Source organism: Micromonospora sp. CA-259024, assembly GCF_050936255.1.
Taxonomy (GTDB): domain Bacteria; phylum Actinomycetota; class Actinomycetes; order Mycobacteriales; family Micromonosporaceae; genus Micromonospora.
The window spans coordinates 2,840,033-2,894,383 of the sequence record NZ_JBNJND010000002.1 but is presented as its reverse complement, the minus strand read 5'-3'; the positions used below and the strand labels follow the sequence as shown (position 1 = coordinate 2,894,383).

The following is a 54,351-nucleotide window of genomic DNA, read 5'->3' as shown; positions in this document are numbered from 1 at the left end:
CACCGTGCCGGCACCGCTGGGCGACGAGCTGATCCTGGCGGCGCTGCGGGAGTCCGCCGGCACCGCCGTCGCCGTCGACGACGCGGACATCCTGGCCGACCTACGGGACTTCGGCGCCAGGGAGGGGCTGCTGCTCTGCCCGGAGGGCGCGGCCTGCCTGACCGCGGCGCGGCAACTGCGCGCCGGGGGGTGGATCCGGGCGGGCGAGCGGGTGGTGGTGCTCAACACCGGCGCCGGGCTGAAGTACCCGGACACGGTCGACGTCTCGCGCGTACCCGTGGTGGTGTGACGCGGCGGGCACCCCGCGGGCCACGCGGTCCGCGGGGTGCTGTCGCACCGGCCTACTGGTAGGTGATGTCGGAGGGTGCGTAGAGGCAGTTGACGCCGTCGGCGCCCTCTCCGATCTCGATTGGCTCGTCGCCCTTCGGCACACCCTGGTACTTCACACAGATCGAGGTCTCCCGATCCGGGTCGCCCACGATGGTGATCCGGCTGAACCGGGCGGTGTCGCCCCAGTTGGTGTTGATGCCGGCGATCGCGTCGGTGTTCCGGACGATCACGTTGTCGATCACCACGTGCCGCTGGTACGACGTGGAGCAGTTGCCACAGGCCCGGTAGAGCTTCCCGGCGTTCTCCACCCGGAAGTTCCTGATGGTGACGGTGCCCGAGCCGTTGTGCTGGAAGACCTTGTCGCTGGCGGACCGGGCGCCGCCGCCGTCGACGGTGTACGTGGTGCCGCCGCGGAAGGTGGCCGCGTCCTCACCCACGTCCTCCCACCAGACGTTGATCAGGGTGCAGTTGCCCTCGCAGTGCACGCCGTCGCCGGCCGGCGCACCGATGATCACGTTGCGCAGGGTGGCGCCGGCGGCCAGCACGAACATCGGATCCTGGCTCTCGCTCTGCCCGCCGTCACCGATGCCGTAGTAGCGCTTGAGCCCACCGTCGAAGGTGCCCGAGACCGCGATCGTGGCGTCCACCTTCTCACTGCTGGTGGGCGTCGGCCAGCCTGCGGGCGGCGGGGTGGTCGGGCCGGGCGTGGTGGGCGGTGGCGTGCTCGGCGGCGGCGTGGTCGGGGTGCCACCGCCGGCCGAGTCGACCGTCACGTCGTCGAAACCACCGCTGGCGTACGCGGTGACCAGGCCGATCCGGCCCGCGCTGGTCAGGCTGTTGCTGCCGGAGGCGATCTGCGTGCCGTTGACGAAGCCGCGGATGGTGCTGCCACTGGCCTCGATCCGCAGGGTGTACCAGGTGCCGGTGCCGATACCCAGCGACGCGGAGCCGATCGCCGTGATGGTGCTGCCATTGACCGCCTGGAGCTCGGCCCGGCCGGAGCCGAGCAGGGCCAACCGGTACATCTTGGTGCTGCTGGTGGACCGGGCGGCCAATCCGACCAGGGCGCTGGACGAGCCGAAGCTCGCCGGCCTGACCCGGGCCTGCACGGAGTAGTTGCTCCAGCTGGTCTGGCCAGCGAACTGCCGGGCCAGCTCGCTGCCGGCGTTCGACTGGTTGACCACACCCGAGCCGTCGACCGTCCAGGTGCCGCCCGACTTGGACCAGCCGGAGGTGTTGCCGTCGTTGAAGTCGTCGCTGAAGACGGTGGCCGCGAAGGCCGAGGTCATGCCGGCGGCGAGAGCCGCCACGGTCATGCCGGCGCCCACCGCCAGCAGTAGTGGTCGCCGGCCGGGGAGTCGTCTTTTCTGCACAGTTGTCCTCCTTGACGCATGTGGTGGCGATCCCTCGACCGTCCACCCGGGGACGGGTCGGCACGGCGTGCTGCCATCGCCTGGGATCGGTGCGCGCCCCGACGGATGCCCGGATCCGGAGCGGGGTGAAGCGGGGTCAAAGACCTGGGGAAAGGCCTTTCCCGCTCCTTCGAGGCTAGGACCGCGCACGCATCAGCGTCAATGTCTGGCGTTTGCAGGTCTGTTGCAGGATTTCGGCCGGGAAGGTACGCCGACCGATCAGTAGCTGTCTGGCTGGGTGATCCGCCAGGCCGCATTGATCAGCCCGATGTGGGAGAGCGCCTGCGGGGTGTTGCCGAGCTGCATCCCGGTGGACAGATCAATCTGCTCGCTGAACAGCCCCACGTCGTTGGAGTACCCGACGACCCGCTCGAAGAGCGCCTCGGCCCGCTGCTGCTCACCCGTCATCACCAGGCACTCCACCAGCCAGAACGAGCACAGCAGGAAGCCAGCCGGGTCGGTCGCCCACCGCCGCAGCAGTCCGCCCTCGGTGCCCAGCTCGCGCTCGACCATCGCGATGGTCGAGCGCATCCGCGGGTCGGTGGCCGGAAGGAAGTGCGTGACCGGCATGGCGAGCACCGAGGCGTCCAGCTCCGCCGAGCCGAACGCACCGGTGAACGCCCCGATCCGGTCGTTCCACCCCTCGCGCAGCACGGTGTCGCGGATCTCGTCGCGGATCTTGGCCCAGCGACGTGGGTCGGCCCCGTCGCCGAGCCGGTCGGCGAGCCCCACCGCCCGGTCCATGGTGAGCCAGCAGGCCACCTTGGACGAGAGGTAGTGCCGCTCCTCGTCCCGGGTCTCCCAGATGCCCCGGTCCGGCAGGTGCCACGTCGCGGCCACCTGCTCGGTCAGCCCGAACACCATCTCCCGCAACTCGCCCTCGAACGTCGCGCCGAGGTAGTCGCGCAGGCGCCACACCGCGGACAACACCTCACCCGGCACGTCGAGCTGCCGCTGCCGCCAGGCGTCGTTGCCGACCCGCACGGGCCTGCTGCCACGGTATCCACGCAGGTGGGGACAGTGGTGCTCGGAGATGTCGCGCTCGCCCTCCAGCCCGAAGAGCACCGGGACGGGCTCGTCACCGAACCGGCCGATCGAGCGGGTCGCCCAGGCGAACAGCCGGGACACCTCATCGGGGCAGGCCGCCACCCAGAGCGCCCGCATCGTCAACGAGAAGTCCCGCAACCAGGAGTAACGGTAGTCGTAGTTCCGGTCGCCGCCGATCCGCTCCGGCAGCGAGGAGGTCAGTGCGGCGGCGACCGCGCCACTGCGGGCGTACGTGAGGCCGGTCAGGACCGTCGAGCTGTGTGTGACGAGTTCGGGGTAGCGGCCGGAGTACCCGTGCGTCTCCCGGAACGCCTGCCACGCCTGTGTCGTCTCGGCGAGGGTGGTCAGCGGGTCCACCCGGGCCGGCGGGTCGCCGTACGCCTCGCCGAAGGCCAGGTCCATCCCGATCACCTGACCGGCGGAGACCTCGAACTCGTGGGTCACCCGGTCGGTGCCCGCCCGCAGGTGCAAACCCCCGGCCCGCAACATCAGCACGATGGGGCCGGCGCCGGCCAGCACCCCGCCGTCCGGCTGCTCGTGCAGATACGGCGTGAGCAGGCCATACTCCGGGCGGGGCGCGAAGTCCAGCGCCATCCGCACCCGGCCGGACAGCCCCTGGACCACCCGGATCAGCACGGCGGGCGAGTTCTGGCCCAGCTCGTGGGCGCGGGCGCCGATCTCCGCGGCGAGGGCGTCGACGACCGCCACGCTGCCGTGCGGGGTGTGGTGCACCGTCCGCAGCACCAACGTGTCCGGCAGGTACGCACGCTCCACCCGGTAACCCGGGCCGCCGACACCGACCGGCGCCAGCCGGAAGTGGCCAGCCCCCGGGTCGAGTAGCCGCGCGAACACGGACGACCCGTCGAACCGGTGCGGGCACCACCAGTCGACCGAGCCGTCCTTGCCGACCAACGCCCCGGAACGGGAGTCCGAGAGGAACCCGTAGTCGGAGATCGGCGGCTGCTGCTGCTCCACCCGCCGGGGGTACCCGCGTCGGCCCGGATCAGACCCCGGCCCCGATCACTGGGTCGGTGGCTCGTCCTCGCCCGCCGCCTCCGCCGCGTCGGCCTCCTCCTTGGTCCGGTGCACGGCCTGGTCGGCGTGCTCCGGTGGGCCGTAGACGGTGTACAGCACCAGCGGGTTGGGACCCGTGTTGACGAAGTTGTGCCTGGTACCCGCCGGCACCACGACCAGGTCGCCCGAGACGACCTCCCGCTTCTCACCGGCGATCCGGGCCTCACCGGTGCCACTGACGAACGTCAGGATCTGGTCGATGCCCTCGTGCACCTCCTCGCCGATCTCGCCACCGGCGGGGATGGTCATGATGACCAACTGGGTGTGCTCACCGGTCCACAGCACCCGCCGGAAATCCGGGCTCTTCTCGGCCACGGTCGCGATCGTGAAATGCTCCATGCCCACGCTCATACCCCGTTCGGCAGTGGGCCACGCCGAGACTCGCAGATGGTGGAATTCCCCACGCTCGGCAGGTTTGGACCCGCGCGGACTGGGGATCGACAACGCTGACCGGTGCCCAACAGGCCGGTCGAGCCAGGTCCCCGCTGGCGTACCGCCGAACGGCTGCGGTGGTGGGAGACGGCCAGAGCGCGGCGACGTTCCGACCATGGTCGAAGCGGCGCCGTGCACTCTTTGGACCAGCGACGCGGGCAGTTTCGCCTAACGGTGCAGCCAGGTGAGCAGGTCGGCCGGGGCCAGCGCCGCCGCACGCTCCCGGTAGCGGCCCTGCGCGGACGCGTCCAGCAGGTTACGCCCCTGCCCCGAGCCGCCCTGCCGGAAGAACGCCCGGCGGTCGCGCAGCACGCCGAGCGTGTCCGGAGCGAGCCGGTCGGCGCGCTCCCGCATCCGCCCGAAGGTCGCCGCCTCGACCAGCTCGGGCCAGCGCTCGGGCGAGACGGGGATGCCCCACCGTTCGGCGAGCCGGCGCATCTCACCGCCCAGATCGGCGAGCAGGTCGTCGTAGTGCACCAACTCGACGTTCGGCTCGTGCCGACGGGCCCAGGCGTCGCTCAGGTGCAACATCACCCCGGGCAGCGAATCCAGCTCGGCGCGCGGATCCACCTCCCGGTCGACCCAGCTCGACAGCCACTGCTGCACGGGGAGGCGCTCCCGGGGCGGCCCGGCCGGGGCGGGCTGGCCGGTCAGCTCGGCGAGGCGCACCCGGTCCAGGTTGCCGGCCTGGTGATAGAGGGAGACCGCCATGTCCAGCGGGTGCCGGGCCACCACCACGTAGTGCACCCGGGGATCGAGCGGCACCCCGTCCAACGGGGTGTGCGTCTTGACGAACCGCCGGTGCGGTTGCGTCGCCAACCGGTCGTAGACCGTCTCGCGCGGCTCGACCAGCCAGTCCAACCAGGGCGACAGCACGGTCAGCGGCGCCGGCAACTCCGGGGTGCCCAGCACCAGGAGCGCGCAGATCATCTGCATCCAGGTGGTGCCGCTCTTGGACCGGGTGCTGATCACGATGTCGCCGTCACGGAACGGGAAACCGATCCACCGGGCGCTGTCCTCGTCAGCGGATCGATAGCGGTGCACTGGCGCGAGCATCGGACGAGCGTAGTCGTCGAGTTGACAGCCGAACAGCCGAATTCCGACTCCACTCCCTGTGACATATGCACATGCTTGGCTAGATTGAAGTATGGTGCCCGCCCACGGGGGCCGGGCGGCGGAACCGGTCTACCGCCCCATCCTCGCCAGCCGACGAGGTGAGCTGGAGGCCTTGAGCCACCTCGACCCCGCGGCCGCCGCACTGGTCGCCCCGGTCCTGGAGGTCGGCGCGGTCGGCCGATCCATGGTGGACACTGTTCGCCGACTGCCCCCCGGGCTGCTGCCGGCCATCGACGTGAGCGCACTGCCGGACACGCCCGAGACGGAGCTGAGCCGTTGGGGCGTACCACTGGTGCCGGTGATCAGGCTCGCGGAGAGCGACCGCCGGCTGGTCGCGCACGGCGCGGCGGCGCGGACGTACGGCCGACGGGCGCTGGTCCGGCTGCGGGCCGGCCAGGACCGGGCCGGGCCGGACGCGAGCACCTCCGCCGTGGAACGGATCTGGCGGTTGACCGCCCTCGCCCCGGAGGAGTGCGACCTGCTGGTGGACGCGGGGGACGTGTGCTGCCCGGCGGACGTGCGGGCAGCCGAGCCCCGGTTACGCCGCCTGCTGGACTGGGCGCGCCGGCACGCCTGGCGGTCGGTGACGGTGGCGGCGGGCGGGATGCCGCCGACGCTGTCCCGGCTGCCCACCGACGAGCCGATCCAGCTGGACCGCTGGGACTGGCAGCTCTGGCAACGGCTCGCCGACGCAGGGGTCGACTACGGCGACTACGGCGTCCGCCCGGCCGTGCCCGGCACCGGTGACCCGGGCGACAGGTTGCCCACCGTGCGATACACCGACGACGGCTGCTGGTGGGTCTACCGCTGGGCGCGCCGGGGCGGCAGGGGCGGCGACCGGGTCAACGACCTGTGCCGCACGCTGGTCTCGGCGCCACACTGGCCGAGCACCGGCGCCGCCTTCTCCTGGGGCGACCACGAGCTGCTGCGCCGGGCCCGGAGAGGTGCCGGCGCCGGATCGGCCGCCAACTGGGCGGCGTGGAGCACCTCGCACCACCTGGCGTACGTGCTGACCACGCTGTCGCGGCAGGGCGGTGACACCGCCCCCGAGTGGCAGCCCAGGTCGGACCCACCGCACCGGGGACGGTCGCGCGGAGGTGTGACCCGCCGGGCGGGCTGAGCCCCGCCTACTGCCGCTCGGTGAAGCCGAACTGGATGATTCCCTCGTCATCCACGGTCGCGTCCACCGACGCGTCACCGAGCAGCTCGGCGGCGTCCTCGTCCAGGAAGATCCGGGCGCCCTGGTTGTCGACCACGCGGTCGCCCTGCACCGGCTCGGGCACCAACTCCACGGTGAGCGAACCGGCCTCGGTGTCGGCGGCGATGCGCACCCCGCCATCCTGGGCGACGTCCTGCTGGTTGGCGAGGTCACGGATGACGAGCACGGCGTTATCGGTCATGGTGAGCATTGGCGGAACTCCTCGTGGATTCTCGGCTCGCGGTCGGATGCTGCGCAGACCGGACAGTCGGCCCGCGTACGAGCACACGTGGGAGGCGACAGGAGGGGCGACGGTCGTCGCCGTCGCATCGAATCGGGGCAGCTGACGGCCCCGTCACCTCCACCGTGCCCGCTGGCGGGCGATCCGTCAAATAGAGGCTGGTCAGTCGAGAACGGCGGCCGGGGCGAGCCAGGCGCGGATCTCGTTGACCGCCGCCCGCCCGGCCCGGTTGGCTCCGATCGTGCTGGCCGAGGGGCCGTACCCGACCAGGTGGATCCGCTCGTCGGCGACCACGCGGGTGCCGTCCATCGTGATGCCGCCGCCCGGCGCCCGCAGGCCCAGCGGGGCGAGATGATCGATGGCGGCGCGGAAACCGGTGCACCAGAGGATCACGTCCGCCGGCACGAACCGCCCGTCCGCCCAGGCCACCCCGTCGGGTGTGATCCGGTCGAACATGGGTAGCCGGTCCAGGACGCCGCGCTCGCGCAGTCGGCGTACCTCCGGGGTGACCGGTAGCCCGGTCACACCCACCACGCTGCCCGGTGGGCGACCGGCTCGTACCGCCTCGTCCACCCGGGCCACCGCGGCGCGACCCAGCTCCGGGCCGAACTCCTCGTCCCTGAACTCCGGCGGCCGGCGGGTCACCCACGTGGTGGCCGTCGCGACCGTGGAGACCTCGCCGAGCAACTGCACGGCCGAGGTGCCGCCACCGACGACCACCACCCGCCGGCCGGCGAACTCGGCCGGCCCCCGGTAGTCGGCGGTGTGCAGCTGCCGGCCTCGAAAGGACGACCGGCCCGGGTAGTGCGGCCAGAACGGCCGGGTCCAGGTGCCGGTCGCGTTGATCAGGGCTCGGGCGATCCACCGATCCTGATCGGTGTGCACGTCCAACCGGCCGTCCGGGCGGGACTGCACCGCGCGGACCCGCACCGGCCGCCGCACCGGCAGGTCGAATGCTTTCTCGTACGCCGCGAAGTAGGCGCTCACCTGCGCCGCCGCCGGGCTGTGCGGCTCAGTTGGTGGGAAAGGCAGCCCAGGCAGGTCGTGGAAACCGTGCACCCGGTCGAAGACCAACGTCGGCCAGCGGTGCTGCCAGGCCCCGCCGGGCCCGTTGTCGCCGTCGAGGACGACGAAGCCGCTGCCGGGGAGGAAGCCGGTGCGGCGCAGGTGGTAGCCGACGCTCAGGCCGGCCTGTCCGGCGCCGATCACCACGACGTCCGCGGAGTGGGTGTCCACGCGGGGTGCAACGCCGTGGTGGTCACCGATGTGCCCGCCGCTGGCCGTCACGCCGATCACAGACCGGCATTCCGGCTACGGCCGCCTGAACTGTGCTTACGCTGGGTGAATGAGCGATCTTCGTCGGTACGCGGCTGAGTTCCTCGGCACCCTGCTGCTGGTCTTCTTCGGAGTGGGTAGTGCCGTCGCCGCGCGGGTTCAGGGCGGCGTGGTGGTGGTCGCGCTGGCCTTCGGGTTCGTGATGCTCGCCCTGGTCTACACGATCGGTCCACTCTCCGGCAGCCACGTCAACCCGGCGGTGACGCTCGGTGTGCTGCTCTCCGGAAAGATCTCGGTGCTCGGTGCGGTGGCGTACTGGATCGCGCAGTTCGTCGGTGCGACCGTGGCCGCCTTCGCGCTCTGGGCGCTGACCCGCTGGGGCGACGTCGCGGACCAGACCGGGGCACTGGGCGCGAACGGTTACGGCGCGCACATCAACCGTGGCGGCGCGGCCGTGCTGGAGCTCATCCTGACCTTCCTCTTCGTGCTGGTCGTCCTGGTGGTGACCAGCCGTAGCGAGAATCCGGGCACCGCCGGGGTGGCCATCGGGTTGGCCCTCGCCGCGACCCAACTGGTGGGCGTGACGCTGACCGGGGCGGCCGTCAACCCGGCCCGTGCGTTCGGCCCGGCGGTCTTCGAGGGCGGCGTGGCCCTGCGGCAGCTCTGGGTGTTCATCGTCTTCCCGTTACTCGGCGGGGCGCTCGCCGCACTGGTCGCACCGCTGATCATGGGGGCACAGCGGCACTACTGGGGTGGGCATGACAGGTCGGTCGGCCGGCCGACGTAGCGCGCGCGGCAATAACCTTCGCCTGAGCCCCTTCTCCGGCGAATATCTTCGTGGCAGCATCAGCGCATGCATCGCCGTCACTTTCCCCTGGCCCTCGCGCTGCTCGCGCTGGTCGCCACCGCGGCCGCCGCCGGCGCGCCCGGTGCCACGGCCGAGTCGCCCACCCCCGCGACGACCCGACTGCACGCCACCATCGACACGATCCTCGCCGACACCCGGCTCGCCGGCGCGCAGGCGTCGGTGGTCGTGGTCGACACCAGCACGGGCCAGACACTCTACGACCGCAACGGTGACCGGCGACTGATCCCGGCCTCCAACACCAAGCTGCTGACCTCGACGGCGGCCCTCGAACTGCTCGGCCCGGGGCACCGATTCAGCACCGACGTGCGAACCAGCGGCAAGCGCCGCGCGGGTCTGCTCTCCGGCAACCTCTACCTGCGCGGCGGGGGTGACCCGACCATGCTCGCCGCCGACTACGACGCGCTCGCCGCACAGGTCGCCGCCGACGGCGTACGGGTGGTGACCGGCAACCTGGTCGCCGACGACACCCGCTACGACCGCACCCGGCTCGGCCCCGACTGGACCTGGGACGACGAGCCCTACTACTACGCCGCCCAGGTCTCCGCGCTGACCGTCGCCCCGGACACCGACTACGACGCGGGCACCGTGATCGTGAACGCCGCCCCGGCCGACCGGGCCGGCGCCCCGCCGGTGGTCAGCACCACCCCACCCACCGGATACGTGCACATCGACAACCGTGCCGAGACGGTCACCGAGGGGGCGACCTCGATCACGATCGAGCGCGAACACGGCGGCAACACCATCGTGGTGACCGGCCAGATCGCCGTCGGCGACGAGCCCGCCAGCGACTGGGTGACCGTCTGGGAGCCCACCGGCTACGCGGCCGACGTGTTCCGGGCGGCGCTGCACCGGCACGGTGTGCGGGTGCTCGGCCGGACCGTGCTCGGCCAGCCCACCCCGGAGACGGCCCACCAGGTGGCGCGGCACGACTCAATGATCCTGGGTGAGCTGATGACGCCGTTTCTCAAGCTCTCCAACAACGGGCACGCCGAGGTGTTGACCAAGGAGATCGGTCGCGTGCTCTCCGGCTCGGGCACCTGGACGGCCGGACTGACCGCGATCAGCGAGTACGTCGCCGACACCGGGATGGACACCGGCAAACTGCGCCAACGTGACGGTTCCGGGCTGTCCCGGCGCAACCTGGTCCCGGCGGCGGAGTTCGTCGACCTGCTGAGCGCCGTTCGCGCCGAACCATGGTTCGCCGCCTGGTACGCGGCGTTGCCGATCGCCGGGCAACCCGAGCGGTTCGTCGGTGGCACCCTGCGCAGCCGGATGGCCGGCACTCCGGCGGCGGGCAACGTCCACGCCAAGACCGGCAGTCTGACCGGGGTTTCCGGGCTCTCCGGCTACGTCACCAGCGCCGACGGCCGACTGCTGGCGTTCTCCATCCTGCTGAACAACTACCTGACGGCGTCGGTCAAGCCGTTGGAGGACCAGATCGCCGTGGCGCTGGCCGGATACCGCGAGGACGGTACGGCCACGGCACGGGTGGCACCGCCGGCGGTACCCGAGACGCCCCGGACCCCGGAGGGCGTCGAATGCTCCTGGGTCAAACCGATCACCTGCTGAGCGGCGGCCGGGAGGCGCGGGTGCGCCTCCCGGCCCGACGCGCGCTCAGGCCGGACGGTCCGGTGGGGGGACCACCGCCGTCGGGTCGCCGCGCTCGATGAGCGCTGCGATCTCGGCGGCCCGCAGCCCGCGCAGTGCCAGCACCCGGGTGCCCCAGCGGTGCAGGCGGCACGGATGCGGGCTGGCATCGTTGCGGCAGACCACTCCCCCGGACCACCGCCGGGGGGCGTGCACCACCACCGCCCGCACCGCGAACTGGGTGTCCTCGCCCGTCACGTACGGCGGCAGGGGGATGTCGCGGAGCACCTCCCCGGAGGCTTCACCAGCGCCGGACGAAGCGACGCGACGGACGCGGTGGGCGGTACTGCTACTCATCTCCGCTGCCTCCACACTGGATGGTCGGATGGGGACAGCAGAAAGTTATGACGCCCTCGACGGTGCGCGACGGACAAACTGTCCCGCTGTGCGAACGCGCAGCGATCGGGCGGTCAGCGCACCGCCACGGCCTGGAGGCCGACGTTGCCGCAGTGCGGGGTGAAGACCTTCTCGACGGTCCAGGTCAGCAGCAGCCGGGCGCCCTTCGGCAGCGTGAACCGGATGGTGAACTGAGCACTCTGACTGGTGTACGGATCCTCCAGTATCGCGGTGCTGGCGGGCCCACCGGTGGACAGCCGCGCCTCCAGCCGCCCCCGGGCCATCCAGATGCCGCCGTAGAGCTGGACCGTGCGCGGTTCACCGCTGCCGGCGACGGCGAGGGTGAACCCGTTGCCCGCACCGCAGGTGTAGACACCGTTCGAGCTGCCCCGCACCGAGCGCTCGGACGAGCCGTCGGACCAACGGACGTGCTCCTGGTTGCCGTCCCACCCGACCCGGGTACCGGCACCACCGCCGTCGATGATCTCCCCGGAGCCGGAGCGCTTGCGGACCGTCGAGGCGCCGCCGCGCTGCCCCCAGTGCATCCAGTCCCGGGTGCCCACGGCGGTGAGGTCGACCTCGGCAGGCATCTCCCCACGGCTCACCGACAGCACCGGCAACCTGGGCGATGCCGGCGGTGGGGCGGGAGCGCTGGCCGACGGTGTCGGGTGGGGCGAGGGTGGGCGCTCACGCGGACGCAGGCCGGGCTTCGCCGGGCCCGCCTCGCCGGTGCGCCCCTCGGCGGCTGGGGGACCACTGGGACGGGCGGCCGCGGCGGGCACGCCGCCCGGGCGACCCGGTTGGTCGTCACCGGGCTCCGGATCGGACCGGCTCGCGAGGTACGAGATCAACGCCACCAGGCAGGCGAGGACGGCGACCCCCTCCACCGCCCACCGACGCCGCCGCCGGGCACGGGCGACCCGGCGCAGCACGCTGCGCGTCGGCCCATCGGTGACGGCGCGCGGGCGATGCCTCGCCGGTCCGTCGGGCGGCTCGTCCCCAGCCCGCGAATCAGCCCGCGTGCGGTCTTCGTCCGCCACCGACCCCTCCAACTCCACCGCCCGGCCAGCATCGACCGCCACGGATCACACCGTCCACTGTGGGCCATTCACGTTCGCACCGGCGTGGACGACACGCTAGATCCGGACCGGCGGACGTGTCCAGCCCGCAACCGGACGGTATCGGACAGCCTGGACCGCTCGGACAGGGACTTCGGTGGACCGGGAACGGCTCTCGCGTCAGCCGACCCGAAAGCCGAGCACCTGCGCGATGACCACGGCCTGCTCGGCGTCCACCATGGCACCGGCCCGCTCGACGGCCGTCGGGTCGAGGGCGGTGAGATCGCTGCCGCGCAGATCGGCGCCGCCCAGCCGGACGTTGAGCAACTGCGCGCCGGAGAGGTCGACACCGGTGACCGTGGCACCGGTGAGATTGGCCCTGGTCAGGTCCACCTCGCGCATCCGTACCCCGGTCAGCCGGGCCCCCCGCAGGTCGGCGCCGGGCAACGCGACGAAGGACCAGTCACCACCGTCCACCGCCAACGGACGCAGGGCGCAGTCGATGAAGGTGCTGCCGACCAGCTTGCAACCGGTGAACGTGGCCTCGAAGAAGTTGCACCGCGTGAAGACACAGCGGGTGAAGGCGGAGTCGACGTGCCGGGAGGCGTTGAACTGGACGTTGCCGAACGTGCACCCGGTGAAGACCGCTCCTCTGCTCACCGCCTCCGTCAGGTCCACCTCGAAGAACTCGCAGCCCACGAAGTGCCGGTCGGTCAGCTCCTCGCCGTACCAGTCCTCGTTGCGGAAGGTCACGTCCTCGGTCAACTCCGGCATCCGGCCAGGTTAGTGGGCAGCAGCGACAGCCGGCGGCCGGCACGGCCGGCCGGCTGGGGCAGCCCCTTCCGGTATCGGCATACCGGCTAGTAGGTTCGGCGACGTGAGTGTGGCTCGGAGCAAGGACCCCGATCAGATCGGTTTCGACCCGGCGCGGCTGGCGCGGATCGACGAACACTTCGGCCGGTACGTCGACGACGGCCGGTTGGCCGGCTGGCAGGTGGTGGTCACCCGCCGCGGCGAGGTGGCGCACTCCTCGACGTACGGGCTGCGGGACCGGGAGTCGGGCGCCCCGGTCGAGGCCGACACGCTCTGGCGGATCTACTCGATGACCAAGCCAGTCACCTCGGTCGCCGCGATGATGCTCTGGGAGGAGGGCCGGTTCGAGCTGACCGACGAGATCAGCCGCTGGCTGCCGGAGTTCGCCGACCTGCGGGTCTACTCCAAGGGGTCGGCGCTCAAGCCGTACACGGTGCCGGCGATCGAGCCGATCCGGGTCTGGCATCTGCTCACCCACACCGCCGGCCTGACGTACGGCTTCATGCAGACCTCGGTGGTCGACGGGCTCTACCGGGCCGCCGGCTACGACCTGCACCCGCCGGCGGACGTCGACCTGGCCGGCGCGTGCGCGACCTTCGGCGAGCTGCCGCTGCTGTTCCAGCCCGGCTCCGCCTGGGGCTACTCCGTCGCCACCGACGTGCTCGGTCGGCTCGTCGAGGTGGTCTCCGGGCAGAGCCTCGACGCGTTCTTCGCCGACCGGATCTTCGGCCCGCTGGGTATGACCGACACCCGCTGGTGGGTGGAGGGGGACGAGGCCGAGCGGCTGGCCGCGCTCTACGTACCGGATCCGCGCAGCGGTCGCGCGGTCCGCTACGACAGTCTGGGCGCGCTCGCGTGCAGCAAGCCCGCCCTGCTCTCCGGCGGCGGAGGCCTGATCTCCAGTGCCGCCGACTACCACCGCCTCACCCAGATGCTGCTGCGCGGCGGCGAACTGGACGGAGTCCGCCTGCTCGGGGCGCGCACGGTGCGGTTCATGACCCGCAACCACCTGCCCGGTGGCCAGGACCTGGGCACCCTGTCGACCGGCGGCTTCGCCGAGACGACCCTGGACGGGATCGGCTTCGGCCTCGGCTTCGCGGTGGTCGACGACCCGATCCCCAGCCGGGTGCCGAGCAGCGTCGGCGAGTACTACTGGGGTGGGGTGGCGAGCACCGCCTTCTGGGTCGATCCGGCCGAGGAGATCACCGCGCTCCTGTTCGCCCAGCTGATTCCGTCGAGCACGTACCCGCTGCGCTCCCAGCTGCGCCAGCTCGTCTACGCCGCCCTGGTCGACTGACGGGATCGCCGTTCCACCGACGGGCAGCGTGCCCAGTCCCTAGCCTGGGCTGGTGAGCACCATCGTCGTGTTTGGCGCGGGCGGCACCGCCGGTTCGCGGGTCACTGCCGAGGCGGTCGACCGGGGGCACCGGGTCATCGCCGCGGTCCGCCGCCCGGAGGCCACCTCGTACCTGCCGGCCGGGGTGCGGACGGTCACCGGCGACGCGACCAGCGAGCGGAGCGTCCGGGAGCTGGCGCCGGATGCGGACGCGCTGGTGGTGGCGATCGGCGGCGGCGAGCGCGAGCTGTGGCGGAACGCGGCGGAGAACCTGGTGACCACGCTGCGCGTGATGCCGGCCGCGCCGCGGATCATCCACCTGGGTGGCGGGTCGACCCTGCTCACCCCGCGTGGTACCCGCATCCTGGACGAGCCGGACTTCCCGGCGGAGTACCGGGAGTCGGCGCTGGGCCAGGCGGACGCTCTGGACTACTACCGCACCGCCGCCGACGGGGTGAGCTGGACGTACGTCTCGCCACCCCCGCTGGAGTTCCACCCCGGCCAGCGCACCGGGCACTACCGCACCGGCACCGACCAGCCGGTCACCGACGACCAGGGCCGCTCGGTGCTCACCTACGAGGACCTGGCGGTGGCGATCATCGACGAGATCGAGCAGCCGCGACACCAGAACGCCCGCTTCACCGCCGCGTACTGATCCAGCGGCGGGCCGGCCGTGGTCAGTCGGCGAGGCGGGCCGGGAAGCCACCGGTGGCGATCGGACCCCAGCCGTCGATGGTGACCCGGATCAGCGACTTGCCCTGGCGCACCATCGCCGCCCGGTAGTCGTCCCAGTCCGGGTGCTCGCCGGAGATGCTGCGGAAGTATTCGACCAACGGCTCCAGTGCCTCGGGCAGGTCCAGCACCTCGGCGGTGCCGTCGATCTGCACCCAGGGGCCGTCCCAGTCGTCGCTGAGCACACACGCCGACACCCGCGGGTCACGGCGGATGTTGGTCACCTTGGCCCGCTCGGGGTAGGTGGAGACGACCAGCCGGCCCTGCCCGTCGATGCCCGCGGAGACCGGGGAGGACTGCGGGCGCCCGTCGGCCCGGGTGGTCATCAGCACGACGCGGTGTCGCGGCCGGAGGAAGTCGAGCAGGCTGTCCCGGTCGACCCGGGTGTTCCTTGCGATGCTGCGCGCCATCCCCCGTTCCTACCAGGCTGACGGCGAAGCGGCGGCGGCGGGTCAGCGGGGCCGGGCCGCCGAGCGGTGCACCGCCTGGGCGGGCACCCGGGGTCGGCCGGACGGACGCCAGGCCCGGCCGTTGGCGTAGATCACCCGAAAGCCGAGGTACGACGCGAGCGGCGCCCAGTGGGCCGAGCCCATCCGCAGCTCGGCGGCATTGTGCCGCTGACCGTTGGCGAGCACGTCGAGGAGGACGGTTTCGAAGGCCGCCGATTCGACCCAATCGACTTCTCGGGTGAAACCGCAGATCAGAGCGGCTCCGGTGACCTCCAGGAACTCGCGCAGAACCGCGTCCGAGGCCCGCAGCACGGAGCAGCTGCCGAAATAGAGCCGGCGTCCCTCGCACCGGCCGGCCATCAACTCGGCCACCTCGCTCAACTCCACGGATTGCCAGTCGGTGAGGCAGAGCCGGCTCGGCTCGCCGTGCATGGCGAAGAAGCCGACCCGGTGGTCGGCGTACTGCTTGAGCAGCCAGCGGTCCAGGAAGTAGAACAGCTCGTCGCGGGTGGCCGCGTCCTTGTGGATGAAGCGGATCTTGCCCAACCGCTCCAGCAGCTCGAGGGTGGGCAGCACGGAGCCCCGCTCGTTGAGGTCGCGGTGCCACTGACCCTCGACACAGAAGACGCCCCCGCGTGCCACGTGCACCTCCGCCAGTCCGCCGCCCGGGGCTGACGTTACCGGCTGCCAGCGGCCGGGAAACATCACCCTCGGTGTGGCCGATCGCGACGTTCGGTGTGGTTAACGGAAGGAGGGGCGATTCGGCGGTGAATGGCTGTTTCGCAAATCACCCGAATTCCCAGGCAATGCCCAGGAACCACGGATTGTGAGGACGATTCTCGTTAATTCCCTCCAACCGCACGGATCAGTGCGAGGGTGGAAATCGCGGGACTTCTCGGTCGATGTCCCGGAGCCACCCCATTCGCTCTCCTATCGGGAGGACTTCTGTGCGCGTAAACACCTTCAAGCGCGTTGCCGTCGCATTCGCGCTGGCGCTGCCGGGGGCAGCGATCGCCGCGGTGGTCGCCGCACCAGCGGCGCATGCGGACGGTTGCTACACGTGGAACCGCACCCTGACCCAGGGGCGTTCGGGCGACGACGTCCGCCAGTTGCAGATCCGGGTCGCAGGTTGGGCCGGCAACCGGGACATCGTGGAGAACGACGGCCGATACGGACCGAAGACCGCCGCCGCGGTCAAGCGGTTCCAGCAGGCGTACGGGCTGCGTGCCGACGGCATCGCCGGCCCACAGACCTTCGCCAAGCTGTACCAACTCCAGGACAACGACTGCACGCCCGCGCACTTCAGCTTCAACGAGATGGACAACGGGTGCGGGGGAAGCGGATGGAGCGGCGGCCCGCTCTCGGCGGCCCAGACCAAGCAGAACGCGCTGCGCACCATGTGGAAGCTGGAGGCGCTGCGCAAGAGCCTCGGCGACAAACCGCTCAACGTGTCCAGCGGGTTCCGCAGCCGCGCCTGCAACAACCAGGTCGGCGGCGCGTCCGACAGCCAGCACCTGTACGGCAACGCGGCCGACGTGACCTCGCGGACGTCGTCGCTGTGTCAGGTCGCCCGCAACGCCCGTAACAACGGCTTCAGCGGGATCTACGGGCCGGGCTACCCCGACCACGACGATCACGTGCACGTCGACTCGCGGCGGGAGAACAACAGCGACAACAGCTCGAACACGACGAGCTGGTCCGCTCCGGACTGTGGGATCGGGGCCGGCAACGACTGAACCGCCGGTCACAGCGACGTCGGCCCGACGCGGAGGGGGAATCTCCGCGCCGGGCCGACGTTGTGTCGCCCCGGGTCGGGTGGGCGGAGGGGTAGCGCGCTCAGCTCGCCCGGGGCCAGCGCGGCGCGGTGACGGGGGGAGTCACCGGCCGGCCCGCAGCGGTGGGCCGTGCCCCTGGTGGGACGACCCGCGCGGCCGGGTGCCGTGACGGCCCGGTCGCGGTGAACGGGAAGGGCACGTGCACGAACGGGTTACCGTGCCGGATCAACGCCTCGATCTGCCGCTCGTTGAGCCCGTGTGTCTCCAACACCCGTCGCCCCCAGCGGTGCAGCCGGCACGGGTAGGAGGCACCGTCATTGCGGCACAGCGGCCCGGTTGGCCACTCCTCGGCCGTGTGTACGACCACCGCCCGGACCGCGAGCCGGACATCCTCGGGCGTCAGCGATGCCGGCATTGGCACCTCACCCAGTACCTGATCGATGGGATCCGTCGACTGCTCACCAACACGCACGGCAGGCCTCCCGCAGCTCGGCAGCGGCACGGCGGACTCACCGCACCGACATCCTCGGCCAGTGGTACGGGCGACACCGGACGAAAGTTCAAATCCGGTACGCGGTAAGCAGATCCTCCGGCGACAAGCGCGGCGCCGCGTCCCGACCCAAGCGCGATCGACTCGAGGTCACTGATGTCGGCGTATCCCTGCGGCGCCCGACTTCGGCGAAACCGAGTCGATCAGCCAGATGCGCGCCGGCGCGGCCTCCCGTCAGACGAGGCCGGCGTCGTGCACGAGCAGCGCCACCTGGACCCGGTTGTTGAGGTCGAGCCGGGTCAGCAGCCGGGAGACGTACGCCTTCACCGTCGCCACACTCATGAACAACTCCCCCGCGATCTCCGCGTTGGTGTGGCCCCGCCCCAGCGCGACCGCCACCTGCCGCTCCCGCTCACTGAGCCCGGTGAGCTGCCGCAGCGCCCGCTCCCGGCGCGGGTCGGGGCCGACCGGGCCGGGGGCGGCGGCGGTCACGTGGGCGATCAGCGTCCGGGTGACCGTCGGGGAGAGCGTCGCCTCACCGGCCGCCACCCGGCGCACGGCGTGCACGATCTCCGCTGGCGGGGTGTCCTTGAGCAGGAAGCCGGCCGCCCCGGCGCGCAACGCCCGCAGCACCTGCTCGTCGGCGTCGAAGGTGGTCAGCACCAGCACCTCCGGCGGTCGCGGCTGGGCACGCAGCGCCTCGGTGGCGGTCAGCCCGTCGACCCGCGGCATCCGGATGTCCATCAGCACCACGTCCGGTGCGTACGCGGCGACCGCGGCCGGCACCTCACCGCCGTCGGCCGCCTCGCCGACCACGGTCAGGTCCGGCAGGCCGCCGAGGATCATCGAGAGCCCGGCCCGGACCAGCGCGTCGTCGTCCACGATCAGCACCCGCACCGGCGGTGCGGCCGACTCGGGACCGGCCGCACCGGAAGGCCCGGTCACGCCGGCCACGGCAGCCAGGCGGCCAGCCGGAAGTCACCGGTGTCGTCCCGACCGTAGGCGAGCCGGCCGCCGGCCAACGTGACCCGCTCGCTGATGCCGACCAGGCCGGTGCCGGCACCCGGCAGCGTGCCGCCGGGCGGCGAACCCACCGGCCAGCGGTTGCCGATCGCCACGGTCAGGCCGGTGCCCGGCCCGCCGGCCACGTCCACGGTGACCGCGGCGCCGGCCGCGTGCTTGCGGGCGTTGGTCAGCCCCTCCTGCACGATCCGGTACGCGGCCCGGCCGAGCGCCGCCGGCGCCTCCCCCGGCTTGGCGACGGTGTCGCTGACGTTCACCCGCACCCCGGCCGACCGCGACTCGGCGATCAGGGCCGGCAGGTCGGCGAGGGTGGGCTGCGGCGGCTCCGGGGCGTCGCCGTCGTCGTCGCCCTCGGCCCGGAGCACCCCGATCACCTCCCGCAGGTCCTGAAGGGCGGCGTGGGCACTGCCCCGGATCACCCCGGCCGCTCGGGCCACCTCGTCGGCGGGCGCGTCCGGGCGGAACTCCAGCGCGCCGGCGTGCAGGCTGAGCAGCGAGATCCGGTGGGCCAGCACGTCGTGCATCTCCCGGGCGATCCGCGTGCGTTCGAGGTGCCGGGCCTGAGCCACCCGGAGCTGCTGCTCCGCCTCGGCCCGCTCGGCCCGTTCCCGCAGCGACACGATCAACTGTCGCCGGGCCCGGACGAACATCCCCCAGGCCAGCACGGCGAGACTGATCACCACGCCCCACGCCACGTTGGCCCAGTACGGCAGGCCCGGCTCCGGGCGCAGCCAACTGAAGACCAGGTTGGTGGCCAGACCCACGCCGGTCACCGCCACCGCGACGGCCGTCCGCCGGTGCACCACCACGGTGAAGTAGAGGATCACCAGCGGGAAGGTCGAGGGCATCGAGAAGAGCGACAGCGGTGTGGTGGCGATCAACAGCCCGAGCGGCCACCGCCGGCGCAGCCAGAGCAGCCCGCAGCAGACCAGCCCGAGCAGCGCGTCCACGCCGGTCATCCAGTCGTGCGGCAGCGGGATGGTGACCGCCGGGTCGGGCGACAGGGCGTCCGCGGTGATGAACAGCACCCAGAGCACCGAGAGCAGGAAGGCCAGGGTGTCGACCGCCCAGTCCCGGGTGGTGCGGCGTGGCCGGCGGGCCGCCGCGTCCGGGCTGGTCGCGCCGGCCAACGCCCCGGGCAGCAGCCAGGGGTGTTCCGGCACGGCGAGGCTGGTCACGACGCCATGCTAGGCAGCCGACGGGCGCCACGACCAGCTACCAAAGTCGAGACCTGCCGGTCGACCAAGGTCGGTGTGGCATCGACCGGCAGCCGCAGCGGATGGCCGGGTGGCGCGGGCAGGCTCGACCGCATGATCACCGTGGAGAACCTCACCAAGCGATACGGGCCACACCCAGCTGTGGACGACGTGTCGTTCCAGTGCGAGCCGGGCACCGTCACCGGCTTCCTCGGCCCCAACGGCGCCGGCAAGTCCACCACCATGCGGATGATCTGCGGGCTCACCACACCGACCGCAGGCCGCACCACCGTCTCCGGGCGCCCGTACCGGGAACTGCCCAACCCGGGGCGGGAGGTCGGGGTGCTGCTGGACGCCTCCGCCCAGCACGCCGGGCGAACCGGACGGGAGGCGTTGACGCTGTCCGCGTACACCATGGGTCTGGACCGACGCGAGGTCGCCGCGAAGCTCGACCTGGTCGGGTTGAACGCGGTGGCGGCGAAGCGTCGGGTACGGGCGTACTCGCTGGGCATGCGCCAGCGGCTCGGCCTCGCGCAGGCGCTCCTGGGTGACCCCCGGGTGCTGATCCTCGACGAGCCGGCGAACGGCCTGGACCCGGAGGGGATCTTCTGGATGCGCGGCCTGCTGCGCGACTTCGCCGACCGGGGCGGCACGGTGCTGCTCTCCTCCCACCTGCTGCGCGAGGTGGAGGCGGTCGCGGACCGGCTGGTGGTTATCGGGGGCGGCCGGATCGTGGCCCAGGGCGACAAGTCCGAGTTGCTCGGCGGAGGCGGAACGCTCGTGCGGGCCCGCGACGACGCGGCGCTGCGTGGGGCGCTGGAGACAGCCGGCCTGACCGCCGCCGACAGCGCCGACGGCCTGCTGGTGCAGGCCGACGCCGAGGTGGTCGGCCAGGCCGCCGCGGACGCCGGCGTCGCGCTGGCCGAGCTGCGGCCCGCCGGCAGCGGCGGCCTCGAACAGCTCTTCCTCACCCTGACCGCCGGCGAATCCACCAAGGAGGCCGTCCGATGACCACCACCACCGCGCCCGCCGCCAGCACCGTCGCACCCCGGCACCACGCCCCGGTACGCGGCCCGTCGCTGCTCCGGCTCACCGCCGTCGAGCTGCGCAAGCTCGTCGACACCCGGGCCGGCCGCTGGCTGCTGATCAGCATCGGTCTGATCACCGCCGTGATCGTCACCCTGCAACTGATCTACGCGAAGGACGCCGACCAGACCTTCGCGAACTTCTTCATGCCCTCGCTGCTGCCGCTCGGCGTGCTGCTGCCGGTGCTGGGCATCCTGTCGATCACCAGTGAGTGGTCGCAGCGGACGGCGCTCAGCACGTACGCCCTGGTGCCCCGCCGGGAACGGGTCGTGGCCGCGAAGCTGATCGCCGTGGTGCTGACCGCGCTCGCCTCGGTACTGGCCAGCCTGGCCATCGCCGCCGTCGGAACCCTGGTGGCGGGCGCGACCGGCGGCGCCGGCACCTGGCGGATCGAAGGGGCCCTGATCGGGCACGCCGTCATCTTCCAGGTGGCGAACGTGCTGATGGGTGCGGGCTTCGGGCTGCTGCTGCTCAACCCGCCGCTGGCCATCGTCGGCTACCTGCTGCTGCCCACGCTCTGGTCGGTGCTCGGCGGGCTGATCCGGCCCCTGCGCGGCCCGGCCGGCTGGCTGGACACCGGCCGGACGATGGAGCCGCTCTTCACCAGCCACGTCACCGGCGAGCAGTGGGGCCGACTGGCGGTGTCCCTGCTGGTCTGGCTGGTCGTCCCGCTCGTCGCCGGCCTGGTCCGGACGCTGCGCCGCGAGGTGTCCTGAGCATGGCCGGCGACGGCTACGGCCCGCGCAGCGTCGTCACCGGCGGGCCGCTGGAGCTGGCGGTCCTGTGGGGCGGCTTCCCGCTGCTCGGCGCGGGAGCCGGCGGCCTGGTCGCGCTGCTGGCGGGCTGGGTGGCCGGGTTGCCGTGGGCGCCCCTGCAGTGGCTGTTCAACCTGCTGGACCGGCTGCCCCAGCAGCAGGCCGTCGGCGGCATGGCAGCGGTGGGGGCGCTGGCCGGTCTGGCGATCGCGGGTGCGGGCACCGCCGAACGGCTGGTCGTGACGGTCGACGCGGCACAGGTCCGGCTGCGCCGCTCCGACCAGGACCGGACCGTCGCACGGGTCGACACCCGGGTGGTGTTCCTCGCCGACGGGCACCTGGTGCTGCTCGACGGCGACGGTGCGGAACTGGTCCGGGAGTCGACAGACCTGCCGGCCGCCCGACTGGCTGAGGCGTTCCGCACGCACGGCTGGGGCTGGGCGGACGACGACCCGCACCGGTCGGCGTACCGGCTCTGGGTGCCCGACCTGCCCGGACTGCCCGCCGGCGCGGACGCGCTGCTGCGCGCCCGCGAGCGGGCGGTCCGGCGGGATCGCCGCGACGACGCCCGGGAGCTGCGCCGGGAGCTGGGCCTGCTCGGGGTGGTCCTGCGTGACGAGGGCAAACGGCAGTACTGGCGGTTGACCGCGCGGGCTGTCGCCCCTGGGTCGGAGCAGTCGACTTCGGCCGAGCGGGAGCCGGACGGGCGGTAGCGTCTGTCCCAGGAGATCCTGGGAGCCGCGCGATGACCGAACAGCAGCCGTACCGGGTGGTGTCCCGACACCCCGGCTTCGAGCTGCGTCGGTACCCGGCCCACCTGGTGGCCGAGATGCAGATCCAGGCGTCGTTCACCCGGGCGCCGATAGAGGCGTTCCGGCCGCTGGCCGCCTACATCGGGGGTGCCAACCGGGCCCGGCATCCGATCGGAACGGGCACGTCGGCGGCGTCGACGGTCGGCGGCGCGGAGAAGATCGCGATGACCGTGCCGGTGGTCCAGGTCGAGGGTGAGTGGCCGGGGGCGTACCTGATCCAGTTCGTCATGCCGGCCACCTTCACCACCGCCACCCTGCCCGAGCCGGTGGACGCCCGGGTGCGGATCCGCGAGGTTCCGGCACAACTGGCGGCGGCGACGCGCTTCTCCGGGCGGTGGACGGAGCAGGCGTTCAGCCAGAAGGCCACCATGCTCGGCCGGTCGGTCACCGCCGCCGGGCTGCAACCCACCGGCGCCATCCGGTACGCGCGCTTCGACCCGCCCTGGAAGCCGTGGTTCCTGCGGCGTAACGAGGTCGTGCTGCCGGTCGTGGACTGAGCTGACGGTGGTCGTTCATGGTTGGCCACGCCAGTACGCTGAGCGGATCGGCCGCGCGCCCCCTGGAGGAGCCATGACCCGGTACGTCGCCCTGCTGCGCGGGGTCAACGTCGGCACCACCCGGCTCGCGATGGCCGACCTGCGCCGGATCGTCACCGACCTCGGGCACGACGACGTCACGACGTACCTGCAGAGCGGCAACGTGGCCTTCGGCAGCACCGTGCGCGACGCGGAGAAGCTGGCCGCCGGGATCGAGCGGGCGCTCGCCGACGAGCTGGCGTTGACCGTGCCGGTGTTGGTGCGCAGCGGCCGGGAGCTGGCGGCGGTGGCCGGCGGCAACCCGTACGCCGATCGGGAGGACGACCCGACGAGGCTGCTGGTGGCCTTCCTCGCCACGGCACCCGAGCAGTCCACGGTGGATGCCCTCGCCGTGCCCGGCGGCGAGAACGTGTCGTTCACGGTGACCGGCCGGGAGGTCTTCCTGCACTTCGTCGACGGCGGTTACGGACGGTCCAAGTTCACCAACGCGTACCTGGAGAAGAAGCTTGGCGTGGTGGCCACCACGCGAAACTGGAAGTCGGTGCGGGCCCTGGCGGAGATGACCGCCGCCTGACCCCGGCGGGGGTCGCGGCCCTGCGACCCCCCACCGGTGCTGGTCAGAAGTGGTACGCGGTCTCGTACTCGGGCACGAGGACCCGGCTGCGCGGCGAGATCCGACGCACCGCGGCGATCATGTCGTCCAGCCGGACACGGTCAGCCGGGGCGACGACCGGCGGGTTCTGCAACCGGGTCTCGAAGTTGTCGTAGTGCACCGGCACCACGACCTTCGGGTAGTCGAGGCCGGCCAGCAGTCGGGGCAGGTAGTCGCCGGTGGTCGTGGCGCTCTGCACGGCCACCATCGCCACGTCCGGCGCCAGGCCGGTGAGGTTCCGCTCGGCCACGTCGCTGGCCCCGGTGAAGTAGACCGACGGGCCGCTCTCGACGCGCAGCAGATAGCCCAGCGTGTCCCCCTCCGGCAGGTCGCCGACGGTCGCTGGCAGCGCCGGCTGACTCACCCGCACCCCCGGGAAGGCCACCGCGTACGCCGCGTTGCGGCTGTGCAACGAGCTGACCACCTCGATGCTGTGGTCGCCGAAGTCCAGCACCTCGCCACCCTTGACGGCGCTGAGCTGCGCCGACGGCACCCCGTAGGCCAACCCGAGGTGGTACGCGGTGAGCGTGCCGAACACCCGCGCGCCGGTGCGGCCGGCGATGTACGGCACATCCATGAAGTGGTCCCAGTGGGTGTGCGTGACCAGCACCGTCGTGGCGCGATCGACGTGCGCGTCGATCACGTCGGTGCGCACGGTCAACGGAGTGGCCGTGTTGAAGGCGCCGGTGAACAGGCCGGTGTCGATCCGGCTGAGGAAGGGGTCGACCAGCACCGTCCGGTCCCCGATGTCGATGCGCCAGCCGGCCGTACCCCACCAGCGGAAGCTGACCGCGCCGCTGCGGCGGCTGGTCGGCGCGGAGGCGGCGGCCGCCGGTGCGGCCTGGGCCGGGGTGGCGGAGGTGGCGGCGAGGCCGCCCGTGGAGACGAGCGCGGTGGTGGCGGCGGCGTCGCGCAGGAAGCGGCGGCGGTCGAGGCTGGGCATGAAGGATCTACTCCCCGTGATCGGGCGACTGGTCGACAAAAGCCAATCAGCGCCACCCGGCCCAGGTCCAAGATCCAACACCGCCGGCTCCGATACGCGTCCGCATATCGGGCCCGCTCAGGGACGGTGTGAAGAGGCTCGGACGGGCGGAAAATCAGTCGCCACGCAGCGCCTCCACGGCCGTCCGAGCCGCGTGCCCGATCGCCACGTCCACGTCGATCCGGCGCGGCGTCAGCCGGTCGGCGCGGGCGAAGACGGCGATGGCGTACCGGCCGCCGTCGGGGTACTCGGCGACGCCGGCCTCCAGGTGCAGACCGGGCAGGGTGCCGGTCTTGCCGGACACCCGGACGCCCGGCGGGAAACCGGCGGCCAGCCGGGTCCAGAAGAGCTGCCGGGCCATCCAGGTGCGGACCATCGCGCACGCTTCGGGCGGCCCGGCCTCGTCCCGCCAGATCAGCGTGAGCAGCCGGGTGATCTCCCGGGCCGTGCTGGACGTGGTGCGCGACGGATCGAAGACCCGCATGGCCCAGACCCTCTCCGGCGGCAGGGTGGGGAAGATCCTGGCGAACTCCGCGTCGGTGCGCGCACCCACGTCGGCGAGCATCGCCTCGACGAGGTCCCGGGGGCCGCCGAGGACGCGGGTGCGGGTCAGCCCCAGCTCGGCGGCGAGCATCGGCAGCAGGTCCGGGCCGACCCGGCGCAGCAGCAGATCGGCGGCGGTGTTGTCGCTGACCGACATGGAGAAGTAGGCGAGGTCGCGCAGTGACACCTCGGCATCGTCGGTGCAGCCGGCCAGCCCCCAACCGCCGAGCCGGTCGGCGGCGGTGACCAGGATCCGCTCGGTCGGGTCCAGTTGGCCGGCGACGACCTGTCGGGCGAACTCCAGCACCAGCAGGATCTTGAAGATCGAGGCGATCACCACCTGCTCGTCGGCCCGCACCCCGACCCCCGGACCGCCGCCCGCCGGGCCGTCGGCGGGCTCGACGGTCAGGTCGACGGCGTCCAGGTCGACGGCGTGCAGGCTGGCGGTCACCCCGGCGCCGGCGAAGATGGTCTCGATGTGCTCCCCCACGTCCACCCAGGCACGGTATCCAGCGGCACGATGCCGGCGCTGGCGTAGGGTCCCGGCGGTGGACCTGCTCCGACACCTGCGACACTTCGTGGTCGTCGCCCACGAGCTGCACTTCGGGCGGGCCGCGGAGCTGCTCGGGATGGCCCAACCGCCGCTGAGCCAGTCGATCCAGCGGCTGGAACGGGAACTGACGGTCGAGCTGTTCGACCGGTCCCGCCGCCAGGTACGCCTCACCACCGCCGGTGAGCTGCTGCTCGGCGAGGCGGAGGAGTTGCTCGCCGGCGAGGGCCGGCTACGCAACCTGATGGGGCAGATCCGCGCGGGTGAGCTGGGCGTACTCCGGGCCGGGGTGCCGCCGGAGACGCCCGCGGTGACGCTGCGCGCGCTGCTGGACGGCCTCACCACCCGGGCACCCGGGCTGGACGTGGAGCTGCACGAGCTGACCACCGCCGAGCAGGTGCGGATGCTCGCCGAGCGGACCCTGGACGTGGGGCTGGTGCACCACCCGGTCGCGGCGGACGGGCTGCGCTTCGGCGCCCCGGTCGACGTACCCCTGGGGGTGCTCCTGCCGCGCACCTCGCCGCTGGCCCGCGGCCGTGAGGTGCCGCTCGCGTCGCTGGCCGGTCTGGACCTGGTGGCCGCGCCCCGGGCCACCGCGCCCGGCTGGCACGACCATGTGCTGGCGGTGTGCCACCGGCACGGTTGGCGGCCGGCGCGGGTCCGGCCGGCGCGCAACCCGGAGTTCCTCTTCGGGCTGGTGCTGGGTGGTGGCGCGGTGGCCGTGGAACCGGCGACGGTGGCACGACGGGAACCCCGGATAGCCTGGCGGCCGATCGCCGACGCACCACTCGCGAAGCGCACCTCGGCGGCCTGGCCGGACCGGTCGGCACACCCAGCCGCGTCGATGTTCGGGCAGCTCGCCGCCGAGGTGCTGACCGCCGCCGAGCCCGTGGCGCCCGCACCGGCCCCACCCTCGGTGCCGACGGCACGGCCCTGGCCGGTGCTGTTCGACACGACCGGGTGAACGGACCCGACGTTGCGCTCGTCACCCCGGGTTGAGCGGTGAATCGACCTCCCGCTCGGGTATGGATGACAGGCAACGAAGATGACGCGAAGGAGCCGCAGTGGCCAACACGATTCCCGACATCAGCCTGAACGACGGCACCACCATTCCGCAGCTCGGCTTCGGGGTGTTCCAGATCGAGCCGAAGGACACCGTCGCGGCGGTGACCACGGCGTTCGAGGCGGGCTACCGACACATCGACACCGCGGAGATGTACGGCAACGAGGCCGAGGTCGGCGAGGCGGTACGCGTCTCCGGCCTGGACCGGGGCGCGGTCTACGTGACCAGCAAGCTGAACAACAGCTTCCACCGCCCCGATGACGCGCGCAGGGCGTTCGACTCGACGCTCGCGGCGCTGAAGATGGACTACATCGACCTGTTCCTGATCCACTGGCCGCTGCCGACCCTCTACGACGGCGACTACGTTTCGACCTGGAAGGTGCTGGAGGAGTTCCAGCGCGACGGCCGCGCCCGCTCGATCGGTGTGTCGAACTTCCAGGTGTCGCACCTGCAGCGGCTGGCCGCCGAGGCGAACGTCGTGCCGTCGGTGAACCAGATCGAGGTGCACCCGTACTTCGGTAACGAGGAGGTCCGCGCCTACGGCCGCGAGCACAACATCCTCACCGAGGCGTGGTCACCCATCGCGCAGGGCAAGGTGCTGGACGACCCGACGGTGGTCGACATCGCCGAGCAGCTCGACCGGACCCCGGCACAGGTGGTGCTCCGCTGGCACGTGCAGCGCGGCGACATCATCTTCCCGAAGTCGACCACCCCGAAGCGGATCGAGGAGAACACTCGGATCTTCGACTTCGAGCTGGACGACACGGCGATGGAGCGGATCACCGCCCTGGACAAGGGCGAGGCCGGGCGGCAGGGCCCGAACCCGGACACCTTCGCCTACCTGCCGGCGTAACGCGACGGCCGACTTCGGCGCACATAGTGAAAGGGGGCCCAGCCGGGCCCCCTTTTTCGTGTGAAAGGACCGCCCCCGGCGATGTCGTTCCGCCGTACCATCCTGGCTCCGCTGTCGTTGCTCTTGCTCGCCTCGGCGGCCTGCGCCCCGAGCCAGGCCGCCGAGGTTCCCCGCTGGTCCGCGCCCCCGGTGTCGGCCTCACCGACCCCGCCGAAGCCGCGCCCGGCGCCCACCTCCATCGCCGAGGTCCGCAGCAGGGTGACCGGGGCGATGCTGAACCTGGACGCGACGTTCCACCCGGAGACCGCCCAGTACACCGACGAGAACACCGAGGCGTGGAAGCTCATCTCGTTGTGTTCGGCCAGCCTGCCGTCGGACATCAAACGCACCGCCTACCGCGAGCGGCTGTGGGACGGCGAGTCCGTGTGGATCCGGCAGTACGTGGTCGGTTACCTGAAGGTCCCCGGCCGCAAGCTCGCCGACGAGCTGCGATCCGTCCTCGCGACGTGCAAGGAGTACGTGGTTCCCGACGACGGGCGCACGTCGACGATCGTCCGGCCGTCTCCCCCGCCGGTGCCGAACGGCCCGGATGTGATCACTTTCTGCGAGCGGCTGGCGGGGAAGGCGATCCGGCACCAGTGCACGCTGGTCCTGGTGCGCGGCAACTTCGCCATGGAGGTGGACGCCTCGGCGACCAACGGTGACCTGGCGGCCGGCACCGCGCTGATCGCGAAGATCGCGCCGTTGGCGGTGGCCGCCTTCGAGAAGGCCGTCTGACCGCCGCCACGGGGCGGGCGCCGCTGCTGCCGCGCCCGCCCCTCCCCCGGATGGCGACCCCCCTGGTCAGATCCGGCCCACCGAGTCCTGGTTCTGCAGCACCAGCCACCGACCGTGCTGGTACGTGTAGCTGACCCCGATCAGCAGGGGCACCCGGGTGCCGGTGGCCGGCACCGCGTAGACGGAGTCGAACAGCACGAAGCCGGTCCGGCAGCCCACCACGGTCTGCTTGGCAACGCTGAACGACTGGGTCCAGGAGTCGTCGGCGAAGAACCCGCGCAACCAGTCCACGGTGGCCCGCTTGCCGTCCAGCACCTCCCCGTCGGAGGCGAAGACGCTGGTGACGTCGGGGTGCAGCAGCGCGGCGAAGCCGTCCAGGTCGCGCCGGGCGGTGGTCTCCACGTACGCCTGGACGGCGCGGTCGAAGGCGCGCGCGCAGCCGCGGGCCGCCGCGTCACCGGTCGTCGTGTCGTCGGTTGTCGTGTCGGTCGGGCCGGGGACGGCGGCCGACACCGCCGCGGGCGCCACGGCCAGCAGGCCGGCGGTGAGCCCGACCAGGGCGATCGTGCGGCCGAGCCGGCCGGCGGGGCGGGCGGAGGCGGGTGGGCGCATCGGCTTCTCCTCAGGACGAGTGGTTGTGCCGTCGCAGCCAACCTGGTCCGCCGAGCCACCGGGTAGTGATTCGAGCCAGCTCGAATGCGGACTGCACGTCGGTGCCTCCGCTTGTACGATCCGCGCTGTGATGGTCGCGCATCTGGACGGCCCGAGCCTCGCCCGGCTTCGGCTGGCGATCTCGCCGGCCGCGGAGGTGACATCCTGGCTGCGGGCCGCGCTCTCGCGCTTCGGGCATCCGGTGCACGGCGATCCCGGCCCGGCCGCCCGCGCCGCGCTGCGGCACCCCGACGTGGCCCTGGTCGCGGAGCTGGTGACGCCGCCCGGCCGGCTCGGCTACACGCCGGACCTGCTCACGCCGAAGCCGCCGCTGGGCCCGCTCGACGCGGCCTTCGACCAGCAGTTGGCGGCCATGGCGGCCACCCCCGCCGACGAGGTGGCAGTGCAGGTGAACGAACGTTTCCCGGCCGGTGGAATGCCGGCGCGGGTCCGGGCGGCGGTCGAGGACGGCACCCTGGCCCGGCGGGTCACCGACGGGCTGCGGCACTTCTGGCAGGCCGCGCTCGCGGAGCAGTGGCCGGCGGTGCGGGCCACGCTGGAGGCCGAACTGGCCGTACGGGCCACCGCGATGGCCACCGCCGGGGTGGGCAGCATGCTCAACAGCCTGCACCCGAAGATCGGCTGGACCGGCAGGTCGCTGACCATCGACAGCTCGTACCGGATCACCACGGCGCTGACCGGCGCGGAGCTGGTGCTCGCGCCGTCGGCGCTGGCCTGGCCTCAGCTGTCCACCCAGCTCTGCGACGAGGGCAACGCCGTGCTGGTCTATCCGGTCGGCGCCGGGCCGGCGGAGCAGCACCGGGCGGGCCGGCTCGGTGACCTGGTCGGTGCGAGCCGGGCGGCGATCCTGGCGGACCTGGACGTGCCCCGGTCCACCGGGCAGCTCAGCGAGCGGCACCGGCTGGCACCGGCCACCGTCTCCTACCACCTGGGGGTGCTGCTGCGCTCCGGCCTGGTGGTGCGCACCCGGGAGCGGCACAGCGTGCTCTACCGGCGGTCCGACCACGGGGACGGGCTGGTCGGCTGCCGGTCAGGTCAGGAAGCGACGCGCTCGGCGATCCGGCGGAACGCCGCCTGGGTCGGCGAGCCGGGCTCGGGGACGTAGACGATCATCCGCTGGTCGGTCTCCGGTACCAGCAACACACGGCACTCGAACTCCAACGGCCCCAGGTCCGGGTGCGGCACCCGCTTGACGGTGGGGCGGCGTTCCTCGACGTCGTGCTCGGCCCAGAGCTGGGCGAACCGGGGCGCGGTGCCGAGCAGCTCGGTCACCAGCTCACGGATCGCCGGGTCGGCCGGGTAACGGCCGTAGGCGGCCCGCAGGTCCGCCACGGTGCCGCGGACGAACCGGAGTGTTTCGGCGTCGGTCCAGTGGGCGCTGGTCACCGGCTGCCGAAACATCCAGCGGATCATGTTGCGGTCCGTGTCCGGCACGGCCGCGAGATCCCCCACGAAGTACGTGGCCAGCCGGTTCCAGGCCAGCACCTGGTACGCGGCGTCGACGAGGTACGCCGGGGTCTCGGTCATCGCGTCGATCAGGTGCCGCAACCCGGGTGGCACCACCCGGCTCGGCCCGCCGGACGGCGGCGCGGTCTCCCCGGCGACCCGGAACAGGTACTCCCGCTCGTCCCGGCTCAGCAGCAGCGCCCGGGCCATCGAGGCGAGCACCTGCCGGGACGGGTGCGGCCCACGGCCCTGCTCCAACCGGATGTAGTAGTCGATCGACATCCCGGCGAGCTGGGCCACCTCCTGCCGGCGCAGCCCCGGGGTGCGTCGGCGTTCGCCCTCGGGGAGCCCGACCTCGGCGGGGCGCAGCCGGGCGCGGCGGGTGCGCAGGAACGCCGCCAGTTCGTCACGCCGCAGGCCGCTGCTCGTCATACCTCCAGCATGCTCCGGACGAAGCCGGCGAGGGTGGTACCGCCGGTCCCAGCCTCGGCTGGTCTCTCCCCCGGGGGCGCCCACCGGGACAGGCTCGACGGCATGACGAACATGACCGCCCTGATCACCGGGGCCAACAAGGGGATCGGCCTCGCCACCGCCCGACAGCTCGGCAGCCTCGGGATGACCGTGCTGGTGGGCGCACGGAACGCCGAGCGGGGTCGGGCCGCCGAGCGGGAGCTGTGCGACGGCGGGGCGGACGCCCGGTTCGTGCCGCTGGACGTGACCGACGCCGAATCGGTGGCCGCCGCCGCGAAGCTGGTGGAGTCGGAGTACGGCCGGCTGGACGTGCTGGTCAACAACGCCGGCATCTTCCTCGGCGACGGTACGCGGGCGCTGCCCAGCGAGACGACCCTGGCGACACTGCGCCGGGTGTTCGAGACGAACGTGTTCGGGGTGGCGGCGGTGACCAACGCGCTGCTGCCGCTACTGCTCCGGGCACCGGCGGCACGGATCGTCAACGTCTCCAGCGAGGTCGGCTCGATCGCGGTGATGACCGACCCGGACGGCGCGCTGTTCGAGCTGGCCTCGGTGCCGTACCCGTCGTCGAAGGCGGCGCTGAACATGCTCACCGCGATGTACGCCAAGGAGTTGCGGGACACCCCGATCAAGGTGAACGCGGCGAACCCGGGCTACTGCGCCACCGACTTCAACGGCAACAGCGGCTTCCGCACCGCCGAGCAGGGTGCCGAGGTGAGCGTGCACCTGGCGACGCTGCCGGCCGACGGGCCGAGCGGGTTGCTCTGGGGCTTCCAGATGGACGCCGGTGGCGGGTACGGGGTGCTGCCCTGGTGAACGCTTGACCGCCCCGCCGGCGTCAGCCCGTCGGCGGGGCGGTCAGGTCGAGCTGCCAGTCGTTGGCGCGCATCAGGTGCCCTGGCGGGTATTCGAAGCCGGTCTCGCCCAGCAGGGTGAAGCCGGCCTTGCGGCAGACCGCGTTCGAGGCGGGGTTGTCGACCGAGGGGTAGGCGTGCGCGTAGCGGCGGGTCCGCCGGGCTCGGGCCACGTCGACGACCGCGAGCACCGCGGCGGTGGCCAGCCCCTGCCCCCGGTACGCGGGCAGCACCGCCCAGCCCATCTCGTACACCGGCTGCTCGCGCCACTCCCGGGCCCAGTAGCCGACACTGCCCGCCCGCGCCCCGTCCGGCAGCACCAGGGTGAACATGCAGCCCCGCCCGTCATCGGCGAAGTGCACGTACCGCTCGTGCCGGGCGAGCACCTGCTCGTCGGTCTCCGGGCCGCCGGTGTGCCTGCGCGTGTCCGGTGAGTTGAGCTGCCGCAGCAGGTCGAGGTCGTCCTCGCGCCACGGCTCGATGCGTACCTGTGCCATCCCGCCCCCGTTCCTCGGCCCCAGTCAAGCCGATGCCACCGACATCGCGTCCGGCGAAACGCCGCAGGCACGGGCCGCTAGTTCCGATCTAGCGGCCCGCCGGCCGCCGTCTCGCGCCTGACTGGTGGGACACCGAGGCCGGGAGGGGAGACGATGACGCCGCTCAGGATCGCCGTGATCATCGGTAGCACCCGGGAGGGACGCGCCGGCGACGGGGTCGCCCGCTGGTTCGTCGACCTGGCCACACGGCACGACGACCTCACGGTGACGGTCGTTGACCTCACCGAGTACGACTTCCCGGCCAGCTATCCCGCCGAGCCGACCACGTCCATCCGGGCGTTCGTCCGCGAGGTGGGCAGAGCGGACGCGTTCGTCGTGGTCACCCCCGAGTACAACCACAGCTTCCCGGCACCCTTGAAACAGGCCATCGACTACGCGTATGACGAGTGGCAGGCCAAGCCGGTCGGTTTCGTGTCGTACGGCTGCCGGTCCACCGGACTGCACGCGGTCGACCAACTGCGCACGGTCTTCACCGCACTGCACGCGATGACGGTGCGCGACGTCGTCGGGATCGACCTGCTCGCCGATGAGCCGACACCACAGTGCGCCGACGAGCTGCACCGGGACGCCAGTGTCCTGCTCGACCAGCTCCGCTGGTGGGGCCTGGCGTTACGCGACGGCCGCGCGGCGCGCCCCTATGTCTCCTGAACACGCCCGACGAAAGGTAAGGATCATGAATAGACGCAGCACCGGCCTGGCCATCGAGGCCGAAGGGCTCACCCGCTCGTTCGGGGAGACCCGGGCGCTGGCCGGCATCGACCTGCAGGTGCCCGCCGGCACCGTCTACGGCCTGCTCGGCCCGAACGGGGCGGGCAAGACGACCGCTGTCCGGGTGCTCGCGACATTGCTGCGGCCCGACGGCGGCTCGGCGCGGGTCTTCGGGCACGACGTGGTCACCGAGGCCGACAAGGTCCGCTCCAGGGTCAGTCTCACCGGCCAGTACGCCTCGGTCGACGAGGACCTGACCGGTACGGAGAACCTGGTGCTCCTCGCCCGCCTGCTCGGCCTGCCCAAGCCGGCCGCCCGTGAGCGCGCGGCGGCCCTGCTGGCCGCGTTCGGTCTGACCGAGGCGAGCGACCGCCAGGTGAAGAAGTACTCGGGTGGGATGCGGCGGCGCATCGACATCGCCGCCAGCATCCTCAACACCCCCGATCTGCTCTTCCTCGACGAGCCGACGACCGGCCTCGACCCGCGCAGCCGCAACCAGGTGTGGGAGATCGTCCGGGCGGTGGTGTCGCACGGCACGACGGTGCTGTTGACCACGCAGTACCTGGACGAGGCCGACCAGCTCGCCGGGCGGATCGCGGTCGTCGACCACGGCCGGGTGATCGCGGAGGGCACCCCGGGTGAGCTGAAGTCGTCGATCGGCTCCGGCACCGTCCACCTGCGACTGCGCGATGCGGGGCAGCGGCCCGAGGCGGAGAAGGTGCTTCGGGAGGCGCTCAACGTACCGGTGCAGCTCGCCGCCGATCCGATGGCGTTGACCGCCCGGGTCGGTGAGGCCGGCACCGACCTCGACGCCAGTACCCAGGCCGCTCGCCTGCTCGGCGACCTGGCCCGCGCCGGCATCGTCGTCGACAACTTCTCCCTCGGCCAGCCGAGCCTGGACGAGGTCTTCCTGGCCCTGACCGACCACCCCGCCGTTCCGGCCGACGAGCGCGACGACGAGCTGGAGGCAGCCCGATGAGCAACGCCGCGAGCACCACGACCGAACGGGCCCCGTCCGTCTACGTACCGTCCGCCGAGGCGTTGGCGACCGTGCTCGCGCCCGGTTCCCGACCGCCTCGACCGAGCGCACTGGGCGCGTCGCTCACCTTCGGCTGGCGGGCCATGCTGAAGATCAAGCACGTGCCGGAACAGCTCTTCGACGTGACCGCGTTCCCGATCATCATGGTGCTGATGTTCACGTACCTGTTCGGTGGTGCCCTCGCCGGCAGCCCGCGCGAATACCTGCAGTTCTTCCTGCCCGGCATCATGGTCACCAGCGTCGTGATGATCACCATGTACACCGGAATCGGTCTCAACACCGACATCGAGAAGGGCATCTTCGACCGGTTCCGGACGCTGCCCGTCTGGCGACCGGCCGCCCTGGTCGGCATGATCTTCGGCGACGTGCTGCGCTACATCCTCGCCGCCCTGGTCATCCTGGGCCTGGGGCTGGTGCTCGGGTTCCGGCCCGCCGGCGGGGTGGTCGGTGTTGCCACCGGGATCGGGCTGCTGGTGGTCTTCTCGTTCGCGTTCTCCTGGGTGTGGACGTTCTTCGGGCTGATCCTGCGCAGCGAGAAGTCGGTGATGGGGGTCAGCATGATGGTGCTGTTCCCGCTGACGTTCCTCAGCAACGTCTTCGTGGAGCCGAGCACCATGCCCGGCTGGCTCCAGGCGTTCGTGAAGGTCAACCCGGTGACGCAACTGGTGGCCGCGATCCGCGGGGCGATGAGCGGCGAGTCGGACCCGTCGGCCACGATGTGGCTGCTGCTGTGGAGCGCCGGGTTCGTGGTCGTCTTCGGCACGCTCACCATGTACCGGTACAACCGACGCTGACCCTGATCCGACCGACGGGCGCCGCCACGGCTGTGGCGGCGCCCGTCGCGCAGGTGGGGGTGGACGCCGGCGGTCAGACGACCGCCGGCACATCGGCTCGGGTGATCCCCCGTAGCCGGGCGGTGTCCTGGCTGGGCGGCGCGCCGAACTGGCGGCGATATTCACGGCTGAACTGCGACGGGCTCTCGTAGCCGACGCGGACGCCCACCCCGGTGATGTCGTTGGGGTGGGTGGCGAGAAGGAGTCGCGCCTCCTGCAACCGGATCTGCTTCTGGAACTGGATCGGGCTCATCGCGGTCACCGCCTGGAAGTTGCGATAGAACGCCGACACGCTCATGCCGGACAGGCGGGCCAGATCCTCCACCCGGAACGACTGCGCGTAGTGGTCGCGGATCCATCGCACCGCCCGGGCGACGTGACTGAGGCTGCTGTCAGCCAGACCGAGCTGCCGGACGGCGGCACCCTGTTCCCCGGTGAGTAGCCGCCACAGGATCTCCCGTTTGATCAGGGGCGCGAGCACCGTGACGTCCCGGGGCCGGTCCAGCAGGCGAAGCAGTCGGATCACCGCGTCGCAGAGCTCGTCGGGAGCGTCGCTGACCACCATCCCTGACGGCGTCCCGCCGGGCAGCGGCGGCAGATCGCCCGGCGCCGCCTGCAACAGCAGCTCCGCGACCGTGGCCGGGTGCAGCAGCAGCCCGAATCCCAGGGCCGGCGAGTCGGCACTGGCCTGGGTGAAATGGCCGGTGACCGGCAGGTCGACCGACGCGACAAGGTACTGGCCGGCCCGGTACTCGTACACGCGGTCGCCCAGTGCCATCTGCTTGGCGCCCTGAGCGATGAGCGCGAGCACGGTGCCCGACATCGACGTGGTCGGTGTCGTCTGACGCTCGACCTTCGAGATCAGCACGCCGTCGATGACGGTGCTCATGTCCGGCCGGGCGTGGCGAGCCAACAACGCCCGCAGCTCGTCAAGGTTCACGACCCGATTCAAGCACAAGCCCGATAGTCGTGACAACGAGAGGATCAGGCAAGGGTCGGCGAGCATCTGTCTAACGAATCCGCTGGTGGCGATGCTTCCATTGGAGTGTCAGTTTCCCGGAGAGCACAGCACAGCTCGACGATGAGGAGTCACTTCATGACCGTCCACCACGGCTTCCAGGCCACCATGACCGCCCAGCCGGGAAAGGCCGACGAACTGGTCGAGCTGTTGCTCGACGCGCCGTCCCTACCGCACGACGACTGCGTCGTCTTCCTCGTCTCCCGCTCGGCCTCCGACCCCGACGTCGTGCACGTCATCGAGGGCTGGACCAGCGCCGAGGCGCACAGCGCGTTCTTCGCCGGCGAGCCGGCACAGGCCCTGGTCGCGAAGCTTCAGCCGCTGCTGGCCGGCGACTCGACGTACACCGACGCGGTGCCGGTTGGCGGCAAGGCCACCTTCTGAAACCGGCGACCGCACCCGTCACCCCGACCCGTGTCAGCGAAAGGATCCTGATGAACTCCCCCCGACCGGGCATCGACCCCGAGTTGCTCGTACCCCTTGCCGAACTGCCGCCCATGCCGCCCCTCGGCCCCGAGGTGATCGATCAGCTGCGCCACTTCCCACAGCCGTCGATCGAGACCCACCTGGAAGGCCGCGCGGTCGAGCGGCGCGAGGTCACCGTTCCCGCCGGTGACGGAACCCCGATCCCGCTGTCCATCCTCAGCCCCACCGACCGTGCCGCCGGAGCGCCCTGCGTCTACTGGATCCACGGCGGCGGGATGATGTGGGGCGACCGCTTCTCGAACATCGACATCCCGCTGGAATGGCTCGACCGGTTCGGCGCCGTCGTGATCTCCGTGGACTACCGGCTGGCCCCGGAGGTCACCGGCACGACCCTGGTCGACGACTGCTACCACGGCCTGCGCTGGGTGGCCGAGAACGCCACGGACCTCGACATCGATCCCGCCCGCATCGTCGTAGCCGGTGCCAGCGCCGGAGGTGGCCTGGCGGCGGGGGTCACGCTCATGGCGCGCGACCTCGGCACCCCGACCATCGCCGCCCAGTTGCTGTCCTGCCCCATGCTGGACCACCGCAACAACACCACCTCCAGCCTCCAGTACAGCGGGCTGGACGGCGTCTGGACCCGGGAGATGAACGCGTTCGGATGGCGCAGCGTCCTCGGCGAGCACACCGGCGAGAGCGTCTCCGCGTACGTCTCGCCCGCACTGGCCGACGACCTGTCCGGCCTGCCGACGACCTACATCGACGCCGGCACCGCCGAGGTCTTCCGCGACGAGGACGTCAGCTACGCGTCCCGGATCTGGGCGGCCGGTGGCCAGGCCGAGTTGCACCTGTGGGCCGGCGGATTCCACGGCTTCTCGGCGCTGTTTCCCCACGTCCGCGTCTCGGACGCGGCACGGCGCACCCAATCCGACTGGCTGGCCCGGGTCCTGGAGCCCAACTCCGACCTCAAGGACTGAGCCGGACCCACGGCCGGCGTCGATCGGGAGTCGCGCCGGCCACGGGTTCAGAGCCGCCAGGGCAGCGGCTCGGGCGGCAGGTAACGGCAGGTACTGCCGGTCGAGACGGAATCACGCAGGTGACTGGCGAGGGCTGGGTGGCGCTCGTCGAGCTTGCGCAGCGTGTCCCGGATTCGCGCGGTCACCGTCTTGCGGGCCCGCTCGGCCTCGTCGCCCAGGCGGCGACTCCGGCCGGCCAGCCCCGCTGCCGCGCGTAGCTCGTCGAGCAGCGCACCCCGCTCGGCGTCCAGCGCGGCCACCTTCCGGCCGTCGTCGCGCGCGGCGGCCCGGTCGATCTCCTCGTCGAGGCGTGCCAGGTGTCGCCGGTAGCGAGCCTTCGCCTCGTCGTCGAGGACCGGGTCGCCGCCCATTCGTCGGGCGGCGACCAGCTCCGGCCCGGCGGCCGGGTCGAGCAACTCCACCGCCGGCACGTCGCTGCCCGGCCGGCTCAGCAACAGGTGCAGGTCGTGCAGGCCCTTGGCGTCGGGCAGGTGCACCACGACACCCGCGTACGCGAGTTGCCAGACCGGGCCGTCGCGGCGGAACTCGTACTCATCGACGGCGGGCGCGACCGGCGCGGCCTGGGTCGGCGCGACGGCCTGGCGTGGTTCGACGGCCTCGCGTGGTTCGGCGGCCTGGCCTGGATTGCCGGCGGCGGTGGGTGCCGGGCCGGCGAGCCGGTCGAGCACCTGGCCCATGCCGAGGGCGGTGGCGTCCCGGGCGGTGGCGGCGCGCAGTGTGGCCGCCGTCTCGGCGTCGCCCGGCTGGCCACGGCCGGTCAGGGCGTTCGCCAGCCCCGCGCAGGCGATGAGTGACCAGGGCCGGGAGCCCATCCGAGCGGCGGCGTCGCGGGCCGCCGCGAAACCGGCGATGGCGTCGTCCCAGTGCTCCTGCGCGGCGTCGACCACGGCCAGCCAGTGGTCGACGGGGCCGCTGATGTCGCAACCGAAGAGCCCTACCGTCCACTCTCCACGGTGCGGGGCCAGCGCGGCCCGCGCGTCGTCGCAACGCTGCGGGTCGCGGGACGCCGCGGCGGCCTGCGCACGCAGGCGTAGCCAGAGCGGCGACACCGGGCGCGGGTACCGGATGTCGGCGGTCTCGATCCCGGCGGTCAACCGGACCGCTGTCTCGTCGTCGCCGCGCTCCGCCGCGGTGATCGCCCGCAGCAGCTCCCGGTAGGGGTAGTCGGCCGGGGCCAGCTCGTTGAGCAGTGTGTCGATCTCGTCGAACCGGCCCTGGAGCAGCAGTCGGGACCAGCGCAGGTGATGGCCCATGAACCCGAACTCGGCGTGGCCCGGGTCGGTGATGTCGGTGAGGACTGTGAATTGCGCGTCGGCCTCGGCGAAGTCACCCCGGAACGCCGCGATGATCCCGCTGTCGACGGCTGCCGCCATCCGGTGTCGGGCGAGGTCGTCCTGCCCGCCGCCGGTGACGAAGGACGTGAACTCCTCGACGAAGCGGGGATCGCCCAACTCCAGCAGCGCCACCCAGCGCAGCGAGGTGGCCCACAGCTCGGTCTCCCGGTCGCCGGTGCGGCGGGCCACGTCCCGGATCTCCGAGGTGAGCGCTGCTCGGGCCGCCGCGGTGCCCAACCCCCAGGTGGTGTCGTGGCGGGCCCACAGGCTGAAGGTGAGCGTCTCGTCGTCCTGGCCCCGACGGGCGATCGTCTCGGTGGCGGTGATCAGGTCGGCGATCAACGTGCCCACCGACGCGTCGGCCTCCGGTTCGCCGATCAGGCGCCGGTACGCCTCGCGCACCAGCTCCGCCGCCTCGATCGGATGGACGGTCTCCACCTGGCGGGCGCGGTTCACGATGAGGGCGACGCGGGCCAGCAGCACCGGGTCGTCGAGTGTGCGAGCCAGCGCCCCGGCCTCGGTGAGCAGCGCGCCAGCCTCTTCCCGGCCGGCGTGATGATATTGGGCCTCGCCGAACTCGATGAGGATCCGCACTCGTTGCGCCCGGTCCTCGACGACCTCCAGCGCCCGGCGGAAGTGCACCGCCGCCTCGTCGGTGGCCAGCCGGGCGAACGCGTCCCGCCCGGCAGCGACCAGCAGCGTGGCCACCCGAGCCCGGTCGAGCGCGGGGCCGGCGAGGTAGGCGTGGCGGGCGAGGTCGGCCGGGATCAGCAGGTCGGTCAGCTCCCGCAGGTCGTCGACCGCCCGGACGACCGCGCCATGCCGGGCCCGCCGGTCGTCGTCGGTCAGCCCTTCGTAGAGCGTCTCCCGAACCAGGTCGTGAGCGAACGCGAACCGACCCCCACCCCGGGCTGCCACCAACCGTGCGGTCACCGCTCGGTCGAGCAGCCGGTCGACCTGCGCCGCCGGGGCGGCCACGCAGGCCGCGAGGACCTGGCGGTGGAACTCGCGCCCCAGCACGGCGGCGACGGTGAGCGCCTCGACCACAGCCGAGGGCAACTGGGCCAGGCGGCGGCGGACTGCTTCCCGTACGCCGGGTGCGATGGTGCCGGCCGCGTCGTCGGCGTGCCACAACCGGGCCGTCTGCTCGATGAAGAACGGGTTGCCGCCGGTACGCCGGTGCACCTCGTCGGCCAGGCCGGAGTCTGGCTCCCGGCCGGCGGTACGCGCCATCAGCGCCGCCACCTCGTCCCGGGACAGGCCGGTGAGGGTGATCGTGGTCGCCTTCGTGACCAGCGGCATCAGCAGCGGGCGCAACGGGTGCTCGCCCGACTCGACCTCCGCGTCGCGGTAGGTGCCGATCAGCAGCAGCCGCTCGAACCAGGTGTGCTGGGCGGCGAAGGCCAGCAGCCGCAGCGAGGCCGGGTCGGCCCAGTGCAGGTCGTCGAGGACGACCACGACCGGCCGGTGTTGGGAGACCGCGACCAGCGCGGCGGTCACCGCGTCGTACAGGGCGAACGCCTCGCGGTCGGCGATGTCCGTGCCGGCGTCGACGCCAGCCCAACCGGCGGTGCGGCCGGCCTGCTCGCTGCTGGTGTCGGCCTCGCCGAGCAGGGCCGCGAGCGCCGGTTCCGCGGTAGGTCGCGCCACCGCCCAGTCGTCGGCGGAGCGCCGCAGGCCGCGCAGCACCTGCACCCACGGCCAGTAACCGGGGGCGCTGTCGGAATCCCAGCAGGCGGCACCGAGCACCAGCGCCCCGCGCTGCCGGGCCTCCCGGGCCGCCGCCGTGACCAGCGTCGTCTTGCCGATGCCCGGTTCGCCGGTGACCAGGACGAGGCCGCCGTGGCTGGTGGTGGCCCGGTCCAGCTCAGCGCGCAGCAGACCCGCGGGGTGATCCCGCCCGATGATGGCGTCGCCGCGCCGCGCGTCCATGGTTTCCAGACGGTACTGGACCCATCCGACACCGGGGGGATCCTCGGCGCGGGTCTCCCGCCCGGCAGCTCAAGCCCGATGACGCCGCGGGCAGCGTTGCCGGGAGTGTGTTGGGGGCCCTGTGGAGCTGATGTCGTCAACGATTCAGACCGCATGGCCTCCCCATCACTCCCCAAACTTCCGCATCTGGATAGAATAGGGAGTGATGAAGGAAAACATGTACTCAGTTGAGCAGGTTGCCGAGCGGCTCGGGCTGCACGTGCGCACCGTGCGCGGCTACATCCGCTCCGGCCGACTGAGGGCGGTACGCATCGGCAAGCAGTACCGGATCGCCGCCAGCGACCTCGACGCGCTCACCGGGCAGACCCGAGCCGCCGCGACCACCACCTCCGTGGCGGAGGTGTCGAGCATCGTGCAGATCGACGGCGTAGACCGGACCGCCGCCGATCGGCTCGGCACGCTCGTGCTCGCCAGTGCCAACACCGGTCACGACCCGGCCAACCCACTGCGGGTGCAGACCGTGCACGACGAGGACCGCCACCGCATGAAGATCATCATCCTGGGTGACCCAGCGTCCACCGCCGAACTGCTGCACCTGCTCGACGCCGTCCTCAACGCCGACAACGGCCTACTCGACCGGGAGGTCCACGATGCCTGACGAGATCCAGGAACGCGCCGGGGTGCCGGTGCTGGTGTGCGACCCGGCCGGCCCGCCGGTCGCCACCGAGCAGGACGCGCTGGACCTGATCGGCGCGGCCTTCCTCGGCGCCCAGGTGGTGGCCGTGCCGGCCAACCGGTTCGACGAGCGATTCTTCTCGCTGGGCACCCGCTTCGCGGGTGAGGTGATGCAGAAGTTCGTCAACTATCGACTGCGGCTGGCCGTCGTCGGCGACATCTCGGCGCAGCTCGCGAAGAGTTCCGCCTTGCGCGCCCTGGTGCACGAGTCGAACCAGGGCGGGCACATCTGGTTCGTCCCCGACCTCGACGCACTGGACACCCGCCTACGCGCCGCTCGATAGCCACCTCACCGGTCGTGGACGACCGCCATCTCCACCGCGTCCGCCTCGACCCCACTGATCTGGGCCCGCTCGGCCGCCCAGCGCAGGTAGGCCAGCCATTCCTCGGATGACCACCCGCCGCGGCGGCCGACACCGGCCTCGGCGGGGAGCTGGCTGGCCACCACACGGTCGAGAATCAGGGGCTGCACACCACCCATCCCGCGCCGGTAGCTGACGAAGTAGAGAACCTTCGTGAACAAGCCCGGCCCCAACCACGGCAGACGAGCGTGGTCCGCGTCGCGGAAGCGGCGGTAAGCCGTGCGGAGCGCGTCCTCGTCGGGCACTGACGCGGACACCTCGTCCAGCGCGTACGCCAGGCGCTTGCCATCCGGGTCGGCACCGAGCGACCTGGCGGCGCGCCACGGGCCGTACCCGATGGGTCCGTAGCCCCAGATCAGCACGGCGGACAGCAGTTGCCGGGTGGTGGCCGAGCCGGCCCGGTACGCGTCGGCCACGGCGAAGACGTCGCGCCGCCAGACGTCGCCGCTCGGTGGGACGTTGTCGGGCCAAGCGTCCGGCGGCAACCCCGCCCGCCACCGGCCCACGTTGACGGTGATCGGGGCCTGCTCCCCCGGCAACGGCCTCTGCACGGTCGCCTCCCTCAGATCGCGTGCGTGTGCACCTGCTCCGTTCGGACGCTACGGTCGGGCATCCCCGCGCGCCGTCCGCTGACGCCATATCGCGGTATCGAGTGCCTGCCTGCCCTACCCCTCCACAGCACTGTCAGATCGGCGGGTCGAACGCATCTGCCGGAAAGGGGCCAGGCAAGCTGTTCGGCATGGGGCCAGAGATCGTCATCGCGGTAGTGTCCGCCGCCGTGTCGTTGATCAGCGTTGCGGTGACGTACCGGACTGCGGTCGTCACCCACCGCCTGCAGGACGAGGCACGCAACCGCGACAAGGTCGAACTCGCCGAAGAGTTGTTCCGACGCTATCGGGTGCCACTGCTGTGGTCGGCCCAGTCGCTGCAGTCTCGGCTGCACAACGTGCTCAGCCGAAACCTCCTACGCCAATACCTGCACTCCGGCGACAGCGAGGACCAGCACTACGTGCGCCACAACACCGTGTACGTCCTCGCCGAGCACCTGGGCTGGCTGGAGGTCCTCCACCGGGAGCAGCGCTTCCTCGACCTTGACTCAGTGAAGAGCACCAAGGAGCTCTTCACCGCGATCCAGCGGATTCACCATCCCTTGGCGACCGACGCCCTAACCGGCCCGTTCCGCGTGTTCAGGGGACACCAGCGCGCCATCGGCGAAGTCATGCTCAACCAGGTGGAGTCGCCTGAAGGCGCAGTGACCGAGGTAATGGGATACGCGGCCTTCTGCGATCGTCTCGAAACCGACCCGAGGTTCGCGTCCTGGTTCACCCGCCTTCTTGATGAGGTGGACGACGTGGAAGCCCGAGGCCAGCACGGGAACGAGCGACTGGTACGCCTACAGAATGAACTCGTCGAGCTCATCGATCTGTTGGATCCCCATGGTGAATGGCTCCCGTTGGACCAGCGTGAACGGCTGCCACGAACGGTCCCAATCCTGCCCACCTCGCGGACACCCAACGGCTGACGCACGCGGGTCCGCTTGTGACTAGCCGCCCGGTGACCGGGTACGCGCGATTCATGGGTAGCCACAAGCAGAACAAACACGACAGCGGCGGCGAGTCGGCGCGAGGTCGGCGGCATTCGGGCAGCGGTGCTCCGGGCCGCCAGGGCTCGCCCATGGAGCACTCGCCGGACCAACGGCACCGCCGTACCGCGACCGGCCCGGCCGGCACCGAAGGCGACCTGGGCCGGGCCAAGGTCTCCGGCGACGGGCGGATCCAGCGCCAGGGCGGCTCCTGAGCCGACCAGTCACAGGTGCAGCCGCCCCGCGCCTTCGCGGGGCGGCTGCACCGGATGAGTGGTTTCTACGCCGTCGCGCAGATGGCGTACGCCGTGTCGGACCAGTTCCCGGCGAATACGTCCTCCTCGTACGCACCCGAGGTGGCCGACGTCGGGGCGGTCGCGGGACCGCCGCTGGGGCGGAAGTCGTCCACGATGCCCTCGCCGGTCACGCCGTTCAACTCGTAGCCGGCGCCGGTCAACACCTTCCCGGCGGGGCAGTTCGCGACGACGCTACGGAAGTCGAGTGAGTTGCTGACGCCCACCGTGGACGCCCGCACCAGGCCGGGCAGCGGGTTCGCGCAGATGGCGTACGCGGTCGCCGACCAGTTCAGGGCCGTGGCGTCCGACTCGTACGCGCCGACGGTGACCGCCGTCGGCGCCGCAGCGACGCCGCCGTTGGGTCGGAAGTCGTCGACGACACCCTCGCCGGTGACGCCGTTCAACTCGTAGCCTGTACCGGTCAGCACCTTGCCGGCCGGGCAGGTGGCCGTGGTGGAGTGGAAGTCGGCGGAGTCGGTGACGCTGACCGTGGAGACCCGCACCAGGCCCGGCAGGGGGTTGGCGCAGATCGCGTACGCCGTCACCGACCAGTTGCCGGCGAACGCCTCCGTCTCGTAGGCGCCCACGGTGACCGCCGTCGGCGCGGTGGCCGGGCCGCCGTTGGGGCGCAGGTCGTCGACGACGCCCTCGCCGGTGACGCCGTTCAGCTCGTAGCCCGTACCGGTCAACACCTTCCCGGCCGGGCACGTCGCCGTGGCACTGCGGAAGTCGGCCGAGTTGCTGACGCTGGTCACGGCGACCCGCACCAGGCCGGGGACCGCGGCGGACGCCGGGCTCGCCGGGGCTATCACCGCTCCGGCCGCGACGAGACCGAGCACGAGTACGGACGCTCGGGCGCCGAACCGCCGGGCTTGTTTCTTGGTACGCATATGTTTCTCCCGTCTGGGGCCAGGGCGGCGGCTGGTCAACTCCGCGGAGTAGACGCCGACACCGAGGCCGATCGTGATGACGGGTTCACGGTAGGTAGTGGTCTGACCAGGCATTATCTCCAAACCGACTACGTCGCGTAACGGACCATGTCATCGATCGTTCCGATCGATCTGCGCGGCCCTGGCCGCCACCGAACACACCCCTACTTTGAGTGGGATAACGGCCAGAGCGCAGTCGACGCGGACCTCTGGCCGCCTGCTAAGCGGCAGGAGCCTCGCCCGGATACTGGGCGAGGCTCCTGCCGTTCCAGCTCCGGCCCGCCCCGTGCGGCCGGCCCCCGACCCACGGAGACCGGCCGCACCGGATCTGCTTAGGACCGGGACGCCTGCTGCGACGTCCGTCAGTTGCCGCTGCGGTACCGGCCGGCGACGTAGACGAGCGCGTCACCGACGGCCCGCTCGGCCCCGCTCGGGTGGCTGACAAGTGCGCCATCGGCGGCCATCGCCGTGGACCCGCCGCCGTCGAGGTTGATCGCGTCGTACATGCCGAGCGCCTGGGCGACCGCGGCGGTCTCGGCCAGGGTGGTGCCGACGCTGGTGGTCTGCCGCCCATCGATGGTGGCGAGCACGATCTTCCCGTCCCGCGTGGTGCCGGCGATGGTGCGCGGGTTGCGGGCGAAGAAGCTGTCACCGGGGGCGCCGTCCGGCACCACGATCTGACCGTCCGCCGTCAGCGGGTACCGGCCGTTCACGCCGAAGAGTCCGGGCCGCAGTGGCAGCTTCCGGCCCTGCTGGTCGGTGAGCGTCGAGTCCCGGTCCACGCACCCCTTGCCGGCGACGCCGAGCAGGGCGACGGTGTCCTTTCCGGTCGCCTGCAACGAGGTCTGGCCGGCGGCGAGGGTGGTGCCGCGGGTGGTCGCGGTGCGGACCACGCAGTTCAGCCGGTTGAGGACGACCTCCACGCCGGCGCCGGCCGGGGTGGACGCGCCGAACTCGGGGGTGAACTGCGCGACGTCGCCGGGCACACCGCACTGGGTCTGGTCGGTGAGGGCGGTGCAGTCGGCGGGGATCACCGGCGGGTGGTTGATGAAGTCCAGCGGCAGGGTGGCGTTGGTCCGCCGGTTCCTTATGCTGCCCGACCACGCCACCTTCCCGGTGAGGGCCTGGTTGCTGTTGGCGTCGACGATGAAGTTGACCTCGGCCGGTTCGGTGGTCGGCTCACTGAGCAGCTTCCCGCCGTAGAGCCCCAGCCCCACTGGGTCACCCGGGTACTGCTGGCTGGCGGTGAAGGTGAAGAACGAGGCGTTGACGCCGGCCAGGGCGCCCGAGGCGCGTACCAGATCGGTCGTCTTCTCGACCTGACCGAGGTCCGGGCCGTACGTCGCCTTCAGGTGCCCCCGCGCGCGGCGCGGGTCGATGGTGAGCACGTTGACCACCCACGGGCCGCGCGTGGTCGTGTTGATCTGGTCGGCGAGGGCCGGCTCGGTGCCCCGCACGATGCGGGTCAGCGTGACGCCGGAGGCCAGGGTGGTGCTGGTGCGTACCTCGGTCAGGTCGGCGTCGCCGATCGGCAGCGTGCCGCCGGCGGCGTCGGCGCGGGCCCCGGGAACGACACCGAGCGCCACGGCGGCCAGCGCGGCGGCGGTGAGCGCGCCGGCACGGCGGAAGCCGGACAGGCCAGGAGTGGAAACAGTCATGCCCCGACCCTGGCGACGCTGGGGAACCGCATACCCGACTCCAGCTGACACTTCGGCGAATTGTGCTGCAAGAAGGGGGATCCGGGGCGGGCTCGGAGAAGTTGAGGAAAAAGATTCCCGCGCGCGGCAACATTTGCCGGCCCCCGCTCCGTTCTACCCGCGTGAAAGCCGAGGATGAGGAAGGCTTCCGGGAGTTCGTCGCCGCCCATCTGCCGGTGCTGCGGAAACTGGCGTACGTCACCTGTGGTGACTGGCACACGGCGGAGGACGCGGCGGCGACCGCTCTGGCCAAGCTGTATCCACGGTGGCCGCGGCTGGAGCGACCCGACCTGTACGCGAAGACGATGGTGGTCCGCGCCGCCATCGACGAGAAACGCCGCCCGTGGCGGCGGGAACGCTCAGCCGGTGATGCGCTGCCTGAGGCGACGCAGCGCGACCCGACGACTGCGGTCGACGAACGGCTGCGGGTCAGGGCGGCTCTGCGGGAGATCCCGCCCCGGCAGCGCGCCGCCGTGGTCTGCCGCCATTACCTCGGCATGAGCCTCGAGGAGACGGCCAGCGTGCTCGGCTGGCACATCGGCACCGCCAAGAGTCAGACCTCCCGCGGCCTCGCCAGGCTGCGCGAGGTCCTGGCCCACGATCAGATCGACCTTGACCACACCATCGATCTAGAACGGGAGACAACCAGTGCGCGCAGATGAACTGGTGGAGAAGGTGACCTCCGACGCGCCGTCGCCGCGGTACACGGTTGACGACATCGTGAGCGCCGGACGGAAGGTGCAGCGGCGTCGTCGGGCAGGGTGGACGGTGGCCTCCGCCGCGTTCGCCGTCACCGGCGTGGTCGCGGCGGTCAGCATCGGCCTACCCGACGCCGAGGTCCGCCCGACCGCCGGAGAGCAGGCCGCCGCCGGCACGTCGCTGGTGACGGCGTCGCCGCTCACCCCGGCCGCCGGCTGGGAGTTCCCGGACGACCCGTTCCAGTACGTCTTCCAGCGGTTCGACGCGGGCAAGCTGCACGTGAAGGACCCGATCGTCGTGTCGACCGCCTACCAGATCGCCCCGCTGCACATGGACGGCCTGGTCACCAACGATCGCGCCGTCGACCCGAAGGACGTCGTCGAGCCCCGGGATGCCGCCGGCCCCAAGGGCGCCGCCGGCCCCAAGGGTGTCTCGAAGCCCGGGGACGACGCGCGGCAGCTCTACGCCTACCTGACCGTCTACCGGCCGGGCGCGTTCGACGCGGAGAAGTTCACCGGGAACCGGGTCACCGTGGACGGGCATCCGGCGATCGAGCAGGACGGACCGACCTACGGCGCGAACCTGCGCCGGGCGCTCGCCTGGGAGTACACCGACAACGCCTGGGCGGTGGCGGAGAGCTTCGCGGAGCCGTCCGACGTCGCCGTCGCCGACCTGCGTGCCCTGGTGGCCGGGCTACGGCCCAGCGTCCCCGCGCCGGCCCGGGTGCCGTTCACCGTCGGGTACCTGCCCGCCGGCTACCACGCCGCCGAACTCGGCCAGCACGCCTACGCCGGCCTGAACGGAATCGCCGCGGCCGGCGACGGAAACTACGGTGGCGCCATCTTCGCCGCCCCGGCCCTGCCCACCACCGGGCTGGTCGAGCCGTACGGCGGCCCGGAGGGCGAGGACCCCCCCGGCAGCTTCCAGATCTTCGTCGGTCCCAACGCCAACTCGAACCAGGCGCTGCCGGACGGCGAGAAGCCGCCGGCCGAGCCGAAGTGCGGTAACGGCTTCTGCAACGCCTGGAGCCCGGACGGCAAGACCACCATCCAGGTGGACAGCGACGGCCGGCTCTCCGACGCGGAGATGACCAGGATCCTGAAGGGCATCAAGCTCGCCGACGTCACCAACGAGCGCACCTGGCCGACCGCCGCCACCGCCCTGCGGGCCGGCTGACCTGGCCTGACTGTCCTACTCCCTTTCCCCTGGGCCGGGCCCGGCGATGTCGCCGGGCCCGACCCGACGCCATTGACGGGGCGGCCAGTGCGGTGGACTGATCGCGTCACCGCCACGCTCGGCGACCAAGCGGACCAGCTTGCGGAACTGGGCGGGCTGCAGCCCGGTAAACGGGAGGATCCAGGCCGGGCGGGCCGCCATGATCACCTGCACCCCGGCAGCCTGACCCTGCGCCGCCCCTGGGAGAAACCCACGCCACCGCAGCGTCTGTCACCCGCCCGCGTCCGCCGAGGGTTTCGACACCTCCGCACGACAGTCACCTGCCCGGCCGGTGCACCAAAACCCTCCCGGCCAGGACCGGGCGACCACCCGGCCGCCGCAACAACCACCCCACCCCGCGCCACGACGTCCACACCGCGACCACCACGACCGCCAAGACAGCAGCTACAAACAAGCCGAAGCCCGTCAATCCCCGCCCACGCCGCACAGGTTAAAGATCAAGTTAGTCGACAGGCTGAGCAATACCCATCTCCCGCCCAGTGGGGGGCTGTCTCGCTAACGGTGTTTTCGGCAATCTTGGTTAGTAGGTTTCAGCGGCGGGGAAGCGGTCGCTGAAGGTGATGGCGAAGGCGTTCAACGCGGGTTTCCAGCGCATCGTCCATCGGGTTCTGCCTGCTCCGGTGGGGTCCAGGGACCGAGTCACCAGGTACAGGCACTTCAACGCGGCCAGCTCGTTGGGGAAGTGGCCACGGGCCTTCACGGCCCGTCGGTAGCGGGCGTTCAACGACTCGATCGCGTTGGTCGAGCAGATCACCTTGCGGATCTCCACGTCGTAGTCGAGGAACGGGATGAATTCGGCCCACGCGTTGTCCCACAACCGGATCACCGCCGGATACCGCCTGCCCCACTTCTCCGCCAAGTCGTCGAACGCGGCGCGGGCCGCCTGGGCGTTCACTGCGGTGTAGATCGGCTTGATGTCGTGCTTCAGCGCGTCCCAGTACTTGCGCGACGTGAGCCGGAAGGTGTTGCGGATCAGATGGATGATGCACGTCTGCACCACCGTCTGCGGCCACACGTTCGTCACGACCTCGGGCAGGCCTTTGAGGCCGTCGCAGACGAGGAAGAACACGTCCTTCACGCCCCGGTTACGCAGGTCGGTCAGCACGCTCATCCAGAACTTCGCGCCCTCACCACCCGTGCCAGCCCACAGCCCGAGGATGTCCTTCTCCCCGTCGAGGGTGACCCCGATCGCGGCATAGAACGGCCGGTTCGCGACCTGCCCGTCGCGGACCTTGACCACGATCGCGTCGATGAACACCGCCGCGTAAATCGCATCCAGCGGGCGATGGGACCAGTCGGTCATCTCCTCGATCACCTTGTCGGTGATCCGCGAAATGGTCTCCTTGCTGACCGAGGCGCCGTAGATCTCGGCGAAGTGAGCGCTGATCTCTCCGGTGGTCAGCCCTTTGGCATACAGCGACAACACGACCTCGTCGACCCCGGACAGGCGGCGCTGCCGCTTGCGGACGATCTGGGGCTCGAACGTGCCAGCCCGGTCCCGCGGCACGTCGATCTGCACCGGCCCGTTGGCCTCGGTCAGCACCGTCTTCGAGCGGGTGCCGTTGCGGATGTTGCCCGACTCCACCCCAGCCGACTCATGTTTCTCGTAGCCGAGGTGTTCGGTCATCTCCTCGTTCAGCGCGGTCTCCAGGACCGACTTGGTCAACTGCTTGAGCAGCCCGTCCGGGCCGGTCAGGGACAGCCCTTGTTCCTTGGCCGCCCGGACCAACTCGGCCGCGGCCTTCGCCTCAGCCGATGGCTCAGGCCGCTTCTTACGTCCGGTCTGGTCGTTCAGTGTCGCGGTCATCACGGCACCCTCCTCACCAGGCACAACGCCTGGCGGGTCAGGCCGGAAACACCGTTAGATCCACAGACCCGTCAACGGCCGTCACCAGCCCCGCATCGGCCACGAGGTCAACCACGAGATGGCGTCGGCCGAGAGCGTCGACCTGCTCTGCGCCTTCATCAAGTGGTACGGCCTACGCATCGTCGAGCCGGCCATCCGCGAGCTGATCGCCCGAGGCGGCCGAGTCCGCGTCATCACGACGACCTACCTCGGTGCCACCGATCAGCGAGCGCTAGACCGGTTAGAAGAGCTCGGCGCCGAGATCAAGGTGTCGTACGAGACGCGGACCACCCGCCTGCACGCCAAGTCGTGGCTGTTCCGCCGTTCCAACGGCACCACCACCGCGTACGTCGGCTCGTCGAACCTGTCGAAGACCGCGCTGGTGGACGGCGTGGAGTGGAACGTCCGCATCTCGAACATGGAGCAGCCGCACGTCATCGACACGTTCTCGGCCACGTTCGAGGACTACTGGAACGATCCGGCGTTCGAGACGTACGACGCGGCCCGGGATGCCGAGCGACTGCGGCACGCGTTGAGCGGGGAGCGCCGCGACGAGGCAGCGACCGAGATTTCGAACCTGGACGTGCGCCCGTACCCCTATCAGGCCGAGATCCTGGCCGACCTGGACGCCGAGCGCCTGCTCCACGGGCGGTGGCGCAACCTGGTGGTGATGGCGACCGGCACCGGCAAGACGGTGGTCGCCGCCCTCGACTACCGCCGGCTGCACCGCAGCAAAAAGGCAGACTCGCTGCTCTTCGTCGCTCATCAGGAGCAGATCCTGCGGCAGAGCCTGTCGACGTTCCGGCAGGTGATGGGCGACGGCAGCTTCGGCGAGACGCTGGTCGCGGGCGAGAAGCCGAACGGCTGGAAGCACGTCTTCGCCTCCATTCAGTCGCTGCACCGCCGGGAGGTCGACCCCGAGGCGTACGACATGGTGATCGTCGACGAGTTCCACCACGCGGAGGCGCCGACGTACGCGCGGCTGTTGGAGCGGCTGCGTCCCCGCGTACTCCTGGGACTGACGGCGACCCCGGACCGGGCCGACGGCGGCGACGTGCGCCGGTGGTTCGACGGCCGCGCGGCCGTTGAGCTGCACCTGTGGGAGGCGTTGGAACGGCAGTTACTGGCGCCGTTCCAGTATTTCGGGCTGCACGACGACGTGGATCTGTCGCAGGTCGCCTGGAAACGCGGGCAGGGCTACGACCTGACGGAACTCAACGTCCTCTACACCGGCAACCACGCGCGAGCACGGTCGGTGCTGCGTGCGGTGAGCGACAAGGTGGACGTCGGGCGGATGCGGGCACTCGGGTTCTGCGTGAGCATCGCGCACGCGAAGTTCATGGCCGACTGGTTCAACGGACACGGCGTAGCGTCGGCGGCCGTGACCTCGCAGCCCGGCACTGACCGGGCGGGGCTGCTGCGGGACTTCAAGGCGGGCAAGCTGCGGGTGCTCTTCACCGTGGACCTGTTCAACGAGGGCGTTGACCTGCCGATGGTCGACACGATCCTGATGCTCCGACCCACCGAGAGCGCCACCATCTTCCTGCAACAGCTCGGCCGTGGGCTGCGCCTCGACGACGACAAGCCCTGCCTCACGGTGCTCGACTTCATCGGCGGGCAGCACGCCAACTTCCGCTTCGACCTGCGGTGGCGTGCCCTGACCGGGGTGAGCCGGCGGGCGATCACCGAGGCGGTCCGCGACGACTTCCCGAGCCTGCCCAGCGGCTGCCACGTCGAGCTGGACCGGGTAGCGAAGGAGGTGGTGCTCGCCAACCTGAAGAACGCGCTGCCCACCTCGAAGGCCGGCCTCGTGTCTGAGCTGCGGCAGCTCGGTGACGTCAGCCTGCCAACGTTCCTCCGGGAAACCGGCCTGGAGATCGAGGACGTGTACCGGTCCGCCAGCATCGGCGGCTGGACCGGGCTGCGGCGGCTCGCCGGCGTCGAGACGTCCGCCCCCGGCCCAGACGACCGGGAGCTGGGCCGGGCCATCGGTCGCATGCTGCACACCGACGACGTCGACCGGCTGGAGCTGCTGACCCGGGTCGCGGCCGGACCGCCCGCGCCAGGTCAACAGGTGTACGCGGGCAGCAGCCGACTACTGGACATGCTGCACTTCAGCCTTTGGGGGCCGAACGCACCCCTGTCGACGCGAGACGAGCGGCTGGCGCGACTGTGGAAGGAGCCGGCGCGCTGCACCGAGTTGCGGCAGGTCGCCGAGGTGCTGCGGGATCGCATTCACCGAGTCACGCCGACTACCGCTTCGGGTGCGGTGCCGCTGCGGGTGCACGCTCGGTACAGCCGCAACGAGGCGTGCGCCGCGTTCGGGATGAGCAACCCGGGCTCGCTACGCGAGGGGGTGAAGTGGCTTCCCGACGCCCAAGCCGACCTGTTCTTCGTCACCCTGATCAAGTCCGAGGCCCATTACTCCCCCACCACCATGTACGCCGACCGGGCCATCACCGACACCCTGTTCCAGTGGGAGTCGCAGAGCACGACCTCGTCGGCGTCGGGGAGCGGACAGCGCTACATCCAGCACGCCGAGCGCGGGTCGACGGTGCACCTGTTCGTCCGGGAGACCAAGCTCGCCGACCGCGACCTGGGCGCGCCGCCGTACCTGTACGCCGGGCCGATGACGTACCAAGAGCACAGCGCTGATCGACCCATGCGCATCATCTGGCGGCTGCAGCATCGGCTCCCCGCCGACATGTACGCCGCCGCTCGGGCCATCGCCGCCTGAGATCGACCGGCTGGCCTGTCCGCTACCGGTTGGCGGGTGGGGCCGAACCGCCGATATCCACGGCTGTCTCCGACCGCCTCGCGGCGATACGGTGCACGCACCGCCCCGGGCCGCGCCCCGCCGACAGGTCGAGACGCCGCCTCACGCGTCCCCATCCGCACCACCGGATCGATCTCACGTCCGACGCCGGCGTAGTCGCCGGGAGAGAGGATCGAAGAGGATGCTCCCGACACCCACCACCTCCTGGCGAACCGCGAGAGTCACTCTCGCAGCCGCCATCGCCCTGGTCAGCCTCGGCGTTTTCGGCGCACCCGTCCACGCCGAAGGAAAATCCAAGGTCACCGTGATGACCCGGAACCTCTATCTGGGCGGCGATCTGACGCCATCCATCGGCGCGCCGACACCAGGGGCGTTCCTGGCCGCGAACTCCGCGCTGTTGGGCCACGTCGACCTGGTCGACTTTCCCGCCCGGGCGAAGCTGCTCGCCCGGGAGATCACCAAGAACAAGCCGGACCTGGTCGGACTGCAGGAGGTCGCCCTGTGGCGCACCGGCACGTTCGGTGACCCCGCACCAGCCACCGAAATCCGGTACGACTACCTGGCGCTGCTCATGGGCGAGCTGAGCCGCTCCGGTCACGCGTACGACGTCGCGGTCGTACAGGCCGAAGCCGATCTGGAAGCGCCGGCCGGCGCGCCGCACGTCCTCGACGTCCGGCTCACGATGCGCGACGTGATCCTGGTGCGCCACGGCGGCCGGGTGAAGGTGACCGACTCCTCGTCCGGCACCTTCACCAACAACCTCACCTTCACGCTCCCGGCAACGAACGGGACCGTGACCAGCACCCGCGGTTGGACCGCGGTGGACGTGGTGCACGGGCAACGCCCGTTCCGGTTCGTGAACACCCACCTGGAGGCCTTCCACCCTGGTGTCCGGGTACTACAGGCGCGCGAGTTGCTGGCCGGCCCCCTCGCCACGGCACCGGGTGACGTCATCCTCGCCGGGGACCTCAACACCGGCCCCGACCTGCCCGTCGCCGAGAACCGGCTCGCCTACGCCGCCCTGGTGGCCGGCGGGATGCGGGACACGTGGCAGATCCTGCATCCGGGTGAACCCGGCTACACCGCGGGTCTGGGCGACGACCTGAACCAACCGGCCGACGCCGTCGAACACCGCATCGACATGGTGCTGTTCCGGGGGGCGGTCGTTCCCATCTCGAGCCTCATCTTCGGGACCGAGCGGCAGACCCCCGACGGCCGGTGGGCATCGGACCACCTCGGCTACCTGGCCGTGCTGGCGTTGCGGTAGCGCGAACGCTGCTCCGCGCTGGCGCCGACGCGCCAGCCCGGAGTTGCCACCGGCCCGCCGCAATGACTGCCCCGACGCGTCCGCCCGGCGCGGCTGTCAGTAAGTACCGCCCCGCGCCACCTGCGCGGCCACCCGCTCGTGC

At 71.6% G+C, this 54,351-nt stretch carries 55 protein-coding genes and 3 pseudogenes (2 of these 58 only partly in view); 31 read left to right on the top strand and 27 right to left on the bottom strand.

All coding sequences use genetic code 11. The annotated features are described in order from the left end of the window. A protein-coding gene (locus ACQEUX_RS33060; RefSeq protein WP_433056772.1) for a threonine synthase crosses the window boundary here: on the top strand, positions 1-289 show its end. It extends 902 nt beyond the left edge of the window; only the last 289 of its 1,191 coding nucleotides appear in the window; its start codon lies off the left edge, out of view; it ends in the stop codon at positions 287-289. 52 nt (positions 290-341) lie between these two features. Here the strand turns inward: ACQEUX_RS33060 and ACQEUX_RS33055 are convergent, their stop codons facing one another. The 4 genes from ACQEUX_RS33055 to ACQEUX_RS33040 all read right to left on the bottom strand — a co-directional run bounded on the left by ACQEUX_RS33055 (position 342) and on the right by ACQEUX_RS33040 (position 5,351). Further along, the gene (locus ACQEUX_RS33055; protein ID WP_433056770.1) at positions 342-1,703 is read right to left on the bottom strand and encodes a pectate lyase; all 1,362 of its coding nucleotides are present in this window, start codon (positions 1,701-1,703) and stop codon (positions 342-344) included. Positions 1,704-1,961: 258 nt separating this feature from the next. Then, complete coding sequence (locus tag ACQEUX_RS33050) at positions 1,962-3,764, bottom strand: glycoside hydrolase family 15 protein (protein ID WP_433056768.1); 1,803 nt, start codon at positions 3,762-3,764, stop codon at positions 1,962-1,964. 45 nt (positions 3,765-3,809) lie between these two features. Next, positions 3,810-4,202, bottom strand: a complete 393-nt coding sequence (locus ACQEUX_RS33045) for a cupin domain-containing protein (RefSeq protein WP_433056766.1) — start codon at positions 4,200-4,202, stop codon at positions 3,810-3,812. A 261-nt stretch (positions 4,203-4,463) separates the two neighbouring features. Beyond that, positions 4,464-5,351: a sulfotransferase domain-containing protein gene (locus ACQEUX_RS33040; RefSeq protein WP_433056764.1), complete on the bottom strand. Its 888-nt coding sequence runs from the start codon at positions 5,349-5,351 to the stop codon at positions 4,464-4,466. 91 nt (positions 5,352-5,442) lie between these two features. On the opposite strand from ACQEUX_RS33040, the gene ACQEUX_RS33035 reads away from it, so the two are divergent. Beyond that, the gene (locus ACQEUX_RS33035) at positions 5,443-6,531 is read left to right on the top strand and encodes a beta family protein (protein ID WP_433056762.1); all 1,089 of its coding nucleotides are present in this window, start codon (positions 5,443-5,445) and stop codon (positions 6,529-6,531) included. A gap of 7 nt (positions 6,532-6,538) precedes the next feature. Here the strand turns inward: ACQEUX_RS33035 and ACQEUX_RS33030 are convergent, their stop codons facing one another. Then, on the bottom strand, positions 6,539-6,820 hold the full coding sequence (locus tag ACQEUX_RS33030; protein WP_406075384.1) for an adhesin: 282 nt from the start codon (positions 6,818-6,820) through the stop codon (positions 6,539-6,541). Between the two features lie 192 nt (positions 6,821-7,012). Beyond that, positions 7,013-8,146, bottom strand: coding sequence for an NAD(P)-binding domain-containing protein (locus tag ACQEUX_RS33025; protein WP_433056760.1), 1,134 nt, complete (start codon positions 8,144-8,146; stop codon positions 7,013-7,015). 49 nt (positions 8,147-8,195) lie between these two features. Here ACQEUX_RS33025 and ACQEUX_RS33020 point away from each other — a divergent pair, with 49 nt between their 5' ends. Together ACQEUX_RS33020 and dacB are read left to right on the top strand one after the other, a co-directional pair. Next, positions 8,196-8,912, top strand: coding sequence for an MIP/aquaporin family protein (locus ACQEUX_RS33020; protein ID WP_433056758.1), 717 nt, complete (start codon positions 8,196-8,198; stop codon positions 8,910-8,912). 66 nt (positions 8,913-8,978) lie between these two features. After that, a complete protein-coding gene (gene dacB, locus ACQEUX_RS33015; protein ID WP_433056756.1) occupies positions 8,979-10,562 on the top strand; it encodes a D-alanyl-D-alanine carboxypeptidase/D-alanyl-D-alanine endopeptidase in 1,584 nt (527 codons plus the stop codon). Between the two features lie 45 nt (positions 10,563-10,607). Here the strand turns inward: dacB and ACQEUX_RS33010 are convergent, their stop codons facing one another. From ACQEUX_RS33010 to ACQEUX_RS33000, 3 genes are all read right to left on the bottom strand, one after another. Then, positions 10,608-10,937 carry a hypothetical protein gene (locus ACQEUX_RS33010; RefSeq protein WP_433056754.1) on the bottom strand — a complete coding sequence of 110 codons (330 nt, stop codon included), beginning with the start codon at positions 10,935-10,937 and terminating at the stop codon, positions 10,608-10,610. Between the two features lie 113 nt (positions 10,938-11,050). Next, positions 11,051-12,058, bottom strand: coding sequence for a hypothetical protein (locus tag ACQEUX_RS33005; protein ID WP_433056752.1), 1,008 nt, complete (start codon positions 12,056-12,058; stop codon positions 11,051-11,053). A gap of 156 nt (positions 12,059-12,214) precedes the next feature. Further along, positions 12,215-12,808 carry a pentapeptide repeat-containing protein gene (locus ACQEUX_RS33000; RefSeq protein ID WP_433056750.1) on the bottom strand — a complete coding sequence of 198 codons (594 nt, stop codon included), beginning with the start codon at positions 12,806-12,808 and terminating at the stop codon, positions 12,215-12,217. A 103-nt stretch (positions 12,809-12,911) separates the two neighbouring features. Here ACQEUX_RS33000 and ACQEUX_RS32995 point away from each other — a divergent pair, with 103 nt between their 5' ends. Together ACQEUX_RS32995 and ACQEUX_RS32990 are read left to right on the top strand one after the other, a co-directional pair. Then, the gene (locus tag ACQEUX_RS32995; protein WP_433056748.1) at positions 12,912-14,144 is read left to right on the top strand and encodes a serine hydrolase domain-containing protein; all 1,233 of its coding nucleotides are present in this window, start codon (positions 12,912-12,914) and stop codon (positions 14,142-14,144) included. Positions 14,145-14,196: 52 nt separating this feature from the next. Continuing rightward, on the top strand, positions 14,197-14,838 hold the full coding sequence (locus ACQEUX_RS32990; RefSeq protein ID WP_433056746.1) for an NAD(P)-dependent oxidoreductase: 642 nt from the start codon (positions 14,197-14,199) through the stop codon (positions 14,836-14,838). A 22-nt stretch (positions 14,839-14,860) separates the two neighbouring features. Here the strand turns inward: ACQEUX_RS32990 and ACQEUX_RS32985 are convergent, their stop codons facing one another. Together ACQEUX_RS32985 and ACQEUX_RS32980 are read right to left on the bottom strand one after the other, a co-directional pair. Next, positions 14,861-15,325, bottom strand: coding sequence for a PPOX class F420-dependent oxidoreductase (locus ACQEUX_RS32985; RefSeq protein ID WP_433056744.1), 465 nt, complete (start codon positions 15,323-15,325; stop codon positions 14,861-14,863). 42 nt (positions 15,326-15,367) lie between these two features. Further along, positions 15,368-16,006, bottom strand: coding sequence for a DUF6642 family protein (locus ACQEUX_RS32980; RefSeq protein WP_433056742.1), 639 nt, complete (start codon positions 16,004-16,006; stop codon positions 15,368-15,370). Between the two features lie 305 nt (positions 16,007-16,311). On the opposite strand from ACQEUX_RS32980, the gene ACQEUX_RS32975 reads away from it, so the two are divergent. After that, a complete protein-coding gene (locus tag ACQEUX_RS32975; RefSeq protein ID WP_433056740.1) occupies positions 16,312-17,100 on the top strand; it encodes a D-Ala-D-Ala carboxypeptidase family metallohydrolase in 789 nt (262 codons plus the stop codon). 100 nt (positions 17,101-17,200) lie between these two features. Here ACQEUX_RS32975 and ACQEUX_RS32970 read toward each other — a convergent pair whose 3' ends face one another. The 3 genes from ACQEUX_RS32970 to ACQEUX_RS32960 all read right to left on the bottom strand — a co-directional run bounded on the left by ACQEUX_RS32970 (position 17,201) and on the right by ACQEUX_RS32960 (position 19,830). Continuing rightward, complete coding sequence (locus ACQEUX_RS32970; RefSeq protein ID WP_433056738.1) at positions 17,201-17,554, bottom strand: hypothetical protein; 354 nt, start codon at positions 17,552-17,554, stop codon at positions 17,201-17,203. A gap of 309 nt (positions 17,555-17,863) precedes the next feature. Next, positions 17,864-18,592 carry a response regulator gene (locus ACQEUX_RS32965; protein ID WP_433057311.1) on the bottom strand — a complete coding sequence of 243 codons (729 nt, stop codon included), beginning with the start codon at positions 18,590-18,592 and terminating at the stop codon, positions 17,864-17,866. Then, positions 18,571-19,830: a sensor histidine kinase gene (locus ACQEUX_RS32960; protein WP_433056736.1), complete on the bottom strand. Its 1,260-nt coding sequence runs from the start codon at positions 19,828-19,830 to the stop codon at positions 18,571-18,573. The genes ACQEUX_RS32965 and ACQEUX_RS32960 overlap by 22 nt, the downstream gene beginning before the upstream one ends. A gap of 132 nt (positions 19,831-19,962) precedes the next feature. Between ACQEUX_RS32960 and ACQEUX_RS32955 the strand changes: the two genes are divergently transcribed. The 5 genes from ACQEUX_RS32955 (at position 19,963) to ACQEUX_RS32935 (ending at position 23,611) form a co-directional block, all read left to right on the top strand. Beyond that, positions 19,963-20,859 (top strand): ABC transporter ATP-binding protein, encoded by an 897-nt coding sequence (locus ACQEUX_RS32955; RefSeq protein ID WP_433056734.1) that lies wholly within the window; start codon positions 19,963-19,965, stop codon positions 20,857-20,859. Then, positions 20,856-21,650 (top strand): ABC transporter permease, encoded by a 795-nt coding sequence (locus ACQEUX_RS32950; RefSeq protein WP_433056732.1) that lies wholly within the window; start codon positions 20,856-20,858, stop codon positions 21,648-21,650. The genes ACQEUX_RS32955 and ACQEUX_RS32950 overlap by 4 nt, the downstream gene beginning before the upstream one ends. A gap of 2 nt (positions 21,651-21,652) precedes the next feature. After that, the gene (locus ACQEUX_RS32945; RefSeq protein WP_433056730.1) at positions 21,653-22,402 is read left to right on the top strand and encodes a YqeB family protein; all 750 of its coding nucleotides are present in this window, start codon (positions 21,653-21,655) and stop codon (positions 22,400-22,402) included. 32 nt (positions 22,403-22,434) lie between these two features. After that, a complete protein-coding gene (locus ACQEUX_RS32940; RefSeq protein ID WP_433056728.1) occupies positions 22,435-22,998 on the top strand; it encodes an SOUL family heme-binding protein in 564 nt (187 codons plus the stop codon). A gap of 73 nt (positions 22,999-23,071) precedes the next feature. Further along, positions 23,072-23,611, top strand: coding sequence for a DUF1697 domain-containing protein (locus ACQEUX_RS32935; protein WP_433056726.1), 540 nt, complete (start codon positions 23,072-23,074; stop codon positions 23,609-23,611). 43 nt (positions 23,612-23,654) lie between these two features. Here ACQEUX_RS32935 and ACQEUX_RS32930 read toward each other — a convergent pair whose 3' ends face one another. Beyond that, complete coding sequence (locus ACQEUX_RS32930; RefSeq protein WP_433056724.1) at positions 23,655-24,632, bottom strand: MBL fold metallo-hydrolase; 978 nt, start codon at positions 24,630-24,632, stop codon at positions 23,655-23,657. A 154-nt stretch (positions 24,633-24,786) separates the two neighbouring features. Next, the gene (locus ACQEUX_RS32925; protein WP_433056722.1) at positions 24,787-25,710 is read right to left on the bottom strand and encodes a serine hydrolase; all 924 of its coding nucleotides are present in this window, start codon (positions 25,708-25,710) and stop codon (positions 24,787-24,789) included. A 52-nt stretch (positions 25,711-25,762) separates the two neighbouring features. Between ACQEUX_RS32925 and ACQEUX_RS32920 the strand changes: the two genes are divergently transcribed. The 3 genes from ACQEUX_RS32920 to ACQEUX_RS32910 all read left to right on the top strand — a co-directional run bounded on the left by ACQEUX_RS32920 (position 25,763) and on the right by ACQEUX_RS32910 (position 28,457). Continuing rightward, the gene (locus tag ACQEUX_RS32920) at positions 25,763-26,728 is read left to right on the top strand and encodes a LysR family transcriptional regulator (protein ID WP_433056720.1); all 966 of its coding nucleotides are present in this window, start codon (positions 25,763-25,765) and stop codon (positions 26,726-26,728) included. A 100-nt stretch (positions 26,729-26,828) separates the two neighbouring features. After that, complete coding sequence (locus ACQEUX_RS32915; protein ID WP_433056718.1) at positions 26,829-27,680, top strand: aldo/keto reductase; 852 nt, start codon at positions 26,829-26,831, stop codon at positions 27,678-27,680. Positions 27,681-27,761: 81 nt separating this feature from the next. Further along, the gene (locus tag ACQEUX_RS32910; protein ID WP_433056716.1) at positions 27,762-28,457 is read left to right on the top strand and encodes a hypothetical protein; all 696 of its coding nucleotides are present in this window, start codon (positions 27,762-27,764) and stop codon (positions 28,455-28,457) included. A gap of 66 nt (positions 28,458-28,523) precedes the next feature. Here ACQEUX_RS32910 and ACQEUX_RS32905 read toward each other — a convergent pair whose 3' ends face one another. Beyond that, positions 28,524-29,069 carry a nuclear transport factor 2 family protein gene (locus tag ACQEUX_RS32905; RefSeq protein ID WP_433056714.1) on the bottom strand — a complete coding sequence of 182 codons (546 nt, stop codon included), beginning with the start codon at positions 29,067-29,069 and terminating at the stop codon, positions 28,524-28,526. A 130-nt stretch (positions 29,070-29,199) separates the two neighbouring features. On the opposite strand from ACQEUX_RS32905, the gene ACQEUX_RS32900 reads away from it, so the two are divergent. Next, entirely contained in the window at positions 29,200-30,234 is a 1,035-nt protein-coding gene (locus ACQEUX_RS32900; protein WP_433057309.1) for a DUF5937 family protein, read from the top strand. On the opposite strand, the gene ACQEUX_RS32895 is transcribed toward ACQEUX_RS32900, so the two are convergent. Continuing rightward, positions 30,165-31,007, bottom strand: a complete 843-nt coding sequence (locus tag ACQEUX_RS32895) for a helix-turn-helix transcriptional regulator (protein ID WP_433056712.1) — start codon at positions 31,005-31,007, stop codon at positions 30,165-30,167. The genes ACQEUX_RS32900 and ACQEUX_RS32895 overlap by 70 nt on opposite strands. Before the next feature lie 102 nt (positions 31,008-31,109). Here ACQEUX_RS32895 and ACQEUX_RS32890 point away from each other — a divergent pair, with 102 nt between their 5' ends. Continuing rightward, positions 31,110-31,862 carry an SDR family oxidoreductase gene (locus ACQEUX_RS32890; RefSeq protein ID WP_433056710.1) on the top strand — a complete coding sequence of 251 codons (753 nt, stop codon included), beginning with the start codon at positions 31,110-31,112 and terminating at the stop codon, positions 31,860-31,862. A 22-nt stretch (positions 31,863-31,884) separates the two neighbouring features. Here the strand turns inward: ACQEUX_RS32890 and ACQEUX_RS32885 are convergent, their stop codons facing one another. Beyond that, the gene (locus ACQEUX_RS32885) at positions 31,885-32,397 is read right to left on the bottom strand and encodes a GNAT family N-acetyltransferase (protein WP_433056708.1); all 513 of its coding nucleotides are present in this window, start codon (positions 32,395-32,397) and stop codon (positions 31,885-31,887) included. Between the two features lie 153 nt (positions 32,398-32,550). Between ACQEUX_RS32885 and ACQEUX_RS32880 the strand changes: the two genes are divergently transcribed. From ACQEUX_RS32880 to ACQEUX_RS32870, 3 genes are read left to right on the top strand one after another with little or no spacing between them, the layout of a single operon-like run. Continuing rightward, positions 32,551-33,105: an NADPH-dependent FMN reductase gene (locus ACQEUX_RS32880; protein WP_433056706.1), complete on the top strand. Its 555-nt coding sequence runs from the start codon at positions 32,551-32,553 to the stop codon at positions 33,103-33,105. 25 nt (positions 33,106-33,130) lie between these two features. Further along, complete coding sequence (locus ACQEUX_RS32875) at positions 33,131-34,144, top strand: ATP-binding cassette domain-containing protein (RefSeq protein WP_433056704.1); 1,014 nt, start codon at positions 33,131-33,133, stop codon at positions 34,142-34,144. Continuing rightward, on the top strand, positions 34,141-34,998 hold the full coding sequence (locus tag ACQEUX_RS32870; protein WP_433056702.1) for an ABC transporter permease: 858 nt from the start codon (positions 34,141-34,143) through the stop codon (positions 34,996-34,998). The genes ACQEUX_RS32875 and ACQEUX_RS32870 overlap by 4 nt, the downstream gene beginning before the upstream one ends. A gap of 73 nt (positions 34,999-35,071) precedes the next feature. Here the strand turns inward: ACQEUX_RS32870 and ACQEUX_RS32865 are convergent, their stop codons facing one another. Then, positions 35,072-35,977, bottom strand: a complete 906-nt coding sequence (locus ACQEUX_RS32865) for an AraC family transcriptional regulator (protein ID WP_433056700.1) — start codon at positions 35,975-35,977, stop codon at positions 35,072-35,074. A gap of 156 nt (positions 35,978-36,133) precedes the next feature. Here ACQEUX_RS32865 and ACQEUX_RS32860 point away from each other — a divergent pair, with 156 nt between their 5' ends. Both ACQEUX_RS32860 and ACQEUX_RS32855 read left to right on the top strand, forming a co-directional pair. Beyond that, a complete protein-coding gene (locus ACQEUX_RS32860; protein ID WP_433056698.1) occupies positions 36,134-36,439 on the top strand; it encodes a putative quinol monooxygenase in 306 nt (101 codons plus the stop codon). 50 nt (positions 36,440-36,489) lie between these two features. Next, entirely contained in the window at positions 36,490-37,458 is a 969-nt protein-coding gene (locus ACQEUX_RS32855; protein ID WP_433056696.1) for an alpha/beta hydrolase, read from the top strand. A gap of 47 nt (positions 37,459-37,505) precedes the next feature. Here the strand turns inward: ACQEUX_RS32855 and ACQEUX_RS32850 are convergent, their stop codons facing one another. Next, a complete protein-coding gene (locus ACQEUX_RS32850; protein WP_433056694.1) occupies positions 37,506-40,784 on the bottom strand; it encodes an ATP-binding protein in 3,279 nt (1,092 codons plus the stop codon). Between the two features lie 205 nt (positions 40,785-40,989). Between ACQEUX_RS32850 and ACQEUX_RS32845 the strand changes: the two genes are divergently transcribed. Together ACQEUX_RS32845 and ACQEUX_RS32840 are read left to right on the top strand one after the other, a co-directional pair. Further along, a complete protein-coding gene (locus tag ACQEUX_RS32845; protein WP_433056692.1) occupies positions 40,990-41,442 on the top strand; it encodes a helix-turn-helix domain-containing protein in 453 nt (150 codons plus the stop codon). Then, positions 41,435-41,803 carry a DUF4180 domain-containing protein gene (locus tag ACQEUX_RS32840; protein WP_433056690.1) on the top strand — a complete coding sequence of 123 codons (369 nt, stop codon included), beginning with the start codon at positions 41,435-41,437 and terminating at the stop codon, positions 41,801-41,803. Before ACQEUX_RS32845 ends, ACQEUX_RS32840 begins: the two co-directional genes overlap by 8 nt. A gap of 5 nt (positions 41,804-41,808) precedes the next feature. Here the strand turns inward: ACQEUX_RS32840 and ACQEUX_RS32835 are convergent, their stop codons facing one another. After that, positions 41,809-42,432 carry a hypothetical protein gene (locus tag ACQEUX_RS32835; protein ID WP_433056688.1) on the bottom strand — a complete coding sequence of 208 codons (624 nt, stop codon included), beginning with the start codon at positions 42,430-42,432 and terminating at the stop codon, positions 41,809-41,811. 188 nt (positions 42,433-42,620) lie between these two features. On the opposite strand from ACQEUX_RS32835, the gene ACQEUX_RS32830 reads away from it, so the two are divergent. After that, positions 42,621-43,403 (top strand): hypothetical protein, encoded by a 783-nt coding sequence (locus ACQEUX_RS32830; protein ID WP_433056686.1) that lies wholly within the window; start codon positions 42,621-42,623, stop codon positions 43,401-43,403. 53 nt (positions 43,404-43,456) lie between these two features. Continuing rightward, on the top strand, positions 43,457-43,678 hold the full coding sequence (locus ACQEUX_RS32825) for a hypothetical protein (RefSeq protein WP_238657317.1): 222 nt from the start codon (positions 43,457-43,459) through the stop codon (positions 43,676-43,678). Between the two features lie 65 nt (positions 43,679-43,743). Here ACQEUX_RS32825 and ACQEUX_RS32820 read toward each other — a convergent pair whose 3' ends face one another. Both ACQEUX_RS32820 and ACQEUX_RS32815 read right to left on the bottom strand, forming a co-directional pair. Further along, positions 43,744-44,649, bottom strand: coding sequence for a hypothetical protein (locus tag ACQEUX_RS32820; protein ID WP_433056684.1), 906 nt, complete (start codon positions 44,647-44,649; stop codon positions 43,744-43,746). A 401-nt stretch (positions 44,650-45,050) separates the two neighbouring features. Continuing rightward, positions 45,051-46,346, bottom strand: a complete 1,296-nt coding sequence (locus tag ACQEUX_RS32815; RefSeq protein ID WP_433056682.1) for a phosphodiester glycosidase family protein — start codon at positions 46,344-46,346, stop codon at positions 45,051-45,053. Between the two features lie 161 nt (positions 46,347-46,507). Here ACQEUX_RS32815 and ACQEUX_RS32810 point away from each other — a divergent pair, with 161 nt between their 5' ends. Continuing rightward, positions 46,508-47,047, top strand: coding sequence for a SigE family RNA polymerase sigma factor (locus ACQEUX_RS32810; protein ID WP_433056681.1), 540 nt, complete (start codon positions 46,508-46,510; stop codon positions 47,045-47,047). Next, positions 47,034-48,260, top strand: coding sequence for a hypothetical protein (locus ACQEUX_RS32805; RefSeq protein WP_433056680.1), 1,227 nt, complete (start codon positions 47,034-47,036; stop codon positions 48,258-48,260). Before ACQEUX_RS32810 ends, ACQEUX_RS32805 begins: the two co-directional genes overlap by 14 nt. Positions 48,261-48,326: 66 nt before the next feature. Here the strand turns inward: ACQEUX_RS32805 and ACQEUX_RS32800 are convergent. Next, a pseudogene (locus ACQEUX_RS32800) lies at positions 48,327-48,473 on the bottom strand (IS5/IS1182 family transposase); the annotation flags it as partial. Positions 48,474-48,488: 15 nt separating this feature from the next. On the opposite strand from ACQEUX_RS32800, the pseudogene ACQEUX_RS32795 reads away from it, so the two are divergent. Continuing rightward, positions 48,489-48,754, top strand: a pseudogene (locus tag ACQEUX_RS32795) (NF041680 family putative transposase); the annotation flags it as partial. 86 nt (positions 48,755-48,840) lie between these two features. On the opposite strand, the gene ACQEUX_RS32790 reads toward ACQEUX_RS32795, so the two are convergent. Further along, positions 48,841-50,127, bottom strand: a complete 1,287-nt coding sequence (locus ACQEUX_RS32790; RefSeq protein WP_433040727.1) for an IS256 family transposase — start codon at positions 50,125-50,127, stop codon at positions 48,841-48,843. 70 nt (positions 50,128-50,197) lie between these two features. Here ACQEUX_RS32790 and ACQEUX_RS32785 point away from each other — a divergent pair. Both ACQEUX_RS32785 and ACQEUX_RS32780 read left to right on the top strand, forming a co-directional pair. Further along, a pseudogene (locus ACQEUX_RS32785) lies at positions 50,198-52,903 on the top strand (DUF3427 domain-containing protein); the annotation flags it as partial. A 220-nt stretch (positions 52,904-53,123) separates the two neighbouring features. Beyond that, a complete protein-coding gene (locus ACQEUX_RS32780) occupies positions 53,124-54,209 on the top strand; it encodes an endonuclease/exonuclease/phosphatase family protein (RefSeq protein ID WP_433056678.1) in 1,086 nt (361 codons plus the stop codon). 96 nt (positions 54,210-54,305) lie between these two features. On the opposite strand, the gene ACQEUX_RS32775 is transcribed toward ACQEUX_RS32780, so the two are convergent. Next, positions 54,306-54,351 carry the end of a nicotinate phosphoribosyltransferase gene (locus tag ACQEUX_RS32775; protein ID WP_433056676.1) on the bottom strand. The gene runs 1,295 nt beyond the window's last position, so only the last 46 of its 1,341 coding nucleotides appear in the window; its start codon lies beyond the right edge, outside the window; its stop codon occupies positions 54,306-54,308.

What these genes read in the sequence shown, in the direction of transcription:
- ACQEUX_RS33045 (WP_433056766.1), bottom strand. Translation starts at nt 4,202, where the DNA reads ATGGAGCATTTCACGATCGCGACCGTGGCCGAGAAGAGCCCGGATTTC.
- ACQEUX_RS33040 (WP_433056764.1), bottom strand. Translation starts at nt 5,351, where the DNA reads ATGCTCGCGCCAGTGCACCGCTATCGATCCGCTGACGAGGACAGCGCC.
- ACQEUX_RS33035 (WP_433056762.1), top strand. Translation starts at nt 5,443, where the DNA reads ATGGTGCCCGCCCACGGGGGCCGGGCGGCGGAACCGGTCTACCGCCCC.
- ACQEUX_RS33030 (WP_406075384.1), bottom strand. Translation starts at nt 6,820, where the DNA reads ATGCTCACCATGACCGATAACGCCGTGCTCGTCATCCGTGACCTCGCC.
- ACQEUX_RS33020 (WP_433056758.1), top strand. Translation starts at nt 8,196, where the DNA reads ATGAGCGATCTTCGTCGGTACGCGGCTGAGTTCCTCGGCACCCTGCTG.
- dacB (WP_433056756.1), top strand. Translation starts at nt 8,979, where the DNA reads ATGCATCGCCGTCACTTTCCCCTGGCCCTCGCGCTGCTCGCGCTGGTC.
- ACQEUX_RS33010 (WP_433056754.1), bottom strand. Translation starts at nt 10,937, where the DNA reads ATGAGTAGCAGTACCGCCCACCGCGTCCGTCGCGTCGCTTCGTCCGGC.
- ACQEUX_RS33000 (WP_433056750.1), bottom strand. Translation starts at nt 12,808, where the DNA reads ATGCCGGAGTTGACCGAGGACGTGACCTTCCGCAACGAGGACTGGTAC.
- ACQEUX_RS32985 (WP_433056744.1), bottom strand. Translation starts at nt 15,325, where the DNA reads ATGGCGCGCAGCATCGCAAGGAACACCCGGGTCGACCGGGACAGCCTG.
- ACQEUX_RS32970 (WP_433056738.1), bottom strand. Translation starts at nt 17,554, where the DNA reads ATGCCGGCATCGCTGACGCCCGAGGATGTCCGGCTCGCGGTCCGGGCG.
- ACQEUX_RS32955 (WP_433056734.1), top strand. Translation starts at nt 19,963, where the DNA reads ATGATCACCGTGGAGAACCTCACCAAGCGATACGGGCCACACCCAGCT.
- ACQEUX_RS32950 (WP_433056732.1), top strand. Translation starts at nt 20,856, where the DNA reads ATGACCACCACCACCGCGCCCGCCGCCAGCACCGTCGCACCCCGGCAC.
- ACQEUX_RS32945 (WP_433056730.1), top strand. Translation starts at nt 21,653, where the DNA reads ATGGCCGGCGACGGCTACGGCCCGCGCAGCGTCGTCACCGGCGGGCCG.
- ACQEUX_RS32940 (WP_433056728.1), top strand. Translation starts at nt 22,435, where the DNA reads ATGACCGAACAGCAGCCGTACCGGGTGGTGTCCCGACACCCCGGCTTC.
- ACQEUX_RS32935 (WP_433056726.1), top strand. Translation starts at nt 23,072, where the DNA reads ATGACCCGGTACGTCGCCCTGCTGCGCGGGGTCAACGTCGGCACCACC.
- ACQEUX_RS32930 (WP_433056724.1), bottom strand. Translation starts at nt 24,632, where the DNA reads ATGCCCAGCCTCGACCGCCGCCGCTTCCTGCGCGACGCCGCCGCCACC.
- ACQEUX_RS32910 (WP_433056716.1), top strand. Translation starts at nt 27,762, where the DNA reads ATGTCGTTCCGCCGTACCATCCTGGCTCCGCTGTCGTTGCTCTTGCTC.
- ACQEUX_RS32905 (WP_433056714.1), bottom strand. Translation starts at nt 29,069, where the DNA reads ATGCGCCCACCCGCCTCCGCCCGCCCCGCCGGCCGGCTCGGCCGCACG.
- ACQEUX_RS32900 (WP_433057309.1), top strand. Translation starts at nt 29,200, where the DNA reads ATGGTCGCGCATCTGGACGGCCCGAGCCTCGCCCGGCTTCGGCTGGCG.
- ACQEUX_RS32895 (WP_433056712.1), bottom strand. Translation starts at nt 31,007, where the DNA reads ATGACGAGCAGCGGCCTGCGGCGTGACGAACTGGCGGCGTTCCTGCGC.
- ACQEUX_RS32890 (WP_433056710.1), top strand. Translation starts at nt 31,110, where the DNA reads ATGACGAACATGACCGCCCTGATCACCGGGGCCAACAAGGGGATCGGC.
- ACQEUX_RS32885 (WP_433056708.1), bottom strand. Translation starts at nt 32,397, where the DNA reads ATGGCACAGGTACGCATCGAGCCGTGGCGCGAGGACGACCTCGACCTG.
- ACQEUX_RS32880 (WP_433056706.1), top strand. Translation starts at nt 32,551, where the DNA reads ATGACGCCGCTCAGGATCGCCGTGATCATCGGTAGCACCCGGGAGGGA.
- ACQEUX_RS32875 (WP_433056704.1), top strand. Translation starts at nt 33,131, where the DNA reads ATGAATAGACGCAGCACCGGCCTGGCCATCGAGGCCGAAGGGCTCACC.
- ACQEUX_RS32870 (WP_433056702.1), top strand. Translation starts at nt 34,141, where the DNA reads ATGAGCAACGCCGCGAGCACCACGACCGAACGGGCCCCGTCCGTCTAC.
- ACQEUX_RS32860 (WP_433056698.1), top strand. Translation starts at nt 36,134, where the DNA reads ATGACCGTCCACCACGGCTTCCAGGCCACCATGACCGCCCAGCCGGGA.
- ACQEUX_RS32855 (WP_433056696.1), top strand. Translation starts at nt 36,490, where the DNA reads ATGAACTCCCCCCGACCGGGCATCGACCCCGAGTTGCTCGTACCCCTT.
- ACQEUX_RS32850 (WP_433056694.1), bottom strand. Translation starts at nt 40,784, where the DNA reads ATGGACGCGCGGCGCGGCGACGCCATCATCGGGCGGGATCACCCCGCG.
- ACQEUX_RS32845 (WP_433056692.1), top strand. Translation starts at nt 40,990, where the DNA reads ATGAAGGAAAACATGTACTCAGTTGAGCAGGTTGCCGAGCGGCTCGGG.
- ACQEUX_RS32840 (WP_433056690.1), top strand. Translation starts at nt 41,435, where the DNA reads ATGCCTGACGAGATCCAGGAACGCGCCGGGGTGCCGGTGCTGGTGTGC.
- ACQEUX_RS32830 (WP_433056686.1), top strand. Translation starts at nt 42,621, where the DNA reads ATGGGGCCAGAGATCGTCATCGCGGTAGTGTCCGCCGCCGTGTCGTTG.
- ACQEUX_RS32825 (WP_238657317.1), top strand. Translation starts at nt 43,457, where the DNA reads ATGGGTAGCCACAAGCAGAACAAACACGACAGCGGCGGCGAGTCGGCG.
- ACQEUX_RS32820 (WP_433056684.1), bottom strand. Translation starts at nt 44,649, where the DNA reads ATGCGTACCAAGAAACAAGCCCGGCGGTTCGGCGCCCGAGCGTCCGTA.
- ACQEUX_RS32815 (WP_433056682.1), bottom strand. Translation starts at nt 46,346, where the DNA reads ATGACTGTTTCCACTCCTGGCCTGTCCGGCTTCCGCCGTGCCGGCGCG.
- ACQEUX_RS32790 (WP_433040727.1), bottom strand. Translation starts at nt 50,127, where the DNA reads ATGACCGCGACACTGAACGACCAGACCGGACGTAAGAAGCGGCCTGAG.
- ACQEUX_RS32780 (WP_433056678.1), top strand. Translation starts at nt 53,124, where the DNA reads ATGCTCCCGACACCCACCACCTCCTGGCGAACCGCGAGAGTCACTCTC.